The 56387-nt window shown below is 67.7% G+C and carries 52 protein-coding genes, 1 tRNA gene and 1 pseudogene (2 of these 54 cut by a window edge); 17 read left to right on the plus strand and 37 right to left on the minus strand.

All coding sequences use genetic code 11. The features are described from left to right. From HTY53_RS01555 to HTY53_RS01570, 4 genes are all read right to left on the minus strand, one after another. Positions 1-638, minus strand: partial view of a ribonucleoside-diphosphate reductase subunit alpha gene (locus tag HTY53_RS01555; RefSeq protein WP_174104613.1) — the start only. 2302 nt of this gene lie to the left of the window's left edge; the window shows 638 of its 2940 coding nt (coding positions 1-638); it begins with the start codon at positions 636-638; its stop codon lies off the left edge, out of view. A gap of 504 nt (positions 639-1142) precedes the next feature. Continuing rightward, positions 1143-1748: a 1,6-anhydro-N-acetylmuramyl-L-alanine amidase AmpD gene (ampD, locus tag HTY53_RS01560; protein ID WP_174104614.1), complete on the minus strand. Its 606-nt coding sequence runs from the start codon at positions 1746-1748 to the stop codon at positions 1143-1145. After that, a complete protein-coding gene (locus HTY53_RS01565; RefSeq protein WP_174104615.1) occupies positions 1745-2053 on the minus strand; it encodes a PP0621 family protein in 309 nt (102 codons plus the stop codon). The genes ampD and HTY53_RS01565 overlap by 4 nt, the downstream gene beginning before the upstream one ends. Positions 2054-2068: 15 nt before the next feature. Further along, entirely contained in the window at positions 2069-3028 is a 960-nt protein-coding gene (locus HTY53_RS01570) for a cytochrome C assembly family protein (RefSeq protein ID WP_174104616.1), read from the minus strand. A 245-nt stretch (positions 3029-3273) separates the two neighbouring features. Between HTY53_RS01570 and ffh the strand changes: the two genes are divergently transcribed. Continuing rightward, positions 3274-4677, plus strand: coding sequence for a signal recognition particle protein (gene ffh / locus HTY53_RS01575; RefSeq protein WP_174104617.1), 1404 nt, complete (start codon positions 3274-3276; stop codon positions 4675-4677). Positions 4678-4816: 139 nt separating this feature from the next. Next, entirely contained in the window at positions 4817-5362 is a 546-nt protein-coding gene (locus HTY53_RS01580; protein WP_174104618.1) for a hypoxanthine-guanine phosphoribosyltransferase, read from the plus strand. Positions 5363-5402: 40 nt separating this feature from the next. Here HTY53_RS01580 and HTY53_RS01585 read toward each other — a convergent pair whose 3' ends face one another. The 4 genes from HTY53_RS01585 to HTY53_RS01600 all read right to left on the minus strand — a co-directional run bounded on the left by HTY53_RS01585 (position 5403) and on the right by HTY53_RS01600 (position 9703). Further along, positions 5403-6023 carry a LysE family translocator gene (locus HTY53_RS01585; RefSeq protein ID WP_174104619.1) on the minus strand — a complete coding sequence of 207 codons (621 nt, stop codon included), beginning with the start codon at positions 6021-6023 and terminating at the stop codon, positions 5403-5405. Between the two features lie 164 nt (positions 6024-6187). Then, positions 6188-7150, minus strand: coding sequence for a 2OG-Fe(II) oxygenase (locus HTY53_RS01590; RefSeq protein WP_174104620.1), 963 nt, complete (start codon positions 7148-7150; stop codon positions 6188-6190). Then, entirely contained in the window at positions 7147-7908 is a 762-nt protein-coding gene (locus tag HTY53_RS01595) for a transglycosylase SLT domain-containing protein (RefSeq protein ID WP_174104621.1), read from the minus strand. Before HTY53_RS01595 ends, HTY53_RS01590 begins: the two co-directional genes overlap by 4 nt. A gap of 67 nt (positions 7909-7975) precedes the next feature. Next, the gene (locus HTY53_RS01600) at positions 7976-9703 is read right to left on the minus strand and encodes a proline--tRNA ligase (RefSeq protein WP_174104622.1); all 1728 of its coding nucleotides are present in this window, start codon (positions 9701-9703) and stop codon (positions 7976-7978) included. Positions 9704-9927: 224 nt separating this feature from the next. On the opposite strand from HTY53_RS01600, the gene HTY53_RS01605 reads away from it, so the two are divergent. Both HTY53_RS01605 and HTY53_RS01610 read left to right on the plus strand, forming a co-directional pair. Beyond that, positions 9928-10587 (plus strand): RNA pyrophosphohydrolase, encoded by a 660-nt coding sequence (locus tag HTY53_RS01605; RefSeq protein ID WP_174104623.1) that lies wholly within the window; start codon positions 9928-9930, stop codon positions 10585-10587. Further along, complete coding sequence (locus HTY53_RS01610; RefSeq protein WP_238512814.1) at positions 10580-11218, plus strand: CNP1-like family protein; 639 nt, start codon at positions 10580-10582, stop codon at positions 11216-11218. Before HTY53_RS01605 ends, HTY53_RS01610 begins: the two co-directional genes overlap by 8 nt. A 94-nt stretch (positions 11219-11312) precedes the next feature. Here the strand turns inward: HTY53_RS01610 and proB are convergent, their stop codons facing one another. The 4 genes from proB to rplU all read right to left on the minus strand — a co-directional run bounded on the left by proB (position 11313) and on the right by rplU (position 14397). Then, the gene (gene proB / locus HTY53_RS01615; protein ID WP_174104624.1) at positions 11313-12437 is read right to left on the minus strand and encodes a glutamate 5-kinase; all 1125 of its coding nucleotides are present in this window, start codon (positions 12435-12437) and stop codon (positions 11313-11315) included. A gap of 86 nt (positions 12438-12523) precedes the next feature. Beyond that, complete coding sequence (gene cgtA / locus HTY53_RS01620; RefSeq protein WP_174104625.1) at positions 12524-13621, minus strand: Obg family GTPase CgtA; 1098 nt, start codon at positions 13619-13621, stop codon at positions 12524-12526. A gap of 137 nt (positions 13622-13758) precedes the next feature. Further along, a complete protein-coding gene (gene rpmA, locus HTY53_RS01625; protein ID WP_006576524.1) occupies positions 13759-14019 on the minus strand; it encodes a 50S ribosomal protein L27 in 261 nt (86 codons plus the stop codon). Between the two features lie 66 nt (positions 14020-14085). Beyond that, positions 14086-14397 carry a 50S ribosomal protein L21 gene (rplU, locus tag HTY53_RS01630; RefSeq protein ID WP_006576525.1) on the minus strand — a complete coding sequence of 104 codons (312 nt, stop codon included), beginning with the start codon at positions 14395-14397 and terminating at the stop codon, positions 14086-14088. A 552-nt stretch (positions 14398-14949) separates the two neighbouring features. Here rplU and ispB point away from each other — a divergent pair. The 8 genes and pseudogenes from ispB to HTY53_RS01670 all read left to right on the plus strand — a co-directional run bounded on the left by ispB (position 14950) and on the right by HTY53_RS01670 (position 21538). Beyond that, complete coding sequence (gene ispB / locus HTY53_RS01635) at positions 14950-15879, plus strand: octaprenyl diphosphate synthase (RefSeq protein ID WP_174104687.1); 930 nt, start codon at positions 14950-14952, stop codon at positions 15877-15879. Positions 15880-15899: 20 nt separating this feature from the next. Beyond that, positions 15900-15976, plus strand: a tRNA-Pro gene (locus HTY53_RS01640). Between the two features lie 321 nt (positions 15977-16297). Next, positions 16298-17509 (plus strand): annotated as a pseudogene (locus tag HTY53_RS01645) (GspE/PulE family protein); the annotation flags it as partial. A gap of 33 nt (positions 17510-17542) precedes the next feature. After that, complete coding sequence (locus HTY53_RS01650) at positions 17543-18667, plus strand: type II secretion system F family protein (RefSeq protein WP_174104627.1); 1125 nt, start codon at positions 17543-17545, stop codon at positions 18665-18667. Position 18668: 1 nt separating this feature from the next. Then, positions 18669-19610, plus strand: coding sequence for a prepilin peptidase (locus HTY53_RS01655; protein ID WP_302480461.1), 942 nt, complete (start codon positions 18669-18671; stop codon positions 19608-19610). 93 nt (positions 19611-19703) lie between these two features. After that, on the plus strand, positions 19704-20336 hold the full coding sequence (gene coaE / locus HTY53_RS01660) for a dephospho-CoA kinase (RefSeq protein ID WP_174104628.1): 633 nt from the start codon (positions 19704-19706) through the stop codon (positions 20334-20336). Between the two features lie 248 nt (positions 20337-20584). Then, a complete protein-coding gene (gene zapD / locus HTY53_RS01665) occupies positions 20585-21343 on the plus strand; it encodes a cell division protein ZapD (RefSeq protein ID WP_174104629.1) in 759 nt (252 codons plus the stop codon). A 6-nt stretch (positions 21344-21349) separates the two neighbouring features. Further along, positions 21350-21538: a DNA gyrase inhibitor YacG gene (locus HTY53_RS01670; RefSeq protein ID WP_174104630.1), complete on the plus strand. Its 189-nt coding sequence runs from the start codon at positions 21350-21352 to the stop codon at positions 21536-21538. Between the two features lie 94 nt (positions 21539-21632). On the opposite strand, the gene HTY53_RS01675 is transcribed toward HTY53_RS01670, so the two are convergent. The 4 genes from HTY53_RS01675 to secA all read right to left on the minus strand — a co-directional run bounded on the left by HTY53_RS01675 (position 21633) and on the right by secA (position 27119). Then, a complete protein-coding gene (locus tag HTY53_RS01675) occupies positions 21633-22037 on the minus strand; it encodes an NUDIX domain-containing protein (RefSeq protein ID WP_174104631.1) in 405 nt (134 codons plus the stop codon). After that, positions 22034-22945 carry an ATP-binding protein gene (locus HTY53_RS01680; RefSeq protein ID WP_174104632.1) on the minus strand — a complete coding sequence of 304 codons (912 nt, stop codon included), beginning with the start codon at positions 22943-22945 and terminating at the stop codon, positions 22034-22036. Before HTY53_RS01680 ends, HTY53_RS01675 begins: the two co-directional genes overlap by 4 nt. Positions 22946-23068: 123 nt before the next feature. Then, positions 23069-24298, minus strand: a complete 1230-nt coding sequence (argJ, locus tag HTY53_RS01685; protein WP_174104633.1) for a bifunctional glutamate N-acetyltransferase/amino-acid acetyltransferase ArgJ — start codon at positions 24296-24298, stop codon at positions 23069-23071. Between the two features lie 46 nt (positions 24299-24344). Next, complete coding sequence (gene secA / locus HTY53_RS01690; protein ID WP_174104634.1) at positions 24345-27119, minus strand: preprotein translocase subunit SecA; 2775 nt, start codon at positions 27117-27119, stop codon at positions 24345-24347. Between the two features lie 267 nt (positions 27120-27386). Between secA and HTY53_RS01695 the strand changes: the two genes are divergently transcribed. After that, on the plus strand, positions 27387-27899 hold the full coding sequence (locus HTY53_RS01695) for a DciA family protein (protein ID WP_174104635.1): 513 nt from the start codon (positions 27387-27389) through the stop codon (positions 27897-27899). 47 nt (positions 27900-27946) lie between these two features. On the opposite strand, the gene lpxC is transcribed toward HTY53_RS01695, so the two are convergent. The 18 genes from lpxC to coq7 all read right to left on the minus strand — a co-directional run bounded on the left by lpxC (position 27947) and on the right by coq7 (position 49393). Further along, positions 27947-28864: a UDP-3-O-acyl-N-acetylglucosamine deacetylase gene (lpxC, locus tag HTY53_RS01700; RefSeq protein WP_149316574.1), complete on the minus strand. Its 918-nt coding sequence runs from the start codon at positions 28862-28864 to the stop codon at positions 27947-27949. Between the two features lie 253 nt (positions 28865-29117). Next, complete coding sequence (locus tag HTY53_RS01705; RefSeq protein WP_174104636.1) at positions 29118-29624, minus strand: peroxiredoxin; 507 nt, start codon at positions 29622-29624, stop codon at positions 29118-29120. Between the two features lie 474 nt (positions 29625-30098). Then, complete coding sequence (gene ftsZ, locus HTY53_RS01710) at positions 30099-31292, minus strand: cell division protein FtsZ (protein ID WP_174104637.1); 1194 nt, start codon at positions 31290-31292, stop codon at positions 30099-30101. 171 nt (positions 31293-31463) lie between these two features. Further along, positions 31464-32696 (minus strand): cell division protein FtsA, encoded by a 1233-nt coding sequence (ftsA, locus tag HTY53_RS01715; RefSeq protein ID WP_149316571.1) that lies wholly within the window; start codon positions 32694-32696, stop codon positions 31464-31466. Then, positions 32693-33625 (minus strand): cell division protein FtsQ/DivIB, encoded by a 933-nt coding sequence (locus HTY53_RS01720; RefSeq protein WP_174104638.1) that lies wholly within the window; start codon positions 33623-33625, stop codon positions 32693-32695. Before HTY53_RS01720 ends, ftsA begins: the two co-directional genes overlap by 4 nt. 47 nt (positions 33626-33672) lie before the next feature. Next, positions 33673-34665: a D-alanine--D-alanine ligase gene (locus HTY53_RS01725; RefSeq protein ID WP_174104639.1), complete on the minus strand. Its 993-nt coding sequence runs from the start codon at positions 34663-34665 to the stop codon at positions 33673-33675. Beyond that, entirely contained in the window at positions 34662-36167 is a 1506-nt protein-coding gene (murC, locus tag HTY53_RS01730; RefSeq protein WP_238512808.1) for a UDP-N-acetylmuramate--L-alanine ligase, read from the minus strand. The genes HTY53_RS01725 and murC overlap by 4 nt, the downstream gene beginning before the upstream one ends. Before the next feature lie 43 nt (positions 36168-36210). Continuing rightward, positions 36211-37287 carry an undecaprenyldiphospho-muramoylpentapeptide beta-N-acetylglucosaminyltransferase gene (murG, locus tag HTY53_RS01735; protein WP_174104640.1) on the minus strand — a complete coding sequence of 359 codons (1077 nt, stop codon included), beginning with the start codon at positions 37285-37287 and terminating at the stop codon, positions 36211-36213. Positions 37288-37396: 109 nt separating this feature from the next. After that, entirely contained in the window at positions 37397-38665 is a 1269-nt protein-coding gene (gene ftsW / locus HTY53_RS01740) for a putative lipid II flippase FtsW (protein WP_174104641.1), read from the minus strand. Next, positions 38662-40209, minus strand: a complete 1548-nt coding sequence (gene murD, locus HTY53_RS01745) for a UDP-N-acetylmuramoyl-L-alanine--D-glutamate ligase (protein WP_174104642.1) — start codon at positions 40207-40209, stop codon at positions 38662-38664. The genes ftsW and murD overlap by 4 nt, the downstream gene beginning before the upstream one ends. Before the next feature lie 91 nt (positions 40210-40300). Then, on the minus strand, positions 40301-41470 hold the full coding sequence (mraY, locus tag HTY53_RS01750) for a phospho-N-acetylmuramoyl-pentapeptide-transferase (protein ID WP_174104643.1): 1170 nt from the start codon (positions 41468-41470) through the stop codon (positions 40301-40303). Positions 41471-41565: 95 nt separating this feature from the next. Continuing rightward, a complete protein-coding gene (locus tag HTY53_RS01755; RefSeq protein WP_174104689.1) occupies positions 41566-43020 on the minus strand; it encodes a UDP-N-acetylmuramoyl-tripeptide--D-alanyl-D-alanine ligase in 1455 nt (484 codons plus the stop codon). Between the two features lie 50 nt (positions 43021-43070). Continuing rightward, entirely contained in the window at positions 43071-44612 is a 1542-nt protein-coding gene (locus HTY53_RS01760) for a UDP-N-acetylmuramoyl-L-alanyl-D-glutamate--2,6-diaminopimelate ligase (protein WP_174104644.1), read from the minus strand. Beyond that, positions 44609-46453, minus strand: coding sequence for a peptidoglycan D,D-transpeptidase FtsI family protein (locus HTY53_RS01765; RefSeq protein WP_174104645.1), 1845 nt, complete (start codon positions 46451-46453; stop codon positions 44609-44611). Before HTY53_RS01765 ends, HTY53_RS01760 begins: the two co-directional genes overlap by 4 nt. Continuing rightward, positions 46450-46821 (minus strand): cell division protein FtsL, encoded by a 372-nt coding sequence (gene ftsL, locus HTY53_RS01770; RefSeq protein ID WP_174104646.1) that lies wholly within the window; start codon positions 46819-46821, stop codon positions 46450-46452. Before ftsL ends, HTY53_RS01765 begins: the two co-directional genes overlap by 4 nt. After that, positions 46818-47810, minus strand: coding sequence for a 16S rRNA (cytosine(1402)-N(4))-methyltransferase RsmH (gene rsmH, locus HTY53_RS01775; RefSeq protein WP_174104647.1), 993 nt, complete (start codon positions 47808-47810; stop codon positions 46818-46820). The genes ftsL and rsmH overlap by 4 nt, the downstream gene beginning before the upstream one ends. A 7-nt stretch (positions 47811-47817) precedes the next feature. After that, positions 47818-48246 carry a division/cell wall cluster transcriptional repressor MraZ gene (gene mraZ, locus HTY53_RS01780; protein ID WP_006577764.1) on the minus strand — a complete coding sequence of 143 codons (429 nt, stop codon included), beginning with the start codon at positions 48244-48246 and terminating at the stop codon, positions 47818-47820. Between the two features lie 520 nt (positions 48247-48766). After that, positions 48767-49393, minus strand: a complete 627-nt coding sequence (gene coq7, locus HTY53_RS01785) for a 2-polyprenyl-3-methyl-6-methoxy-1,4-benzoquinone monooxygenase (RefSeq protein WP_174104648.1) — start codon at positions 49391-49393, stop codon at positions 48767-48769. A 321-nt stretch (positions 49394-49714) separates the two neighbouring features. Here coq7 and HTY53_RS01790 point away from each other — a divergent pair, with 321 nt between their 5' ends. The 4 genes from HTY53_RS01790 to HTY53_RS01805 all read left to right on the plus strand — a co-directional run bounded on the left by HTY53_RS01790 (position 49715) and on the right by HTY53_RS01805 (position 53210). Next, positions 49715-50827, plus strand: a complete 1113-nt coding sequence (locus HTY53_RS01790) for a porin (protein WP_174104649.1) — start codon at positions 49715-49717, stop codon at positions 50825-50827. A 210-nt stretch (positions 50828-51037) separates the two neighbouring features. Further along, on the plus strand, positions 51038-52066 hold the full coding sequence (locus HTY53_RS01795; RefSeq protein WP_174104650.1) for a tripartite tricarboxylate transporter substrate binding protein: 1029 nt from the start codon (positions 51038-51040) through the stop codon (positions 52064-52066). A 92-nt stretch (positions 52067-52158) separates the two neighbouring features. Next, positions 52159-52662 (plus strand): MarR family winged helix-turn-helix transcriptional regulator, encoded by a 504-nt coding sequence (locus tag HTY53_RS01800; RefSeq protein WP_174104651.1) that lies wholly within the window; start codon positions 52159-52161, stop codon positions 52660-52662. Between the two features lie 86 nt (positions 52663-52748). After that, positions 52749-53210 (plus strand): hypothetical protein, encoded by a 462-nt coding sequence (locus HTY53_RS01805; RefSeq protein WP_254599733.1) that lies wholly within the window; start codon positions 52749-52751, stop codon positions 53208-53210. A gap of 34 nt (positions 53211-53244) precedes the next feature. Here HTY53_RS01805 and HTY53_RS01810 read toward each other — a convergent pair whose 3' ends face one another. From HTY53_RS01810 to HTY53_RS01820, 3 genes are all read right to left on the minus strand, one after another. Further along, on the minus strand, positions 53245-54927 hold the full coding sequence (locus HTY53_RS01810) for a long-chain fatty acid--CoA ligase (RefSeq protein ID WP_174104652.1): 1683 nt from the start codon (positions 54925-54927) through the stop codon (positions 53245-53247). A 179-nt stretch (positions 54928-55106) separates the two neighbouring features. Further along, positions 55107-56291, minus strand: coding sequence for an aminopeptidase (locus HTY53_RS01815; protein WP_174104653.1), 1185 nt, complete (start codon positions 56289-56291; stop codon positions 55107-55109). Beyond that, a protein-coding gene (locus HTY53_RS01820) for a molybdopterin-containing oxidoreductase family protein (RefSeq protein ID WP_174104654.1) crosses the window boundary here: on the minus strand, positions 56291-56387 show its 3' end. 2003 nt of this gene lie beyond the right edge of the window; only the last 97 of its 2100 coding nucleotides appear in the window; its start codon lies off the right edge, out of view; it ends in the stop codon at positions 56291-56293. The genes HTY53_RS01815 and HTY53_RS01820 overlap by 1 nt, the downstream gene beginning before the upstream one ends.

A 56387-nucleotide genomic window follows, 5' to 3' on the forward strand; every position in this document is an offset into this window, starting at 1 on the left:
GCGGCGAGGATGGCCGAGTCGTAGACCTGGCTCATCGGCACGCCGTCGTACAGGTTCTTGACCGTCTCCTTCAGGATCGGCTCGGCATCGACGCCCTCGCCCAGACCGGCGCAGGCGGTGTCGATCAGCGCGTGCAGCGCGACCAGGTCCAGCGGGCGGGTCACGCCGCCGTCCGTGACGTTGAAGTTGGCCACAGCCTGCGCCACGCGGGCGACGGCCTGCGCGTTGGCCTGGCCGCGCTCCTGGTTGCGCTTCTCGCGATAGAGCACGTAGGCGCGCGCCACCTCATGCTCGCCCGAGCGCATCAGCGCCAGTTCGACATGATCCTGCACGTCCTCGATATGGAAGGTGCCGCCGTTCGGACGGCTGCGCAGCAGCGCGCGCACCACGTTCTGGGTCAGTTGCTCGACCAGCTCGCGCACACGCGCCGAGGCGGCGCCCTGCCCGCCGTTGACGGCGAGGAAGGCCTTGGTCATGGCCACCGAGATCTTGCTCGGCTCGAAAGCGACCACCGCGCCGTTGCGGCGGATGATCTTGTAATCCTGGTAGTTGCCAGCGGCGTTCGCAGCGGCGGGGCTCGGCTGCGCCACGGCGGCGGAACCGGCCTTGCCGGCGAATTCTTGTTGGGCCGTCTGCATGAAGCACTCCTGTTTTGGTGACCAGTGTTATCAACGACAAAGAGCCCCTGGAAAATGCGCAAAAAGAGACATCCCGCGCGCGGCGATGCCGTGCCGGATTACTGCCTTGCTGCATTCCCGTGGAGGGCTCTTGTGACGTGCCGATCCTGCGGCGCGCGTGCGTTGTCGGCTCCTGGCCGGCTGGAAACGCTTGACGCGCGTGGCGCGAAGGTAACCTGCCGAGCCCGTGGCGAACGCTGCACGCCTAGGTCGGCTCCCCGAAAGCACCACTAGATATAGTGGTCATAACGAAAAGCTGGACTAAGTATAGTGAAATGAATCGCGTTGACCAGTCTTGACAAGCGCGTCCGCGGGCCGGTCCGGCACCGCGCCAGACTCCCGGCTCCCCGCCAGACCAAGCGGCTCAAGGGTTGCGGCGATTTTGTCGGCTGCCGCACCGACGAAAGAATTTTTTTCGATTAGCGCGCCGCTTCCGATAGCCCCGCATCGGCACGGGGTTTTCGGCTAGGCCGCCGCCCCGCCACGGCAGTACGGCAGCATCGCCGGAGCGAGGCCGGCGGCCTGCGCAAAGCGCGGCCAGTCGAAGCATGGACCGGGATCGGTCTTGCGGCCGGGCGCGATATCGCTGTGGCCGGCCACGGCCGCGATCGGATAGGCGCGCACCAGCAGCCGCGTCAGCGCGGCCGCGGTGTCGTACTGGGCCGGCTCGAACGGCAGCGTGTCGCAGCCTTCCAGTTCGATGCCGATCGAGAAGTCGTTGCAGCGCTCGCGCCCGCAGAAGGCCGACTGGCCGGCATGCCAGGCGCGGTCCTCGCACGAGACGAACTGCACCAGCTCGCCGCTGCGCCGCACCAGGAAATGCGCCGACACGCGGACCTGGTGGATGGTGGCGAAGAACGGATGGCGGTCTGGATCGAGCCGGTTCAGGAACAGGGCCTCGATGTCGTCGCTGCCGAACTCGCCGGGCGGCAGGCTGATGTTGTGCACCACCAGCAGATCGACCGGCATGCCGGGCGGCCGCGGATCGAAGTTGGGCGACGGCACCCGGCGGGCGCCATCGACCCAGCCCGCGCCGTCAAGCCGCAGCTTGGGCAGCAGCGGCGCCGTCATGCCGGACCGCCGCGGTCGTCGCGATCGCCGCGGACGCCTTGCCGGTCCTGGGCTTCGGGCAGATGGGCTGCACGGCAGTAGTGCAGGCCCTGGTAGGCGATCGCCTCGCTGCGCGGCAGATGCACGCCGCAATGGGCGCACGGCACCATCGGCTCCTGCGCGCGGCCGTTTGCGTCAGGATGCGCGCCCTGCCGCGGCACGCCCGGGTCTGCCGGCGGGGGTTCGGCCCGGCGCGCACGCACGCGGCTGCCGAGCCACCAGAAAATGGCCAGCAGGATCGCCAGCAACAGGAACAGACGCGCCATCGACAAGGCCTTGCTTCAGAGGCGGTGCAGAATCACTTCGATCACGAAGCGGCTGCCGACATAGGCCAGCAGCAGGATGCAGAAGGAGGCGATGACCCAGCGCAGCGCCACGCGCCCGCGCCAGCCGTAGAACCGCCGGCCGGCCAGGATGCCGGCGAACATCACCCACGAAACCACCGCGAACACCGTCTTGTGGTCGAACCGGAAGACCCGGCCGAACAGCTCCTCGGAGAACAGCAGGCCCGAGGCGATGGTCAGCGTCAGCAGCACGAAGCCGGCCGCGATCAGCCGGAACAGCAGCTTCTCCAGCGTCAGCAGCGGCGGCAGCAAATCGAGCCAGCGGCCCAGCCACCCGACCTGCTGCGCCGAGCCGGCGGCCATCGCCCCGCCCGGCACATGCACGCCGTGGCCGCGATTGAAGCCATGCAGCCGGCGCTCGACCAGCAGCATCAGGAAGGCATGGAAAGCCGCCAGCGTGAACAGGCCGTAGGCCACGTTGGCGATGATGAAATGCAGCTTGAACAGCGGCCGCGCCGCGTAGCCCAGAATCTGCGCGCCCGGGAAGGCGAGCGGCATCAGGCTGGCCAGCATCGCCACCGGGACCACCACCAGGCCCAGGCCCGCCAGCGAGAAGAAGAAGCTTTCGATCCAATAGATACCGACGCCCAGCCACAGCATCGCCGACAGTGCGAAGGCGAAGCCGAACACCATGCGGTCGGCCGGAAAGATGGTTTCATGCAGCAGCATCCCGTGGCTGGCGAGCACCGCCACCATCAGCACATGCCACCAGGCAGGTTGCCCCTGCGCGCTGCCGCCCGGCGCGGGACCCGGCACCAGCACCATCGAGCCGGACTGCCCCCCGAGACTCGGACCGCCGGCCGTGCTGGCCGCCAGCCCGGCATGGCGCGTCGCCCAGCCGTGATAGGCCAGCGCGCAATAGAGGAGTGCCGTCAGGGCATACAGTACAATCGCCATTCGCGCAGTTTACCCTAGCGCCTGTTGCAGTGACCGACGCAGTGACCGACGGCGATGACCGACGGCAGTGACCCGCGGCGGCAAGGCCCGATGGCCACGCCGCGATCCACGCCCCGGCGAATCCGCCCGATTGGTACCCGCGGGCCCCGCCGGCCACGCCCCGGTCGCCGAAACGCACGGTCGCGCACCGTCAATGCAGCCGCGGCGCGCCGCAACCCTACAAAGCCCACCTCCGGATTTCTGCCATGCTGGACAATCTCACTCAACGCCTGGCGCGGGTCGTCAAGACCATGCGCGGCGAGGCACGCCTGACCGAAGCCAATACCGCGGAGATGTTGCGGGAGGTTCGCCTGGCCATGCTGGAGGCCGACGTCGCGCTGCCGGTCGTGCGCGAGTTCGTCGCCCGCGTCAAGGAAAAGGCGCTCGGCGAGGAAGTGGTCGGCAGCCTCACGCCGGGCCAGGCTCTGGTCGGCGTGGTGCAGCGCGAACTGACCAAGGTCATCGGCGGCGAGGAAGCCGTCTCGGCCGATGGCGCGCCGGGCAAGGCGGCCGAGCTGAACCTGGCGGTGCAGCCGCCGGCGATCATCCTGATGGCCGGCCTGCAGGGCGCCGGCAAGACCACCACGGTCGGCAAGCTGGCCAAATGGCTGAAGGAAAACAGGAAGAAGAAGGTGCTGACGGTCTCGTGCGACGTCTACCGCCCCGCCGCGATCGCGCAGCTCAAGACCGTGTCGGAACAGGTCGGCGCGGACTTCTTCCCCTCGCAGCCGGACCAGAAGCCGGTCGATATCGCGCGTGCCGCGGTCGACTGGGCGCGCAAGCACTATCACGACGTGCTGATCGTCGACACCGCCGGCCGCCTGGGTATCGACGAGGCGATGATGCGCGAGATCGCCGCGCTGCACGCCGAGCTCAAGCCGGCCGAAACACTGTTCGTGGTCGACGCGATGCTGGGCCAGGACGCGGTCAACACCGCCAAGGCGTTCAACGACACGCTGCCGCTGACCGGCGTGGTGCTGACCAAGCTCGACGGCGACGCGCGCGGCGGCGCGGCCCTGTCGGTGCGCCACGTGACCGGCCGGCCGATCAAGTTCGTCGGCGTCGGCGAAAAGCTCGACGGCCTCGAAGCCTTCTACCCGGACCGCATGGCCCAGCGCATTCTGGGCATGGGCGACATCCTCGCGCTGGTCGAGGAGGCGCAGCGCGGCGTCGACATGGAAGCGGCCGAGAAGCTGGCCAAGAAGATCAAGAAGACCGGCGGCTTCGACCTCGAGGACTTCAAGGCCCAGATCGGCCAGATGAAGAAGATGGGGGGCCTGGGCAGCCTGGTCGACAAGCTGCCGGCGCAGTTCGCCCAGCAGGCCCAGGGGGCCAATATGGACCAGGCCGAAAAACAGGTGCGCCGCATGGAAGGCATCATCAACAGCATGACGCCGGCCGAGCGCGCCAAGCCCGAACTGATCAAGGCCAGCCGCAAGCGCCGCATCGCCGCGGGCGCCGGCGTGCCGGTGCAGGAAGTGAACCGCCTGCTGAACCAGTTCGATCAGATGCAGAGCATGATGAAGAAGCTCAAGGGCGGCGGCATGGCCAAGATGATGCGCTCGATGGGCGGAATGAAGGGCGGCATGAAGGGCCTGTTCAATCGCTGATCGGCCGCCGAGCGAAGCCTGACCGCGCGACCGACCGCACCGACCGCAACAATCGCATCAATCGCATCACCGACCGCGGCGCCTTGGCCCTTGGCCCGCTGCCGCCGCAAAGAACACCGCCAGATCAGGACCGAACATCATGATGACTGCCGAACAGGCCCGCGAACTGTGGGCCAACTCCGAGGAAATCGTCAGCGCGCAGGCCGTGCAGCAATCGCTGGACCGCATGGCGCGCGAGATCGCCGACAAGATGGGGGACCGCTTCCCGCTGGTGCTGTCGGTGATGGGCGGCGCCGTGGTGTTCACCGGCATGCTGCTGCCCAAGCTCGAATTCCCGCTGGAGTTCGACTACATCCACCTGTCCCGCTACAACAACAAGACCGTCGGTGGCGAGATGCAATGGCGCGTGGCGCCGCGCGATTCGGTCAAGGACCGGACCGTGCTGGTGCTCGACGACATCCTCGACGAGGGCGAGACCATGGCGGCGATCCGCCAGCGCATCATGGACATGGGCGCGCGCGAGTTCTACGCCGCGGTGCTGTGCGAGAAGACGCTGGCGAAAGCCAAGCCGATGCATCCCGACTTCTGCGGCTTTACGGTGCCGGACCGTTATGTGTTCGGTTGCGGCATGGACGCCAAGGGCTACTGGCGCAACCTCGGCACCATCCGCGCGCTGAAGGACTGAGCTGGCGCCGCCGCCGGTGTCGCGCGTGGCCGGACGCGCCTCAGTGTCCGGCCGCCAGGATCGGCCACAGCGAACCGAGCAGCAGCAGGGCCATCGTCACGTTGAACACGCGCAGCACGCGCGGGCGCGCCAGCCAGCGGCGCAGCGAGGCGCCGAACACCGCCCATACCGCCACGCTGGGCAGATTGATGATCGCCGACAGGCCGGCCAGCAGCAGGACGTTGAGCCAGACATTCGGGTGCAGCACATAGGCGCTGCACGCGCCCACCGCCATCACCCACGCCTTCGGATTGACCCACTGGAATGCGGCCGCCTGCAGGAATCCCATCGGCCTGCCGACCTGGCGGTCCTGCACGCCGCCCGCGGTGGCCAGCTTCCAGGCCAGATAGACCAGATAGACGGTGGCCGCCACGCGCAGCACCGGCCAGGTCCATGGCAGGGCCGTGAACAGCGAACCCAGTCCCAGCCCGATCAGCGCGATCATCAGGGCGAAACCGCTGCTGATGCCCAGCAGATGGGGAATGGTGCGAACAAAACCGAAATTGACGCCGGAGGCCAGCACCATCGTGTTGTTCGGTCCGGGCGTGATCGACGATACCAGCACGAAACCGCTGAACGCGGCAAATACGGCAGAGCCTGCCGCCATTTCCGACAGCGCCATGGCAACTCCTGAAGGCAGGGGAAAGCGGCAGTCTAGCGCGGCGACCCTGTACAGTACCGGTACAGATTCACCTGAAAAGCCCGGCACAGTGCTGCTGCCGGTTCGGCACAGATGGGAAGCGGCCGGCGGAAGTCACGCCTGCGAGTTCCACGGCCTGCGTTCCCTCAGCCTTCGCCCCGATACGGCGCTTCCCGCAGCCACTTGGTGGCGATCCACTTCTCGCCCTGCTCGACCGGCAGCCCGGCGTGCAGCGTGCGCTCGTCCAGCGTCCCGTCCTCGCCGAGATAGGCGAAGAACACCGCATTGCCCTTGACCGGATTGACGCGCAAACCCAGCTTCGGGAAGGCAGTCGCGCCGCCGGCGGGGACGTCGTTCAGATAGATCACCAGCGTCGCCATGCGCTGGCCGCCTACTCGCAACTGACGCGCCTCGCCCGGGCGCTGCGGATTGAAGAAGTCGTAGTGCGGCTGGTATTCGGCGCCGGGCTTGTAGTTCAGGATCTGCAGCCCTTCGCCCTGCTCCACCGGGACGCCGGTCACCGCGGCGATGCGCGCCTCCAGCGTTTCGATCAGCGGATGCTCGCCGACCTGGAACATCGCGCCCATGCTGGTGCGCGCATCGATCAGGTTTTCGTCGCCGGTATCGGGATTGACCACCGGCGAGCGCGCCAGCCGGCCGCGCGATAGCGCGATCAGCGCATCGCATTCGTCCGGCATCAGCAGCCGCTGGAACAGCGCGATGCGCGGCGATTCCAGCGCAAACAGTACCGGCACGTCACGGCCGTCGCCGGCGGGCAGGGCGTTGGGAGAACGGATGGGGCAGCCCGCTGCGTCGGCGCGCTGCGCGCTACCTGCGGTGACTTCGGCAGCGGTCTCGGCCTTCGACGTCCGGGACGGCGACGGACCCGACCGCGGGCCGGCTGCACCGGGTCGGGCAGAGACGCCGGCAAACGCGGCCTGCACCGTGGCCCGCGCAAAGGCGGCATCGTAGCCGGACTGGCACATGGAACGCACCAGCGCATCGGCGCCGAAGCCTTGCGCGATATGCCGGGCCAGCCAGCGTTCCAGTTCGGGCGACGAAGTGGCGTAGCCGGTCTTGCCGGCCGCCGGATGCGAGCGGGAAGTCATGACGGATCGGACAGGCGGGTGGGCGGGAACGCAGCGGGGCTGCCGAGGGATCGGGGCGGCAGCAGGCGCGCGGCGGTAACGCTCGCACGGCCGGGGTCGGTTGCGGCAGCCGCCAACGCGCCGTTGGGCTCGGTAGCGCTCGCCACGGTGGCTGCGGCTTCGGCCTCTTGCCAGCGCTTCCACGCGGCCAGCACCGCGTTCGGATAGTCCGCGCGGCCGCGGCTGCCGTTGTAGCGGCCCAGCGCCAGAAACAGATCGCCGGACTCGCGGTCCAGGTAGTGGCGCAGGATGGTACAGCCGTAGCGCAGATTGCTCTGCAGATGGAACAGCTTGCGGGCGTCGCCATCGCCGATGGTGCGCACCCAGAACGGCATCACCTGCATCAGCCCGCGCGCGCCGGCCGTGCTGATCGCGTACTTGCGGAAGTTGCTCTCGACCTGGATCAGGCCGAGCACCAGCGCGGGCTCGAGCCCGGCTCGCCGGGCCTCGTAGTAGACCGTCTCGACGAGCTCGGTGCGGATCGGCGCCTCGGGAATGCGCCGCTCGAGGCGGCGCGACATTTCGGCGACCCAGCGCAGATAGGCCTGCCGCTCGCCGGCGGAGGCGAATACCGGCCGGGCGGGCCGCGCATCGGCGATCGCCGCGGCCAGCGCGCCGCGCACCGCGTCGGCCAGCTGCTCTTCACGCTGGGCGCCGGCGTGCACGGCTGGCGCGGTCAGCAGCAACGCCAGCGCGGACAACAGTACCGAGGCCAGCATCGCCCGCCCCGGCCACCGGCGCGGGCACGGCGCCGCGATGGCGGCGCATCGCGGCGGCTGCATTGCCTCAGTCGGCCAGAAGCTTGCGGACATGCCCGACGATGTCGGCCACTGCCACGCGGCTTGCCTCGGCATCGCGCCGGCCCTGGTACTCGACCTGGCCTTCCTTCAGGCCGCGGTCGCCGACCACCACGCGGTGCGGCACGCCGATCAGCTCCCAGTCGGCGAACATCACGCCCGGGCGCTCGCCGCGGTCGTCCAGGATCGCGTCGACGCCCGCAGCCAGCAGCTCGGCATGGATGCGGTCGGCCTCGGCCTTGACCGCTTCCGAACGGTCGTAGCCGACCGGGCACACCACCACCTGGAACGGCGCGATCGCGTCCGGCCAGATGATGCCGCGCTCGTCGTAGTTCTGTTCGATCGCCGCGCCGACGATACGGGTCACGCCGATGCCGTAGCAGCCCATCTGCATCGGCTGGGTCTTGCCGTTCTCGTCGAGAAAGGTCGCGTTCATCGCCGCCGAATAGCGCGTGCCCAGCATGAACACGTGGCCGACCTCGATGCCGCGGCAGATCGCCAGCCGGCCCTTGCCGTCGGGCGAGGCGTCGCCCGCCACCACGTTGCGCAGGTCCGCCACGAGGGGCTCGGGCAGGTCGCGGCCCCAGTTGACGCCGGTCAGGTGATAGTCGCGCTCGTTGGCGCCGCAGACGAAGTCGCTCATGTTGGCGACGGTGCGGTCGGCCACCACCTTGATCGGCGCCTTCGCACCGATCGGGCCCAGGTAGCCCGGCGGCGTGCCGAAGGTCGCAACGATCTCTGCCTCGGTGGCAAAGCGGAACTCGGCCAGGCCAGGCACCTTGGACGCCTTGATCTCGTTCAGGTCGTGATCGCCGCGCAGCAGCAGCAGCCAGATCTGCGCGGGCTGCCCTTCGGCGCCGTCGGTCGCCAGCACGATCGACTTGACGGTGCGCTCCAGCGGGATGCCAAGCAGCTCGGCGACGTCCTCGCACTTGGCCTTGCCCGGCGTGGGCGTGCGCGTCAGCGCCTCGCGCGCCGGCGCACGCTCGGCCACCAGCGGCAGGGCCTCGGCGGCCTCCATATTGGCCGCGTAGTCCGACTCGGGGCAATAGACGATCGCGTCCTCGCCGGTGTCGGCGATCACGTGGAACTCGTGCGATCCGGAGCCGCCGATCGCGCCGTTGTCGGCCGCCACCGCGCGGAATTCCAGGCCGAAGCGCTGGAAGATGCGGATATAGGCGTCGTACATCTTGCGGTACGAGACCTTCATCGCTTCCTCGTCCCGATCGAAGGAATAAGCGTCCTTCATCGTGAACTCGCGCCCGCGCATGATGCCGAAGCGCGGCCGGCGCTCGTCGCGGAACTTGGTCTGGATCTGGTACAGGTTCAGCGGCAGCTGCTTGTAGCTGCGGATCTCGGTGCGGACGATGTCGGTGACCACCTCTTCCGAGGTCGGCTGCAGCACGAAGTCGCGCTCATGGCGGTCCTTCAGGCGCAGCAGCTCGGCGCCCATCTTGTCCCAGCGGCCGGTCTCCTGCCACAGCTCGGCCGGCTGCACGAACGGCATCAGCAGTTCGACGGCGCCGGCGCGGTTCATCTCCTCGCGGACGATCTGCTCGATCTTGCGGATCACGCGCATGCCGACTGGCATATAGCTATAGATGCCGGCACCCAGCTTCTTGATCATGCCGGCGCGCATCATTAGCTTGTGCGAGACGATCTCGGCGTCGGCGGGGGCTTCCTTGAGAGTGGAAATGAAGAATTGCGAAGCTTTCATCCGTGGCTTTCGGTTGGGACAGCGCGCGCGGCGCGGATCGATGGGAAAAGGCGTAAGGGGGAAACGGGGCCCAAAAAAAGCAGGCGGGGACACGGTGCGTGGACCGGCGAAAGGCGCCTGAAACGACGCATTTCGTCGGGGAAAACCAGCACCTCGGGCCGCCCCGGACGGACCCTGCGCTTCCTTTATAATCGACGTAATTCTAAAGGATTCGAGGTGCAGTCATGCTCGATCGTGAAGGCTTTCGCCCGAACGTCGGCATCATCCTCATCAACGCACGGAACGAGGTGTTCTGGGGCAAGCGAATCGGCGAACATTCTTGGCAGTTTCCGCAAGGCGGCATCAAATACGGCGAGACGCCGGAACAGGCGATGTACCGCGAACTGCATGAAGAGGTCGGACTGCTGCCCGAGCACGTCAGGATCGTCGGTCGCACGCGCGACTGGCTGCGTTACGAGGTGCCGGACAAGTTCATACGCCGCGAAATTCGCGGGCATTACAAGGGGCAGAAACAGATCTGGTTCCTGCTGCGCATGGCGGCGCGCGATTGCGATATCTGCCTGCGTGCCACCGACCACCCGGAATTCGACGCCTGGCGCTGGAGCCAGTACTGGGTGCCGCTCGACGCGGTGATCGAATTCAAGCGCGAGGTCTACCAGATGGCGCTGACGGAACTGTCGCGCTTTCTGCATCGCGGCCAGCGGGCGCCGCTGAGTCCCTATGGCAACCACCATGCCGGGACCCATGGCAACCCCGGCCGCGCCGGCGGCCAACGCGCGGGCCGGCAAGGCCCGGGCAATGCGCCGGCCGCCAGCCAGCCGTCCCCTACCCTGACGCAGCCGGAATCGCCGGTCTGCGTCCAAACGCGGAGCACTGATGACTAAACCCGCCGGCTTCGGCCGACGCCACGCCGGCAGCGCGATCCCCCGGGGTCTGGCTGCCGGGCTTGCCACGCTGTTCGCGCTCGCCCTGGTGAGCGCGTGTTCGACGAGCACCGAGACGCCCAAGCGCGCCGCCCAGCTGGAAGCAGAGGACGAAGAAGAACCCGTCTTTCTGCTCGACCGGCTCGCTTCCAAGGGCTTTCAGGAGGCCGCGACCAAGCTGCCGCCGCCTCCAGCCGATGCCGATCTGCTGCCGTTCGACGTCAGCACCACCGGGCGCCTGTCGTTCGCGGTGGACGCCAGGTCGGTCACGGTCGGCGAAGACGGCGCGGTGCGCTACACCGCGGTGGTCACCAGCCCGACCGGCGTACGCAACATCAGCTACGAAGGGGTGCGCTGCGACGTGTTCCAGCGCAAGCTGTTCGCCACCATGCCGCCCGGCAGCAAGACGTGGGTGCCGAACCAGAGCGCGGGCGCCGAGCAATGGCGGCCGATGAGCACCAGCGTGCGGAACAGCTATGCGGCCACGCTGGCGGCCGAGTATCTGTGCGACGGACGCGCAGTGGCGGGCAAGAGCGAAGATATCGTCCGCGCGATCCGCGACGGCGTTGCGCGCCAGGGCGCGTACAGGTAAGGCGCATTTCCGGGACGTAACGGTCAGGGTCGAAGCCGAGAGGGCGGCGAGTTGCCATCCTTGCCGGCCTTGCCCTGCCGATCCGCCCCGCCGCTCAGACCAGCACCAGGTTGTCCCGGTGAATCAGCTCGGGCTCGTTCAGATGGCCGAGCACCGATTCGATCTCCGATGACGGCTTGCGGGCGATCAGCCGCGCCTCGGCGCTCGAATAGTTGGTCAGGCCGCGCGCGACCTCGCGCCCCTGGGCGTCGACGCAGGCGATGACCTCGCCGCGCGCGAACTCACCCTGCACCTCCACCACGCCGATCGGCAGCAGCGACTTGCCGCCCGCGGTCAGCTTGTCGACTGCGCCGGCATCGATGACGACGCGGCCGCGCAACTGCAGATGGTCGGCCATCCATTGCTTGCGCGCAGTCAGTCGCCCGGTCGGCGCCAGCAGTTGCGTGCCAATCGCCTCGCCGCCGGCCAGCCGCGCCAGCACGTCGGCCTCGCGTCCCGACGCGATCACGGTATGCGCGCCGGACTTGGCGGCGCGCTTGGCCGCCAGGATCTTGGTCAGCATGCCGCCGCGGCCGATCGCGGTACCGGCACCGCCGGCCATTGCCTCGAGTTCGAGCGTGCCGGCCAGCGCCTCGTGGACGAACTCGGCGGCCGGGTCCTTGCGCGGATCGGCGGTGTAGAGCCCCCGCTGGTCGGTCAGGATCACCAGTGCATCGCCCTCGATCAGGTTGGTCACCAGCGCGCCCAGCGTATCGTTGTCGCCGAACTTGATTTCATCGGTGACGACCGTGTCGTTCTCGTTGATGATCGGCACTACGCCAAGCCCGAGCAGCGTCAGCAGCGTCGAGCGGGCATTCAGATAGCGCTCGCGGTCGGCCAGGTCGGCATGGGTCAGCAACACCTGCGCGGTGCGGATGCCATAGCGGCCGAACTGGCTTTCGTAGACCTGCGCCAAACCCATCTGCCCGACTGCGGCGGCCGCCTGCAGCTCGTGGATCTCGCGCGGACGGCGTACCCACCCCAGCCGCTGCATGCCTTCGGCGATCGCCCCCGAACTGACCAGCACGACTTCCTTGCCGGCGGTGCGCAGCTTGGCGATCTGCGCCGCCCAGCGGGCGATGGCGTCGTGGTCCAGCCCCTTGCCGTCATTGGTGACGAGGCTCGATCCGACCTTGACGACGATGCGCCTGGCCTGCGCGATGACCGATTGGGTGGGCAACTCTGTCTCCTGAAATGGGGTCGTGCCGGGCAAGGATCCGGCGCGGAAGTTCGGCGCGAGGATGCAGGGAGATATTCGGCGCGAGATCAGCCTTGTTGTCCGTCGCGGTCGACGTTGTGCAGCCGCTCGTCCAGACGCACGTCGGGCTCGGCCAGCGCCGCGGCCTCCTCGGCCTTCAGCGCGGCCAGATGGTCCTTGATCGCATAGGTCAGTTCGCGGCAGCCCTCGCCGGTCAGCGCCGAGATGCGGAACACCGGCCCCTTCCACTTGTAGCGCTTGATGAAGTCCTTGACGCGCGCCTCGCGCTCGTCCTCCGGGACCATGTCGAGCTTGTTCAGCACCAGCCAGCGCGGCTTCTCGTACAGCTCGGTATCGTACTTCTTCAGCTCGTTGACGATGGCGCGCGCCTCGGCGACCGGATCGACGGACTCGTCGAACGGCGCCAGATCGACGATATGCAGCAGCAGCCCGGTGCGCTGCAGATGGCGCAGGAACTGATGGCCCAGGCCCGCGCCCTCGGCGGCGCCTTCGATCAGCCCCGGGATATCGGCGATCACGAACGATTGCTCATGGTCGACGCGCACCACGCCGAGGTTCGGATGCAGCGTGGTGAACGGATAGTCCGCCACCTTGGGCCGCGCATTGGAGACGTGCGAGATGAAGGTCGACTTGCCGGCATTGGGCATGCCAAGCAGGCCCACGTCGGCCAGCACCTTCAGCTCGAGCTTGAGCATGCGGCGCTCGCCCGGCTTGCCGTCGACCTGCTGGCGCGGCGCGCGGTTGGTACTGGACTTGAAATGCAGATTGCCCCAGCCGCCGATGCCGCCTTCGGCCAGGCAAACCTTCTGACCGTGCTCGGTCAGGTCGGCGATGACTTCGCCGCTGTCCATGTCGGTGATCAGCGTGCCGACCGGCATGCGCAGCGTCACGTCCTCGCCGGCGGCGCCATAGCAATCCGAGCCGCGGCCGTTCTCGCCGTTGCGGGCGACGTGCTTCTTCGCGTAGCGGAAATCGATCAGCGTGTTGATGTTGCGATCGGCCACCGCGTAGACGCTGCCGCCACGGCCGCCATCGCCGCCGTCCGGCCCGCCGAACGGCACAAACTTCTCGCGCCGGAACGACGCGCTGCCATTGCCCCCATTGCCGGCAATGACTTCGATTCGGGCTTCGTCGATGAACTTCATGATGACTATCCGTGATGGAGCGTGCCGCGACGAAAGACCTGGTCAGGCGCTGCCGGCGGCGGGCGACGTTCGACATTGTCGCCAGAAAAGAAAAAGCCCCGCAAGGGTTGCGGGGCCTTCGTGCTGCAAGGCAGTGGTCAGGCTGCCGGAACGACGCTGACCTGCTGCTTCTTGGCAGCGCCCTTGACGGCGAACTTCACGTGGCCGTCAACCAGGGCGAAGAGGGTGTGGTCCTTGCCCACGCCGACGTTCTCGCCGGCATGCACGCGGGTACCGCGCTGGCGGATGATGATGCCGCCGGCGTTGATGGCCTGGCCACCAAACACCTTCACGCCCAGACGCTTCGATTCGGAATCGCGGCCGTTCCGTGTGGAACCGCCGCCTTTTTTCTGTGCCATGACTTAACTCCTGTCGCTATACCTGAATGTCGCTCGATTTGCTGTCTCGTTGCCGTCCGCGTGGACTCAGGCAACGATCGCTTCGATGCGCAGTTCGGTGTAATTCTGGCGATGGCCTTGACGCTTCTGGTAATGCTTGCGACGGCGCATCTTGAAGATCTTCACCTTGTCGTGACGACCTTGGGAGATAACGGTAGCTTTGACGGAAGCCCCGCTGACCAGCGGCGTACCAAACTTGATCTGGTCGCCAGCGCCCACTGCGAGCACTTGGTCGAGCGTGATTTCTGCGCCAATGTCTGCCGGTATCTGTTCTACTTTCAGTTTTTCGCCAGCAGCAACCTTGTATTGCTTGCCGCCGGTTTTTACGACCGCGTACATTGTCGAACCTCTCGATGTGAATAAACGCCCAAAAGCCAGCACTGGCGCGGCTTCGCGGCTAGGCGAAGCGGCCATGCAACGCGCTTTCGGCCCGGTTATCTCCCGCCGGCACGGACGCAACAACAGCAGTTCAGCCGGAGGAAACTCGGCATTCTATACGAGCAGCGGGAAAAGTGCAAAGAAAACAAACACATAGCCCCGCAGGGGCGGGCAATGCACTTGCCGGAGCCGGTGGTCAGGTGGCCTCAGCCAGCAGGAATCCCGCCAGAGCGGCGAAGGCGACCCACCACGCGAGGCGGCGGGACGGACGGCGGCCATGGCCATCGGGAGCGGCGGGCTTCTTCATGCGCGCATTATAGGCGTCAGGCCGCGGCCGCCCCGACTTCGCCAGGTGGCCACCGAACGCGGCGGGCAGGCCCGAACCGCGCCGCAATCGCGCGCACGGCAAGCCATCTGGACACGGCCATCGCATATAATCGCTCGTTCTGCGTAACGGTGATCATCTTGTCCGAGTCTTCCGCCTCTGCCTTGCTCGCTCCGGTCGCTGCCGACATGCGCGCCGTCGATGCAGTCATCCGGCAGCGCCTGTCTTCCGAAGTGCCACTGATCGAACAGATCGGCGAATACATCATCGGCGCGGGCGGCAAGCGCCTGCGTCCCGTGATCCTGCTGCTGTCGGCACGCGCCCTCGGCTATGACGGACACCGCCATCACGAACTGGCCGCGGTGGTGGAATTCATCCACACCGCCACGCTGCTGCACGACGACGTGGTGGACGAGTCCGAACTGCGGCGCGGCCGCCAGACCGCCAACGCGGTGTTCGGCAATGCCGCCAGCGTGCTGGTCGGCGACTTCCTCTATTCGCGCGCCTTCCAGATGATGGTCGACGCCGGCAGCATGCGGATCATGCAGATCCTGTCCGACGCGACCAATGTGATCGCCGAGGGCGAGGTCCTGCAGCTGCTCAACATGCACGACCCCGACGTCACGGTGGAGCGCTATCTGCAGGTGATCCGCTACAAGACCGCCAAGCTGTTCGAGGCCTCGGCCCAGCTCGGCGCGGTGCTGGCGGGCGCCGACGCGGCGATGGAAGAGGCCGCCGCAGAATACGGCCGCCGCATCGGCACCGCCTTCCAGCTGATCGACGACATGCTCGACTACACCGCCAGCGCGGAGCAGATGGGCAAGAACGCCGGCGACGATCTGCGCGAGGGCAAGCCGACGCTGCCGCTGCTGCATCTGATGGAACATGGCACCGCCGAGCAACGCACGCTGGCGCGCGAGGCGATCGTCCAGGGCGGCACCGAACACTTCGACGCGGTGTTCTCGGCCATCCATCAATGCGGGGCCCTGGATGCGACCTTCGAGGCCGCAAAACGGGAGGCCGATGCAGCCGAACGTGCCGCAATGCAATTTCCCCCTTCACAACTGAAGGAAACGCTGATAAAGTTATGTGCTTTCTCGCTGCAACGTCAGTCCTGACGCCGCAGCGGAAACAAAAACGGGGTGTAGCTTAGCCTGGTAGAGCGCTACGTTCGGGACGTAGAGGCCGGAGGTTCGAATCCTCTCACCCCGACCAGTTTTTCCGAAAGGGCCGTGCAGCGATGCACGGCCCTTTTGCTTTGGTGCTTTGCTCGTATCGCGTCGCCGGCGCCGCGTCATTTCGGCACGCTTTTGCGCAGGGACTTGGGCACGACCTTAGGCAGGTACGCGACATCGCGGTCCATTCCGTTTTGAGACTGCGCGCATTTCCGTCCGCGCCGCCGCATCGCACACTGGGCCCCTCCTCCACCGCCCCTGCCCCGCCATGATCGCCACCGCCGACGCGCCGATCCAATACGACCCCGCCATGCCGTCGAGCGATGGCAGCCAGCGCGGCCAACGTGGTCCACGCGGCGGCGACGAGGTCGACGATGCGCCCGTGGTGCGCTTCGTCCAGAAGCTGCTGAGCGAAGCGTGCCGGCGCGGCGCCTCGGACCTGCACTTCGAACCGTACGAAGGCTTCTACCGCGTGCGCTTTCGCATCGATGGGCTGCTGCACGAGGTCGCGCGTCCGCCGCTGGAAATACGCGACCGCATCGCGACGCGGATCAAGGTGCTGGCCCGGCTGGACATCGCCGAGAAGCGCGTGCCGCAGGATGGCCGCATGCGCTTTGTGATACCGCGGCGTGACGGCGAGGCGGCGCCCCCGGAAGGCGCAGCAGTACGCGCGGTCGACCTGCGCGTATCGACGCTGCCGACGCTGTTCGGCGAGAAGATCGTGCTGCGCATGCTGGACGCCTCCAGCGTGCGGCTCGACATGGACGCCCTCGGCTTCGAAGCGGCGCAGCTTGCCGTGCTGCTCGAGCGTCTGCGCCGTCCGCACGGCATGGTGCTCGTCACCGGTCCAACGGGCAGCGGCAAGACCGTCTCGCTGTACGCCTTCCTGAATCTGGTGAACCAGGACGAGCGCAATATCGCGACGGCCGAGGATCCGGCCGAGATCCAGCTGGCCGGCATCAACCAGGTCAATATCAACGACAAGGTCGGCCTGGGCTTTCCGACCGTGCTGCGCGCGTTGCTGCGTCAGGACCCGGACGTGATCATGGTCGGCGAAATCCGCGACGCAGAGACCGCCGACATCGCGGTCAAGGCCGCGCAGACCGGCCATCTGGTCTTGTCGACACTGCATACCAACGATGCGCCGAGCACGCTGACGCGCCTCGCGCAGCTTGGCACCGCACCGTTCCATCTGGCCGCCAGCGTGCTTGTCATCACCGCGCAGCGGCTGGCCCGCATGCTGTGCGTGTGCAAGCGACCCGGCCCGGTGCCGCTGGCCGCGTTGCGCGAGGCGGGCTGCACGGACTCCCTGCTCGACGGCGACTGGCAGCCCTGCCTGCCGGTCGGGTGCGCCGCCTGCCGCGGCAGCGGCTATCGCGGCCGCTGCGGCATCCATCAGGTGATGCCGGTCTCCGACGCGATGCAGGGCATCATCCTGTCGCGGGGCAGTGCGCGCGCGCTGGCACAGCAGGCGCGCCGCGAGGGCGTGCTATCGTTGCGCGAGGCCGGGCTGCTCAAGGTCAGGGCGGGCACGACCTCGCTGGCCGAGGTGCTGGCGACCACCAATCCATAACGACAATCCATAACGAAGATCGACCGAACGATCATGCCATCCGGGTCCACCATGGCGGCCCCCGCACCGCGCGCCGCGGTCCGCCTTCCCGCGGTGGCGCGCACGACCGCGCCACCCCCATTCCGCGTCGACGACATTGCGCGCTTCACGCGGCAACTGTCGACGCTGCTGGACGCAAGCGTGCCGCTGCTGCCGGCGCTCGACATCATCGCGCGCGGCCATGGCGATCCCGCCTGGCGCCGCCTGCTGTCGCAACTGCGCGGCGACATCGAAAGCGGCAGCGGCCTGGCCCAGGCCATGCGCCGACATCCCCGCACGTTCGACGCGCTCTACTGCAATCTTGTCGACGCCGGCGAACAAGGCGGCGCGCTGGGCAGCATGCTCGACCGGCTGTGTGCCTGCCTGGAACAGTCGATTGCGCTGCGCCGCCAAGTACGGGCCGCGCTGCGCTATCCGATGGTGGTGCTGGCAGTCGCCGCCGCCGTGATGACGATCCTGATGCTGTTCGTGATTCCCGCCTTCAAGCAGGTCTTTGTCGGCTTCGGTGCCGGCGCGCAACTGCCCGCGCCGACGCAATTCGTGATCGCGCTGTCCGATGGCCTTGTCGCGCACTGGCAGCTGCTGCTGGCACTGCCGCCGCTGGCGTGGCTGAGCCTGCGGCATGCGCTGCGCCGCTCGGCGCCGCTGCGCCATGCACGCGATCGGGCGCTGCTGCGCTTGCCGCTGGCCGGTCCGCTGCTCCGCAAGGCCGCAGTGGCGCGCTGGACGCGCACGCTGGCCACGCTGTCCGCCGCAGGCACGCCGCTGGTCGAGGCAATGGCGCTGGTCGCGGGGGCGGCCGGCAATCGCGTGTACCGCGACGCCACCCGGCAGATCGAACGCGCGGTGCGTTGCGGCGCCAGTCTGGCCACGGCGATGCGCGCCAGCGCCGTGTTCGACCCGATGGCGCTGCAGATGACCCGCATCGGCGAGGAATCGGGCGCGCTCGACACGATGCTGCTGCATGTCGCGCAATGCTGCGAGCGTGAGGTCGACGAGGGCGTCGCCGCGGTCGCCGGCATGATCGAGCCGCTGATCGTCGTGGTGCTGGGCGTGCTGATCGGCGCGCTGGTGATCGCGATGTATCTGCCGATCTTCAAGCTGGCGCAGGTGGTCTGAGATGCAAGGCTTTCTGTCGAACTGGAACGCGGCCATGCCGGCCGGTACCTGGACCATCGCCGCGCTGGCGGCCCTGCCGCCGTGGTTTCTGCTGAGCGCGACGGCGTTGCTCGGGCTGGTGGTCGGCAGCTTCCTGAACGTGGTCGTGCATCGGCTGCCGCGCATGATGGAGCGCGAGGAGGCGAACTATCTGGCCGCGCTGCGCCACGAGCCCGCGCCCTACCCCGAACGCTACGACCTGATGGTGCCGCGCTCGTCGTGCCCGCATTGCGGCCATGCGATCGCGCCGTGGGAAAACATTCCGGTGCTGGGTTATCTGCTGCTGGGCGGGCGCTGCTCGGCCTGCAGCAAGCCGATCGGCCTGCGCTATCCCGCCGTCGAACTGGCCAGCGCGGCGCTGTGCGCGCTGGCGGCCTGGCATTTCGGGCCGACATGGCAGGCGCTGGCCGCCATGGTGCTGACCTGGTCGCTGCTGTCGCTGGCGCTGATCGATGCCGACACCCAACTGTTGCCCGACCAGATCACGCAGCCGCTGCTGTGGCTTGGCCTGCTGCTGAACCTGATGGGTCTGTTCGCACCGATCGCCGACGCGGTGATCGGCGCAGTCGCCGGCTATCTGCTGTTGTGGACCACCTATTGGCTGTTCAAGCTGCTGCGCGGCAAGGAGGGCATGGGCTATGGCGACTTCAAGCTGATGGCCGCGCTCGGCGGCTGGTTCGGCTGGCAGGCGCTGCCGGCGCTGGTGCTGCTGTCGTCGGTGGTCGGACTGGTGTACGGTCTTGCCAAGATCGCGCTGCACCGACACGATCGCGATACGCCGTTCCCGTTCGGTCCGTTTATTGCCGGCGCCGGACTGCTGGTGCTGTTTGCCGGCGCGGACTGGCTGCTGCCGGCATTGGCGCCCGGCGCCGCGATCGAAGCAGGCGCCGTGATGACCCGCTGACGCCCGCCGTGCCCCACAGCGCTCGGCGGCACCCGACGCACTGACCACCAACGCTACCCCAACGCCACCCCAACGCCCACTGCCTGGAGACATATGCTGGAAATCGGATTGACCGGAGGCATCGGCTCGGGCAAGAGCCGCGTCGCCGATCTGTTTGCCGAGCGCGGCGCCGCGCTGATCGATACCGATCTGATCGCGCACGAGATCACCGCGCCCGGCGGCGCGGCGATTGCCGCGTTGGTCGAGGCCTTCGGCCCCACGTGCCTGCGCGCCGACGGCGCGATGGACCGCGATGCGATGCGCGCGCTGGTGTTCTCCGATCCGACCGCCAAGGCGCGCCTCGAAGCGATCACGCATCCGCTGATCCGCGAGGTCACCGAACAGCGGGCCGCGCAGATCCGCGAGAGCGGCGCCCATCCCTATCTGATCCACGTGGTGCCGCTGCTGGTGGAGTCAGGCCGCTGGCGCGAGCGTGTCGATCGCGTGCTGGTGGTCGACTGCAGCGAAGCGACGCAGATTGCCCGCGTGATGGCGCGCAACGGCTTCTCGCGCGAGCAGGTCGAGGCCATCATGGCGAGGCAGGCCACGCGCGCGCAGCGGCTTGCGGTGGCCGACGATGTGATCGACAACGACGGCCCCGTCGAAGCGCTGCCCCCGCAGGTCGAAGCGCTCGATCGTCGCTATCGCGCGATGAAGCCCGCGTCGCCGACATCGGCCGCGGGCTGAACCGCACCAGCGCACATCGCTGCGCATCAGGCGATCTCGAGGCCACCGTCGGCGGCGTTTCATTGTCCTTGCGCGCGGTCTCGCATAGAATGCGTTGGAATATGCTGCCAAGTGCATGCATACGGCCGCATGCGAGCTTCGCATGCATTCTGTACCGATCGCCTCGCGCGCCAGCCTGAGCCGATTCGTCTGTCGAATCCAGCACCGGGCCGGCAAGCTGGCCGACGCCGCGCTGCACGGACTTCCCCTTGATTCTGTACGAATATCCTTTCAACGAACGCATCAGGACACTCCTGCGTCTGGAGGACCTGTTCGATCGGCTGGAGTACTTTCTCGGACAGGAACATGCGCTGCAGCATCATGTCGCGCTGACCACGCTGTTCGAGATCATCGACGTCGCGGGCCGCGCCGATCTGAAAACCGATCTGATCAAGGAACTCGATCGCCAGCGACAGGCGCTGACCGCGCTGCGCTCGAGCCCGCAGATCGATCAGCAGACGCTGGACGCCGTGATTGGCGAGCTCGAGCAAGCCATCTCGCAACTGAACCAGACCGTCGGCAAGGCGGGCCAGCTGCTCACCGACAACGAGTGGCTGACCAGCATCCGCAGCCGCGCGATCATCCCCGGCGGCACCTGCGAATTCGACTTGCCGTCCTACTATGCCTGGCAGCATCGGCCGGCCGAGGAACGGCGCGCCGACATCCTGAAGTGGGTCCGTCCGCTGATTCCGCTGCGCGTTGGCACCGACGCGGTGCTGAAGCTGCTGCGCGAGTCCGGCCAGAGCGGCAAGGTGATCGCCACCGGCGGCAGCTATCAGCAGATGCTGTCCGGCCGCAGCTACCAGCTGATGCAGGTGCTGCTGGACGATTCGCTGCTGGCCTTCATCCCCGAGATGAGCGCCAACAAGTACATGCTATGGGTGCGCTTCACCCAGCAGGATGGCGATATGCGACCGCGCTCGGTCGATGCCGACATCCCCTTCCTGCTCAAACTCTGCAATTTCTGATTTGCCATGCCATCCGTAGTCAAATGCCCGACCTGTGGCAAGGACGTGGTTTGGGCGCCGGAAAACAAGTTCCGCCCCTTCTGCTCCGAACGTTGCAAGCAAATCGACCTGGGGGCCTGGGCCAGCGAGAAGTACGTGATCGGCGGCAAGCCCGCCGACCCGAACGAGGACCAGCAGGATCAGAACGACGATTGAGCGACGCTTGAGGGACGACCGAGCGACGATTGAGCGACGACCGAGCGACGATCGGGTCCCCGGCCGAACGTCTCGGCTCAGCCAGCGCTGATCCTCAGACCGCCTCTTCCCCCAACCACTCGACCACCGGAATCGTCGCCGGCAGCAAGGGGCCGACGCTGACGGGCACCTGTTCCCACGAGAAGGCCTGGCCTTCGCGCCCGACCGGCTCGCCCGACCAGCCGGTGACCTTGCAGAAGTGCAGCCGCACGTAGGCGTGCGGGTAATCGTGCTCGAGCACGTGCCAGCGCGTCGAGGCCGTGATGTCCAGCCCCAGTTCCTCGTGCAGCTCGCGCGCCAGCGCCGCTTCGACGGACTCGCCCGCCTCGAGCTTGCCGCCCGGAAACTCCCAGTAGCCCTCGTAAGGCTTGCCGGCCGGCCGCTGCGCCAGCAGGAAGCGCCCGTCCGGGCGTACCAGCACGCCGACCGCGACCTCGGTGACCTTGCGCCCGCCGCTCATGCCGGCTCGCCCTGGTGCGCGCCCGGATGGCCCCCGTAAGGCTTGCCGTGCTTGCCGCCCCAATCGCGCGCGAACTGCCAGGCGACCCGCCCGGAGCGCGAGCCGCGCTCCAGCGCCCACACCAGCGCATCGCCGCGCGCCGCCGCAATGTCGTCGTCGCTGCAGCCAAACTGGCGCAGCCAGTGCGCGACGATATTCAGGTATTCGTCCTGCTTCGGCGGATAGAACGACAGCCACAGGCCGAAACGCTCGGACAGCGAAATCTTTTCCTCGACCACCTCGCCCGGATGGATCTCGCCATCCGCCGTGTGCTGGTAGGTCTCGTTGTCCTTCATGTATTCGGGCAGCAGGTGGCGGCGGTTCGATGTCGCATAGACCAGCACGTTGTCCGACTGCGCGGCGACCGAGCCGTCGAGCGCCGACTTCAGCGACTTGTAGCCCGATTCGCCATCCTCGAACGACAGGTCGTCGCAGAAGATCACGAAGCGTTCCGGCCGCTGCGTCAGCTGCTCGACGATATCGCCCAGATCGCCGAGATCGGCCTTGTCGACTTCGACCAGGCGCAGCCCCTCGCCGACGAAGGCGTTCAGGCAGGCTTTGATCAGCGACGACTTGCCGGTGCCGCGCGCGCCGGTCAGCAGCACGTTGTTGGCCGGCAGCTTGTGTACGAACTGGCGCGTATTGGCGACGATGGCGTCCTTCTGACGCTCGATGTTCTTCAGGTCGTCCAGATGGATCGGCGGCAGCTGGCGGATTGCCTGCAGATAGCCGATATTGCCGAACAGACTCTGCCGCTTGCGCCAGCGGAAGGCGACCGCTTGCTGCCAGTCCGCCTCGGTCAGCTGCGGCGGCAGCCACTGTTCGAGCCGGGCGAGAAATTGATCGAGACGGGAGGCGAGATCGGACATGGCGGCAATCCGGAAAGGCGGGGGATGGGAGACGCGGAACGGCGAGGCGAGCAGGATGGGCCGGTGCCGGGCCCTTGCCGTGGGCGATGCCTTGCCAGGCGGCAAGGCATCGTCTGGCAACAATCAGGAACGATAGTCGGCGTTGATCGAAACGTAGTCGTGCGACAGGTCACAGGTCCAGACCGTGGCCGCCGCGTTGCCGCGGCCGAGTGCGATGCGCACCGTGATCTCGGCCTGCTTCATCACGCGCTGGCCGTCTTCCTCGCGGTATTCGGGATGACGGCCGCCGTCCTTCGCGACCCAGACATCGTCGAGCCACAGATTGACGCCGCCAACGTCGAGGTCGTCGACGCCGGCGTAGCCGACCGCGGCCAGGATCCGGCCAAGATTGGGATCGGAGGCGTAGAACGCGGTCTTGACCAGCGGCGAGTGGGCGACCGCATAGGCGATCTGCCGGCATTCGGCGACATCGCGTCCGCCTTCGACCCGGATCGTCATCAGCTTGGTCGCGCCTTCGCCGTCGCGCACGATCATCTGCGCGAGCTCCTGCGCCAGCGACGTCACCGCATCGCGCAGCGCCTCGAAGTCGGCGCCGTCGGCGCGCTCGATCGCGGGGGCGCCGGCGCGGCCGGTGGCGATCAGCACGAAGGAATCGTTGGTCGAGGTATCGCCGTCGATCGTGATGCTGTTGAACGAATGATCGGCCGCGTGCGACACCAGCGCCTGCAGCACCGGCTGGGCCACGGTCGCGTCGGTGGCGATAAAGCCCAGCATCGTCGCCATATTGGGCTTGATCATGCCGGCGCCCTTGCTGATGCCGGTCAGCGTGACCGTCTTGCCGCCGATCGTCACCGTACGCGACGCCGCCTTCGGCTGCGTGTCGGTCGTCATGATCGATTCGGCCGCCGCCAGCCAGTTGTCCTCGCGCGCGTTGGCGATCGCCTTGGGCACGCCGGCCAGCAGCCTGTCCATCGGCAGCGGTTCGAGAATCACGCCGGTCGAGAACGGCAGCACCTGATCGGCGCCGATGCCCAGCGCGCCGGCGACCGCCTCGCAGGTCGCGCGCGCATTGGCCAGGCCCGGCTCGCCGGTGCCGGCATTGGCATTGCCCGTGTTGATTACCAGCGCGCGGATGCCGCGGCCGGCCCCCAGATGCTCGCGGCAGACCTGCACCGGCGCGGCGCAGAAGCGGTTGCGCGTGAAGACGCCGGCCACCGTGCTGCCCTCGGCCAGGCGCACCACCAGCACGTCCTTGCGGTTGGCCTTGCGGATGCCCGCTTCAGCCCAGCCGAGCTCGACGCCGGCGACCGGTTTCAGATTCTCTGCCTGCGGCAGCGGCAAGTTGACGGCCATGTTCGATTCCTTGCTTCGATGCGATACCCAGTGTCCGCCGGCGGGCTCAGCTCAACCGGCCGTGGCACTGCTTGAACTTCTTGCCCGAGCCGCACGGGCACGGGTCGTTGCGGCCGACGCGGGGCATGGTCGCCACCTCGCTGTCGTCGCGCGCGCCGCGCGCCGCGGCCGCGATCGCCCGCTCGCCGGTGTCGGGGCCGGCGCCGCCGAACTCGTCATGCTGGTATCGCACATTGCCCAGATGCGACAGGTCGTCCTCGATCTGCTCGGAGGCATGCTCGAGCTCTTCCGGCGACTGGATCTGGACGTTGAAGACGATGCGCGTGACCTCACTCTTGATCACATCCAGCAGACGCGCGAACAGTTCGAACGACTCGCGCTTGTATTCCTGCTTCGGATCCTTCTGCGCATAGCCGCGCAGATGGATACCCTGGCGCAGATGGTCCAGCGCGGCCAGATGCTCGCGCCAGTGCGTGTCGATGCTCTGCAGCATCACCGACCGCTCGAAGCCGGCGAAGGCCTCGCGGCCGACCTGCGCGACCTTGGCCTCGTAGCGCTCGGCCGCGGCCGAGACGATCATCTGCAGCAGTTCCTCGTCCTCGATGCTCTGCGCGTTCTCGATGGTCTGCGCCAGCGGCAGCTCCAGGCCGAAATCGTCGCGCAGACGCTTCTCCAGGCCGGCAATGTCCCACTGCTCTTCCATCGATTCGGCCGGCACGTACTCGCGGAACAGATCGACCAGCACGCCCTCGCGCAGGCTCTTGATCATCTCGCCGACGTCCTGCGCTTCCAGCACCTCGTTGCGCAGCTTGTAGATTTCCTTGCGCTGGTCGTTGGCGACGTCGTCGTACTGCAGCAGCTGCTTGCGGATATCGAAGTTGCGGCCCTCGACCTTGCGCTGCGCCGATTCGATCGAGCGCGTCACGATGCCGGCTTCGATCGGTTCGCCCTCGGGCATCTTCAGGCGGTCCATGATCGCGCGTACGCGGTCGCCAGCGAAGATGCGCAGCAGCTGATCGTCCAACGACAGATAGAAGCGCGACGAACCCGGGTCGCCCTGGCGGCCGGCACGGCCGCGCAACTGGTTGTCGATCCGGCGCGATTCGTGGCGCTCGGTACCGACGATATGCAGGCCGCCCGCGGCCTTGACCTGCTCGTGCAGCGACTGCCATTCCGACTTCAGCTGCGCGATGCGCGCGGCCTTTTCCTCGGCGGACAGATTCGCATCGGCCTCGATGAAGCCGGCCTGCTTCTCGACATTGCCGCCCAGCACGATGTCGGTACCGCGGCCCGCCATGTTGGTGGCGATGGTGATCATCTTGGGCCGGCCCGCCTGCGCGACAATCTCCGCCTCGCGCTCGTGCTGCTTGGCGTTGAGCACCTGGTGCGGCAGCTTTTCCTTGTTCAACAGGTCCGACAGGTATTCCGAGGTCTCGATCGACGTGGTGCCGACCAGCACCGGCTGGCCGCGCTCGTAGCAGTCGCGGATATCGCGCACCACGGCGTCGTAGCGCTCCTTGCCGGTCTTGTAGATCTGGTCCTGGAAGTCCTTGCGCTGGGTCGGCTTGTTGGTCGGGATCACGACCACTTCCAGGCCGTAGATCTCCTGGAACTCGTACGCTTCGGTGTCCGCCGTGCCGGTCATGCCGGCCAGCTTCTCGTACATGCGGAAGTAGTTCTGGAAGGTGATCGTCGCCAGCGTCTGGTTTTCCTGCTGGATGGTGACGCCTTCCTTGGCCTCGACGGCCTGGTGCAGGCCGTCGGACCAGCGGCGGCCGGTCATCAGACGGCCGGTGAATTCGTCGACGATGACGACCTCGTCGTTCTGCACCACATAGTGCTGGTCGCGATGGAACAGGCTGTGCGCGCGCAGGGCCGCGTACAGATGGTGCATCAGCGTGATGTTCTGCGGCGCGTACAGCGACTCGCCCTCGCCGATCAGGCCCAGCTGGGCCATGATCTGCTCGGCCTTCTCGTGGCCGGCCTCGGTCAGGTAGACCTGGTGCGCCTTCTCGTCGACGTAGTAGTCGCCCGGCTTTTCGACGCCGGTGCCGTCGGCCTTCTCCTCGCCGATCTGGCGCTCGAGCAGCTTCGGGATGCCGTTCATGCGCTGGTACAGGTCGGTGTGGTTCTCCGCCTGGCCGGAGATGATCAGCGGGGTGCGCGCCTCGTCGATCAGGATCGAGTCGACCTCGTCGACGATCGCATAGTGCAACGGCCGCTGCACGCGCTGACCCGGGTCGTAGACCATGTTGTCGCGCAGGTAGTCGAAGCCGAATTCGTTGTTGGTGCCGTAGGTGATGTCGCTGTTGTAGGCCGCCTGTTTCTGGTCGTGCGGCATCTGCGACAGGTTGACGCCGACCGACAGACCGAGGAAGTTGTACAGCCGGCCCATCCATTCGGCATCGCGCTGGGCCAGGTAGTCGTTGACCGTGACCACGTGCACGCCCTTGCCGGTCAGCGCGTTCAGGTAGACCGCCAGGGTCGCGGTCAGGGTCTTGCCCTCCCCGGTACGCATCTCGGCGATCTTGTTGTCGTTCAGCACCATGCCGCCGATCAGCTGCACGTCGAAATGGCGCATCTTCATCACGCGCTTGCTGGCCTCGCGGCAGACCGCGAAGGCTTCGGGCAACAGCGATTCCAGCGATTCGCCGCCGGCATGGCGCTGGCGGAACTGCTCGGTCATGCCGCGCAGTTCGTCGTCCGACAGCGCTTCGAACTTCGGCTCCAGCGCGTTGATCCGCTCGACTGTCCGTCGATATTGTTTGATCAGCCGCTCGTTACGGCTGCCGAAGACTTTCTTGAGAAGGCCCGTGATCATCGATTGGTGTCACCTGCGCACGATTGCGGTCCTGCCGTCCGTGCCGCATGGGCCGGACGAGAAGCGCGCGTGGCGAAGAGAGGATTAGCGCAAAACGCCGAGTTTATCACGCGCGGCGGGCCGTTCCGTGGGCGAATCCGCCGCGGTTCCGGTACGCCGGGGCCGGGTCGAGACCGTGCCGGCACGCTGTCTCTCGCGCGGCACCGCGCACGGCACCGGGGCGCTGCGGCGGGCCCGCCCGAGACAGGCTTGGGGCTAGAATGCGGCATGCGCCTGTTCACCCACCACGCCCTGCAAACGCCCGCCGCCAAGCCGCTGAACGACTGGCTGGCCAAGGCCGGGCCGATGTCCTCGCTGATGCAGACCGCGCGCGAGCTCGCCGCGCTGGAAGCCGAGGTGATGGCCCTGCTGCCGCCAGGCATGCGCGCCGGCATCGCGATCGGCGGCGTGCGCCAGGACACGCGCAGTCCCGGAGAGCCCAATACGCTGCTGCTGCTGGCCGCGCACGGCGCCGCCGCCGCGCGCGTGCGGCAGATCGTGCCGAGCCTGCTGGCGCGGCTGCAGCAACGTGGCGCGCGCATCGATGCGGTCAAGGTGCGGGTACAGCCGGACGTCGCACGCGGCGACTGGGACGTGGAACCGGCCGAACGGCCGAAAAAGGTGGGGGTGCCGGCGGCCGGGCTGAACAGCCTCGGCGAACTGGCGCAGACGCTGCCGGATTCGCCGCTGCGCGATGCGGTGCAGACGATGCTGGCGCGGCACCGCCAGGGGCGTGGCTAGCGCAAGAGCCAGCGGAGAGCGGGCGCGCCGGCCGGCGCGCCCCGGGGTCAGGCGAAGGCCGGTTGCAGCTGCGGCAGGAAGGCGGCAGGGGCCTCTTCCTGGCGCTCGAAGCTGACGATCTCGTAGGCCTGCTCGTCCGCCAGCAGCGCACGCAGCAGCTGGTTGTTCAGCCCGTGGCCGGACTTGTTGGCGACGTAGGCACCGATCAGCGGATGGCCGACCACATACAGGTCGCCGATCGCGTCGAGGATCTTGTGGCGCACGAACTCGTCGCCATAGCGCAGTTCCTCGTTGTTCAGCATGCGGTGCTCGTCGAGCACGATCGCGTTGTCCAGGCTGCCGCCGCGCGCCAGGCCCATCTCGCGCAGCGCCTCGACCTCGTGCGCAAAGCCGAAGGTGCGTGCCCGCGCAATCTCGCGGACATAGCTGGTGTCGCCGAAGTCGATCTCGAAGGTCTGGCCGGTCTTGTCGACGGCCGGATGGCGGAAATCGATCGTGAACGACAGCTTGAAGCCGAAATACGGCTCGAGCCGGGCCAGCTTGTCGCCATCGCGCACTTCCACGGCCTTCTTGACGCGGATGAAGCGCTTGGCCGCCGGCTGCTCCTCGATGCCCGCCGATTGCAGCAGGAACACGAAGGACGCGGCGCTGCCGTCCATGATCGGGATTTCCTCGGCGTCGACGTCGACGAACAGATTGTCGATGCCCAGGCCCGCGCAGGCTGACATCAGGTGTTCGATCGTGGAGACGCGCGCGCCGTTCTTCTGCAGCACGGAGGCCAGGCGCGTATCGCCGATGGCGGACGCCTTCACGGGAATCTCGACCGGCTCGGGCAGGTCGACGCGGGTGAAGACGATACCGGTATCGGTCGGGGCGGGCCGCAATGTCAGCGTCACTTTACGGCCCGAGTGCAAGCCAATGCCAACGGTCTTGACCAGGGACTTGATAGTGCGCTGTTTGAGCATGACGGCCTCTGCTAATTATTAAAATCTATCGGGCTTGAGATTCGATAAACCGTATCTTACCACCGGTGAATATATTGCGCTGCACCAGTTTTGTTTCGCCGTGTTAACGGTGTGCCATTCGACGGCTAAAGGCCCGAAAAAGATGCGGGAAATGGCGGGAAAATCGTCGGGAAACGTCGAATAAGCGGCATTCAAGTCACAAATAGCGCCGCTTTCGCTCCCCCTACCCGCGCCAGAGTCAGAGAACGCCGTCTTACCCGCGCAACATCGCGAGCACCGCTTCGGCGCTGCTGACCTTGAACTCGCCCGGAGCTTCGACGGCCAGGTGCGTGACCACGCCGTCGTCCATCACCATCGCGTAGCGCAGCGAACGCACACCCATGCCGCGCTTGCCCAGGTCCTGTTCAAGACCGAGCGCACGCGTCCATTCGGCGCTGCCGTCGCCGAGCATCCGGACCTTGCCGGCGGTGCCCTGCTCGCGCGCCCATGCGCCCATTACGAAGGCATCGTTGACCGACACGCACCAGATCTCGTCGACGCCGGCGGCGCGCAGCGCGTCGGCCTGCTCGACGAAGCCGGGCACGTGGCGTGCGGAACAGGTCGGCGTGAATGCCCCGGGCAGACCGAACACGACGATGCGCCGACCCTGAGCCAGGTCTGCCACCGAGAAGGCGTTGGGACCGAGCGCACAGCCGCCGGCCTCGACTTCGAAGTATTCGTACAGCGTCGCGTCGGGCACGCGTGCACCGATTTCGATCATGGCAATTTCCTCAGGCAGCCACAGCGTGGGCGTCCACATCGAACATCAGCGAACGACAGCGAACGCCGTGGCCAAACCCAGTCTGCATCATAGTTGCCGGCCACCGGCATCCCAAGTGAGACGGCGGCGCGCAAGGCTGTCAGCGGATGCCGACAGGCAGGCAAGCAGAACTGACAAAAACAGGCGCGGCGAGCTTGCACTCGCCGCGCGGACGGAAGGCACATCCCGGCCGGGATACGGCGGGAGACCAGTCCGGGGAGGCGGCCGGCGGCGCGCCTGTCCCGGCACGGGATGCGGACGGAGGACAGCGGGCGCGTCAACCTCGCCGGTCCCGCAAGCGGCAGGCGGCCGTCATCCGTAGCGCGGCACGGGCGGATGGGGAGCGCCCATCGTGCCCCGCTGTCGCGGATGCGCGGCCGGCAAACTGCCGGCAATGCGGTCGGCTATATCGGTCGACTCTCGCCGTGCCGGCTCTCAGTCCGCCTGCTTGCGCAGGAAGGCCGGGATGTCGTAGGTGTCGACGCCCTTCTCCTGCAGCGCGGCCACGTGCGCCGACGCGGTTTCGCGCGAGCTGCGGAACACCGCCGGCGTATCCAGGCCGCTGTAGTCCGGCGTGCTGTGCAGCGCCGAGCCATGCTGCAGGCCGGCCATCATCTGCACCGGCATATTGTCGGTACCGGTCTTGAGCAGCGTCATCGGCTGCTGCTTCTTGCTGGCGCGGCCCAGGCCGGTAGCGACCACGGTCACGCGCAGCGCATCGCCCATCGAGTCGTCGTAGACGGTACCGAAGATCACGGTGGCATCTTCCGCGGCATAGCTGCGGATGGTGTTCATGACTTCCTTGGTCTCCGACAGCTTCAGCGAGCGGCTGGCCGTGATGTTGACCAGCACGCCGCGCGCGCCGGACAGATCCACGCCTTCCAGCAGCGGGCTGGCGACCGCCTGCTCGGCGGCCAGGCGCGCACGATCGACGCCCGACACCGTGGCCGTCCCCATCATCGCCTTGCCCTGCTCGCCCATCACGGTCTTGACGTCTTCGAAGTCGACGTTGACCAGGCCGTCCACGTTGATGATCTCGGCAATGCCCGCCACCGCGTTATGCAGCACGTCGTCGGCGCACTGGAAGCACTTGTCCATCTCGGCGTCGTCGCCCATCACCTCGAACAGCTTCTCGTTGAGCACGACGATCAGCGAGTCGACGTTGTTCTCCAGCTCGGCCGAACCATGCTCGGCAACCTTCGCGCGGCGCGCGCCTTCGAAGTCGAACGGCTTGCTGACCACGCCGACGGTCAGGATGCCCATCTCCTTGGCGACCTGCGCCACGATCGGCGCCGCACCGGTACCGGTACCGCCGCCCATGCCGGCAGTGATGAAGACCATATGCGCGCCGCGCAGCGCGTCGGCGATCTGTTCGCGCGCCGATTCGGCGCAGGTGCGGCCGACCTCCGGCTTCGCGCCGGCGCCCAGGCCGGTATTGCCCAGTTGCAGCACGCGTGCCGCGGTCGAGCGCTTGAGCGCCTGCGCATCGGTGTTCATGCAGATGAATTCGACGCCCTGCACCCCGCGGTTGATCATGTGCTGCACGGCGTTGCCGCCCGCGCCGCCCACGCCGACCACCTTGATGATGGTGCCGTCCTGCATTTCCGATTCGATCATGTCAAAGTCCATCACTGCCTCCGAGAAAAATCAGTCGCCAAACGCTGCGGCCTCCCCGCCGCAACCCTTGGTTCCTGAACAAAGAACCAAAAGAAAGAAACTGCTCCATCAACGCGCCGCGCCCGCCACGGTGGACAGTCGGCGACGACGCGTCGCCAATTCAATTCAATTCGTGCCGGCCAATCAGAAATTGCCGACGAACCATTCCTTCATGCGCGTCCAGATCTGCTTGACCGAACCGCTCTGCACCGCGACCTTGCGTCCGCGCATCCGCTGCACGCGGCCTTCCAGCAGCAGGCCCATCACCGTCGAATAGCGCGGGCTCTTGACCACCTCGTGCAGATTGCCGCGGTACTCGGGAACGCCAACCCGAACCGGTTTGAGGAAGATGTCCTCTCCCAGTTCCACCATGCCGGGCATCATTGCGGTGCCGCCGGTGATCACGATGCCCGAGGACAGCAATTCCTCGTAGCCGGACTCGCGCACGACCTGATGCACCAGCGAGTACAGCTCCTCGATGCGCGGCTCGATCACCGCCGCCAGCGCCTGGCGCGACAGCGTGCGGGTGCCGCGATCGCCCACACCCGGCACCTCGATCATTTCCTCCGGATCGGCGATCGCCTGCTTGGCGATGCCGTACTGGATCTTGATGTCCTCGGCATCGGGCGTCGGCGTACGCAGCGCCATCGCGATGTCGTTGGTGATCTGGTCGCCGGCGATCGGAATCACCGCGGTATGGCGGATCGCGCCTTCGCTGAAGATCGCGATATCGGTGGTGCCGCCGCCGATGTCGACCAGCACCACGCCGAGCTCCTTTTCGTCCTCGGTCAGCACCGCCAGGCTCGAGGCCAGCGGCTGCAGGATCAGGTCGTGCACCTCCAGCCCGCAGCGGCGCACGCACTTGACGATGTTCTGCGCGGCGCTGACCGCGCCGGTCACGATATGGACCTTGACCTCCAGACGGATGCCGCTCATGCCGATCGGCTCGCGCACGTCCTCCTGGCCGTCGATGATGAATTCCTGGGTCAGGATGTGCAGGATCTGCTGGTCGGTCGGGATATTGACCGCCTTGGCCGTCTCGATGACCCGCGCCACATCGGTCTGGGTCACCTCCTTGTCCTTGATCGCCACCATGCCGCTCGAGTTGAACGAGCGGATGTGGCTGCCGGCAATGCCGGTGAAGACCTCCGAAATCTTGCAGTCGGCCATCAGCTCGGCTTCCTCGAGCGCCTTCTGGATCGACTGCACGGTGGCCTCGATATTGACCACGACCCCTTTCTTCAACCCCTTGGACTCGGATTGGCCCATCCCGATCACTTCGTAGCTGCCGTCGGGGCGCAATTCCGCGACCACCGCCGCCACCTTCGAGGTGCCGATGTCCAGACCAACCAACAGGTCCTTGTATTCCTTGCTCATCGGGTTTTCTCCGCGTTCTCTTTTCTCAGTCGCGTCGGATTGTTGTTGGAAGCCGGGCCACGCTTCGCGCCGCCGGCATTGGCATTGGCACTGGCACGGTTGGCACCGCTCGCATTGCTCGTCCCCTGTTCGCGTGCCTTGGCGGCGGCTGCCGCCTGGGCCTCGGTCAGGAAGCGCACATTGGCTGCCCGGATGGCAAACCCGTTCGGATAGCGCAAATCCGCGTACTCGATCTGCTTGCCCCACTGCTCCGTCACCTGCGGCCAGGCGATGACGAAACGCTTGACGCGCTCCTCCATCGCCATCCGGTCAAGGTCGGTCTGTTCCCGTCCCAGTTCGACCACCATGCCGTTGGACAGCCTGGCCCGCCAGGCGTAACGCCCGGACAACGTCACCGCGAGCGGCTCGGCCTTCAACGGCCGGAACCAGTCGCGCATGATCTCGAGTTTGTCGACGACCTCCGCTTCGCTGCCGGGCGGGCCATCGAGCGCGAGCAGCCGTGCGTCCTCTTCCGCCTCGGCGGGATTGGCCACGAACAGCTCGCCATAGGTATTGATCAGCCGCCCGGTATCGGGCGCGCCCCAGGTGCCGAGCGCCTCGTGTTCCTCGATCTTCACCGTCAGGCCGCTCGGCCATTCGCGCCGCACGCTGGCCTTGCGCACCCAGGGCACCGACTCGAAGGCCTGGCGCGCGGCGTCCAGGTCCAGCGTGAAGAAATTGCCCGACAGCTTGCCCAGCGCGTTGGCCCGCACCGCCGGCGCGTTGACGTGGCGCAGCGCGCCGCCGTACATCGGCGCGAGCTCGACATGGGTGATCGCGAACACCGGCCGCTGCGCCAGCCACATCAGGCCGGCCGCGAGCGCCATCACCACCACCACGGCGTAGAGCGTGGTGGCGATCAGGTTCAGCAGGCGTGCGTTGTGCCACATGTCGGTTCGGAAGGCGCGATGGCTTCGTTGTACGGGTTGTTCGGGGCTTACTCGGGTTTCCAGTGCTCGTTCGGATGCAGGTCCAGCGTCGCCGCGGCGACCACCTGCAGCACGAAGTCCTCGTAGCTGATGCCGGCCGCGCGCGCCGACATCGGCACCAGCGAATGGCCGGTCATGCCGGGCGAGGTGTTGATCTCAAGCAGGTAGGGCTGGCCGTCCGCGGTCAGCATCACGTCGGCGCGCGCCCAGCCGCGGCAGCCCAGCACGCGGAAGGCTTCGACCGCCAGGCTGCGCACGCGCTGCTCGAGTTCGTCGCCGAGATTCGCGGGGCACAGGTACTGGGTAACGTCCGTGAAGTACTTGTTCTGATAGTCGTAGTTGGCGTCGGGCGCGACGATGCGGATCACCGGCAGCGCCACCGCGTCGCGGCCTTCGCCGACGATCGGGCAGGTCAGCTCGGCGCCGTCGATGAACGCTTCGGCGATCACGTCGTTGTCCAGCGCAGCGGCCTTCTCGTAGGCGGCGCGCATCTGGCCGGCGTCCGTCACCTTGGTCAGGCCGATCGACGACCCTTCCCGCGCCGGCTTGACGATCAGCGGCAGCCCCAGGTCGGCCACCACCGCATCGAACTCGCGCTCGGTGCAGTCGGCGGTCAGCATCGCGAAACGCGGGGTCGGCAGCCCGTGCGTGCTCCACACCCGCTTGGTGGCGGGCTTGTCCATCGCCAGCGCGGAGGCCAGCACGCCGCTGCCCGTGTAGGGAATGCCCAGCTGCTCGAGCAGGCCCTGCATGGTGCCGTCCTCGCCGTAGCGGCCGTGCAGCGCGATGAAGACCCGGTCGAACCCGGCCGTCGCCAGCTCGGCGACGTTGCGCACGCCGGGGTCGAACGCATGCGCGTCGACGCCGCGCGACTGCAGCGCGGCGAGCACGCCCTGCCCCGACAGCAGCGAGATCTCGCGTTCGGCCGAACGGCCACCCATCAGCACGCCGACCTTGCCGAGCGTCTTCGGATCGATTTGAGGATTGGGGACGAAGCTCATGCCTGGCCTCCGGCTTGCGGCACGGCCGCTTGCGCTGGTTGTTGCGACGCTGACTGGGCAGCGGGTTGCGAAAGGGGATGTGCGGTGGCCGCCGACGCGCCAGCCTGGCCCGACACCAGCAGGCCCGGCACCGCGCCGATCGTGCCGGCGCCCATCGTCACCACCACGTCGCCGGGACGCGCGGCGTCCAGGATCGCCTGCGGCATGTCGTCGATCTGCTCGACGAACACCGGCTCGACCTTGCCGGCCACGCGCAGCGCGCGCGTCAGCGCACGGCCGTCGGCCGCGACGATCGGCGCCTCGCCGGCCGGATAGACCTCGGCCAGCAGCAGCGCGTCGACGGTGCCCAGCACCTTGACGAAGTCTTCGAAGCAGTCGCGCGTGCGCGTGAAGCGATGCGGCTGGAAGGCCAGCACCAGGCGGCGGCCCGGGAACGCGCCGCGCGCGGCGGCCAGCGTCGCCGCCATCTCGACCGGGTGGTGGCCGTAGTCGTCGACCAGCGTGAAGGTGCCGCTGCCATCGGCGCAGGCCACCTCGCCGTAGCGCTGGAAACGCCGGCCGACGCCGTGAAATTCCCGCAGCGCCTTGACGATGGCGGCGTCGGGCACCTCCAGCTCGGTGGCGATGGCGATCGCCGCCAGCGCGTTCTGCACGTTGTGCAGGCCCGGCAGGTTCAGCACCACGTCCAGCGGCGGCTCGGCATGGTTGTTCAGCTGGCGCAGCACGGTGAAGTGCATCTGGCCGTCGACGGCGCGCGCATTGACCGCGCGCACCTGGGCGTCTTCGGCAAAGCCGTAGCGCACCACCGGCTTGGACACGAAGGGCAGGATCTCCCTGACGTTCGGATCGTCGACGCACAGCACCGCGATGCCGTAGAACGGCAGCCGCTGCGTGAATTCGACGAAGGCCTGCTTCAGACGGGCAAAGTCGTGCCCGTAGGTGTCCATATGGTCGGCGTCGATATTGGTGATCACCTCGATCACCGGGAACAGGTTCAGGAACGACGCGTCCGATTCGTCCGCCTCGGCGACGATGAAGTCGCCGGTACCGAGCCGCGCGTTGGCGCCGGCCGAGTTCAACCGGCCGCCGATCACGAAGGTCGGATCGAGCCCGCCTTCGGCCAGCACCGACGCCACCAGGCTGGTGGTGGTGGTCTTGCCGTGCGTGCCGGCGATCGCGACGCCCTGCTTCAGGCGCATCAGCTCGGCCAGCATCACCGCGCGCGGCACCACCGGAATGCGCTTGGCGCGCGCGGCCAGCACCTCGGGGTTGTCGCCGCTGACCGCGGTCGACACCACCACCGCGTTGGCGCCGGCGATATGCGCGGCGTCATGGCCGTGCATCACCGTCGCGCCCAGCGCGGTGAGGCGGCGCGTCGCGGCGTTGCTGCCCATGTCGGAACCGGACACTCGGTAGCCGAGATTGAGCAGCACCTCGGCGATGCCGCTCATGCCGGCGCCGCCGATGCCTACGAAGTGGATGTTCTTGACGATATGCTTCATGAATTCTGCTTGTCGGTGGACCTCGATCCCTCGGTTCCCCGTGCTAATCCCTGGCCAGCTCGCTGCAGACCTGCGCCACGCGCCGGGTCGCATCCGGCTTGGCGAGTCCGCGCGCACGCTGCGCCATCTCTTTCAATTGCGGCCGCGACAGCTGCGCCAGCGTCTGCGCCAGCCCTTCCGCGGTCAATGCATTCTGTTGCACCAGCAGCGCCGCGCCCTGTTCCGACAGGAAGCGCGCATTGGTGGTCTGGTGGTCGTCCACTGCGTGCGGGAACGGCACGAACAGCGCGGCCACGCCGGCCGCGGCCACTTCCGATACCGTCATCGCGCCGGCGCGGCAGATCACCAGATCGGCTTCGGCATACGCCTGCGCCATGTCGTCGATGAAGGGCACGGCATCGGCCGCGACCCCGGCCGCTGCGTAGTTCGCGCGCAGCGTGTCGATCTGCTTGACGCCGGCCTGATGCCGCACCAGCGGCCGCTCGCCTTCGGGCAGCAGCGCCAGCGCCTGCGGCACCACCGAATTGAGCGCGGCCGCGCCGAGACTGCCGCCGACCACCAGCAGCCGCAGCGGACCCTGGCGGCCGTCGTAGCGCGCCGCCGGTTCGGTAAGCGCCGCGACTTCCTCGCGCACCGGATTGCCGGTCCACTCGGCGCCGGGCAGCGTCTGCGGGAACGCGCACAGCACGCGATCGGCGACCCTGGCCAGCACCTTGTTGGCCAGCCCGGCGATCGAGTTCTGCTCGTGCAGCACCAGCGGCCGGCCCAGCAGCGAGGCCATCATGCCGGCCGGGAAGGTGATATAGCCGCCCATGCCGAGCACCACGCTCGGGCGCACCCGGCGCAGCGCGCCGATGCTCTGCCAGAACGCACGCAGCAGGTTCAACGGCAGCAGCAGCTTGGTCAGCAGTCCCTTGCCGCGCAGCCCGCCGAACTGGATGAACTCCATCGGGATGTCGTGCTTCGGCACCAGCGTCGCTTCCATGCCGGTACGGTTGCCGAGCCAGACCACACGCCAGCCCTGCGCGCGCAGCGCATGCGCGACGGCGAGCCCCGGGAACACATGGCCCCCGGTGCCGCCCGCCATCACAAGGAGGGTGCGCTGCTGCGCGGCCGTCATACCTTCCCTCCACGCATCAACACCCGATTGTGGCTACGGCCGCTGCGCTTAACTTCCCGCTGGCGCGGGAAGTTAGCCTGCGCCGAAACCGCGTATTGCTGCGTTCCGGTCATACCTTCCCTCCACGCATCAATACGCGGTTTTCGTAATCGATGCGCAGCAGCAGCGCCAACGCGACGCAGTTCATCAGGATCCCCGAGCCGCCATAGCTGACCATCGGCAGCGTCAGGCCCTTGGTCGGCAGCAGGCCCAGGTTCACGCCCATGTTGATGAAGGCCTGCCAGCCGATCCAGATGCCGATGCCCTTGGCGACCAGTCCGGCGAAGGTGCGGTCCAGCTGCAGCGCGGTGCGGCCGATCGAGAAGGCACGGCGCACCAGCCAGTAGAACAGCACGATGGCGGTCAACACGCCGATGAAGCCCAGCTCCTCGCCGATCACGGCCAGGATGAAGTCGGTATGCGCCTCGGGCAGGTAGTGCAGCTTCTCGATGCTGCCGCCCAGCCCGACCCCGGCCCATTCGCCGCGGCCGAAGGCGATCAGCGAATGGGTCAGCTGATAGGCCTTGCCGAGCGCGTATTCCTCGCGCCAGGGATCGAGATAGGCGAAGATCCGCTCGCGCCGCCACGGCGATACCGCGATCAGCAACGCGAAGGTGCCGACCGCGATCGCCACCAGCGCGCCGAACAGCTTGCCGTTGACGCCGCCGAGAAACAGGATCCCCATCGCCACCGCGGCGATCACCAGGAAGGCGCCCATGTCGGGCTCGAGCAGCAGCAGCATGCCGACCACCGCCACCGCGACGCCCATCGGCAGGAAGCCCTTGCCCAGGCTCTGCATCCATTCCTGCTTGCGCACCGTGTAGTTCGCCGCGTAAAGCACCACCGCCAGCTTCATCAGTTCGGACGGCTGGAAGTTCATCAGGCCCAGCGGAATCCAGCGGCGCGCGCCGTTGACGCCCTTGCCGATGAAGGGCACCAGCACGATCACCAGCAGGATCAGCGCCAGTACGAACAGCTTGGGCGCATAGCGGTCCCAGTACTTGACCGGGATCTGGAACGCCAGCAGCCCGACGCCCAGGCCGATCAGCAGCGAGAACGCGTGGCGCACCAGGAAATGGCTTTCGCGGTAATTGGCAAAGCGCGGCGAATCGGGCAGCGCGATGGTCGCCGAATAGACCATCACCAGACCGAGCGACAGCAGCACGATGGCGACCCACAGCAGCGGCTGGTCGTACTCCATCATCCGCGAGCGGGTCGGCTTGACGCCCGACACCGCATCGCGCAGCCCTTCCCAGGCGTTGCCGATGGTCGCGCCGACGATGGTGGCGCCGACGAAGCCGCTGCGCTTGGCCTGGCGCTCTGCCTGCATCTCGCTCATGGCATGATCCCCCGGGACAGCGCCAGTTCTTCGACCGCGGCGCGGAACACCTGCGCGCGGTGCACGTAATTGCGGAACATGTCCAGGCTCGCGCAAGCCGGCGACAGCAGCACCACGTCACCGGCCTGCGCCTGTTCGGCGGCAAGCCGCACCGCGGCTTCCAGCGCGCCCTCCTCCGAACCCGCATCGAGCAGCGCGACGCCGGTGCCCTCGAGCGCGGCACGCAGTTCGCCGGCGGCCTTGCCGATCAGCACCACCGCGCGCGCGTACTGCGCGACCGGCGCGGCCAGCGGCGAGAAGTCCTGACCCTTGCCCTCGCCACCGGCGATCAGCACCACGCGCTTGTCCAGCCCCGACAGCGCGGCGACCGTCGCGCCGACATTGGTGCCCTTGCTGTCGTCGAAATACTCGACGTCGTCGATGGTGGCGATCCATTCGACCCGGTGCGGTTCGCCGCGGTATTCGCGCAGGCCGTGCAGCAGCGCGTTCATCGGCAGATCGATGGCGCGGCACAGCGCCAGCGCCGCCATCGCGTTGGTGGCGTTATGCATGCCGCGGATATGCAGCGCATCGGCCGGCATCAGGCGCTTGTGCCGCACCGGCACCGGCGCCGCGTCGTCGCCGGCGGCGGCGCTCTTGCGGCGGCGCGGCTTCGCTTCGTCGGCCTCGCCGTCGGGCTCGGCCAGCACCAGCCACGGCATGCCGCCCTCGCGCAGAATGCCGAAGCTGCCCGGCACTTCCGGCAGATCGGTGCCGAAGGTCACCGGCACGCTGCCGGGGCGCGCCATCTCCATCGTCATCCGGTCGTTGCGGTTCAGCACCTGCACGCAGTGAGCACCGTCGCTGCCGCCCGGGCCGAAGATGCGCTGCTTGGCGGCCGCGTAGGCCTGCATCGTGCCGTGCCAGTCCAGATGGTCCTGCGTGAGGTTGAGCACCGCGGCCGCGTGCGGCGCCAGCGTGTGCGTGGTCTCCAGCTGGAAGCTCGACAGCTCCAGCACCCAGACGTCGGGCAGCGTGGCCGAGGCGATGCAGGCCGACAGCTTGTCCAGCGCCGACGGGCTGATATTGCCCGCCACGGCGACGGTCTTGCCGGCGCGCTCGACCAGCCGGCCCGTCAGCGCGGTCGTCGTGGTCTTGCCGTTGGTGCCGGTGATCGCCAGCAACTTCGGCGCGTAGCCCGCTTCGGCCTGCAGATGCGCGAGCGCGCGCGCGAACAGCTCGATCTCGCCCCACACGGGGATGCCGCGCTCGCGCGCCGCGTCGAGCAGCGCGCCGGTATCGGCTTCCATCGGCGACAGCCCCGGGCTGATCGCGATCAGCCCGATGCCGTCGAGCAGCGCGGGCACCGCCGACGCAAAGGCCGCGCCGCCGACGAATTCGGCCGACGGCAGTTCGGCCTGCAGGAAGGCCAGATTGGCGGGCGCCGCACGGGTATCGGCGACGCGCAGCGCGCAGCCATACCGGCCGCACCAGCGCGCCATCGCCAGGCCCGATTCACCGAGGCCCAGTACCAGCACATGAGGGGTCTGCAACTCGCCAAACACTTCGTTTCCTGCCTTTGATTTCCTGTCGTCGATTCAACTTGCCCGCAGGCGTTCTGCTTCGATCCCGTTTCAAGCCGGCTTCAGCGCAACTTCAGCGCAACTTCAGCGTCGACAGCCCGATCAGCACCAGCATCAGCGTGATCACCCAGAAGCGGACCGTGACCTGCGTTTCCTTCCAGCCGCTCAGCTCGAAGTGGTGGTGCAGCGGCGCCATGCGGAACAGCCGCCGCCCTTCGCCATAGCGGCGCTTGGTGAATTTGAACCACGTGACCTGCAGCATCACCGATACCGTTTCCGCGACGAACACGCCGCCCATCACGAACAGCACGATCTCCTGGCGCACGATCACGGCGATGGTGCCGAGCGCCCCGCCCAGCGCCAGCGCGCCGACATCGCCCATGAACACCTGCGCCGGATGCGCGTTGAACCACAGGAAGGCCAGCCCCGCGCCCGCCATCGCCGAGCAGAAGATCAGCAGCTCGCCGGCGCCCGGGATATGCGGGAACAGCAGGTACTTGCTGTAGACCGCGTTGCCCATCACGTAGGCGAACACGCCGAGCGCGCTGCCGACCAGCACCACCGGCATGATCACCAGGCCGTCGAGGCCGTCGGTCAGGTTGACGGCGTTGCTCGAACCGACGATCACGAAGTAGGTCAGCACGATGAAGCCGGCCACGCCCAGCGGATAGCTGACCTCCTTGAAGAAGGGCACCAGCAGGTTCGACTTGTAGGGCATGTCCAGCGACAGCCCGCCCTCGACCCAGCTCAGGAACAGCTCCCACACCTTGACGTTGCTGGCCTCGGAGATCGAGAAGGCCAGATAGACCGCGGCCACCAGCCCGATCAGCGTCTGCCAGAAATACTTCTCGCCGCTCGACATGCCGCGCGGATCGCGGTAGACCACCTTGCGGTAGTCGTCGACCCAGCCGATCGCGCCGTAGCCGAAGGTCACCAGCATCACCACCCAGACGAAGCGGTTGCCCCAGTCGCACCACAGCACCGTCGAGATGCCGATCGACAGCAGCACCAGCACGCCGCCCATCGTCGGCGTGCCGGACTTGACCAGGTGGGTCTGCGGGCCGATGGTGCGCACCGCCTGGCCGATCTTCATCTCGGTCAGCTTGCGAATCACCCACGGACCGAGCGCGAGGCCGATCACCAGCGCCGTGAGGTTGGCCATCACGGCGCGGAAGGTCAGATAGTTGACGACCCGCAGGAAGCTGTAGTCATCTTGCAGCCATTGGGCCAGGGCCAATAACATCGTTCTTCGGTTTCCCAGTCTGCTGCCGCCGCCCCCTTGTTCAGGAGCTTGGCGGACAATTTCAATCAATCGTCAAGCTTCACTGCCGTTCAGCTTCAACCCTTCTTCGCCGGCGCCTGCGGGGTCACCAGCGCTTCGACCATGCGCTCCATCCGCATGAAGCGCGAGCCCTTGACCAGCACCGCGCTCGCCCGGGCGACGGTGCCATCGGCGTCGGCGGCCAGCGTCGCCGCCAGCTCGTCGGCGCCGGCAAAGTGCCGGGCACCCTCGCCGAAAGCCCGCACCGCGTGCGGCGACGCCTCGCCGGTCGCCCACAGCGTGTCGATGCCGCGCGCGCGCGCATAGGCACCGATCTCGGCATGGAACGCCGGTCCCTGATCGCCGACCTCGCCCATGTCGCCGATCACCAGCACGCGCGGCGGCGCGAAGCCGGCCAGCACGTCGATGGCGGCGCGCATCGAGTCGGGGTTGGCGTTGTAGGTGTCGTCGATCACCACGGTGCCGGCGGCGGCCCGCTTGACCTGCAGCCGGCCCTTGACCGGCGCAAAGCTCCCCAGTCCGCGCTGGATCGCCTCGACCTCGACGCCTGCCGCCAGCGCGCAGGCGATTGCCGCCAGCGCGTTGCGCACGTTGTGCATGCCGAGCAGCGCCAGCCGGACCTCGAAGGCACGGCCGGGCGCGCGCACCTGCAGGCGCTGCACGCCGTCGTCGAGGCTCACTTCGGCGGTCACGTCGGGGCTTACGTCGGCATTCAGGTCGGCGCTCAAGCCGGCCTGCCTGGCGTCGCCGCCTTCGGCCAGTCCAAAGGTCAGCACCGGCCGGCTGCCCGCCGCGGCGCGCCAGATGTCCGCATGCGCGCCGCCGCTGGCCGCGTCGAGCGGGAACACCGCGGTGCCGTCGGCCGGCAGCGCGGCCAGGATGCTGGCGTGCTCGTGCGCGACGGCCTCGACGCTGACCATGAATTCCTGGTGCTCGCGCTGCGCGTTGGTGATCACCGCCACGGTCGGCTGCGCGATCGCCGCCAGCGTCGCGGTTTCGCCCGGATGGTTCATGCCGAGTTCGAGCACGGCCAGCCGGTGGTTCGGACGCAGCCGCAGCACCGTCAGCGGCAGCCCGATGTCGTTGTTCAGATTGCCGCCGGTGGCGAGCCGCTGCGGCTCGCCGACCGCCGCGGCGAAGATCGCCGCGATCATTTCCTTGACCGTGGTCTTGCCGTTGCTGCCGGTCACGGCCACCGTCGGCAGCGTGAAGCGGGCGCGCCAGCCGGCGCCGAGCTGGCCCAGCGCGACGCGCGTGTCCGGCGCGACGATTGCCGGCAAACCCGGTGCGGCGGCGCTGACATCCCGCTCAACCAGCACCGCGGCGGCGCCCCTGGCGGCCACGTCGGCAATGAAGTCGTGCGCATCGAAGCGTTCGCCGCGCAGCGCGACGAACAGATCGCCGGGCTCGACGGTACGGCTGTCGGTGTGCACGCGCGTGAATTGCCGCGCGCCATCGCCTTCGATGTGCGCGCCGGCGATCCAGCCCGCGGCCTGCTGCAGGTCGGTCATCGTCTGTTCTGGTTCGGCCGTTGCCGTCATGCCGTTGTTCATGCCGGTATTCATGCCGACACTCCGCGCGCCGCGAGCGCCAGCCGGACATGCTCGCGATCGGAGAACGGCCGCTTGCGGCCCTGGATTTCCTGCGTGGCCTCGTGGCCCTTGCCGGCCACCAGCACCACGTCGTGCGCGCCGGCATGCTTGACCGCATAGAGGATGGCCGCGGCGCGGTCTTCGATCTGGCGGCCGCGCCGGAAGTCCTGCATGCCGTCGGCGATCGCATCGAGGATGGCCTGCGGGTCCTCGCTGCGCGGGTTGTCGCTGGTCAGCACCACCTCGTCGGCCAGGCGCTCGGCCACCGCGCCCATCTGCGGACGCTTGCCCGGATCGCGGTCGCCGCCGCAGCCGAACACGCACCACAGCCGGCCCTGGCGTGCCGCCACCACGGGACGCAGCGCGCTCAACGTCTTCTCCAGCGCGTCGGGCGTATGCGCATAGTCGACCACGGCCAGCGGCCCTTCCTGGCCGCCGAACAGCTCCATGCGGCCGTCCACCGGGCGCAGCGCGCGCAGTCCCGCCAGCGCCGCGTCCCAGGCGAGGCCGTTGGCCAGCGCCGCGCCGAGCACGGCCAGCAGGTTGCTGACGTTGAATTCGCCGATCAGCGGCGTTGCCACCTCGGCGCTGCCGAAGGTGCCTTCGATCCTGAATACGGTGCCGGTCGGGGTCGCCTTGACGCCGGTGGCGCGCAGCCACGCCGCGTTGCCGCTGAAGCCCGTTGCACCGGCCGGGCCGCCGATGCCGTACTCGATCACCTGCCGCGCCGCCACGCCGGCCGCCAGCAGGCGCCGCCCCATCGCGTCGTCGCGGTTGATCACCGCGGCCTGCAGCTTCGGCCAATGGAACAGCAGCGTCTTGGCGGCCTCGTACTCGGCCATGGTGCCGTGATAGTCGAGGTGATCCTGCGTCAGATTGGTCAGCACCGCGACCTGGAACGGCGTGCCGGCAACCCGGCCCTGCTCGAGGCCGTGCGAGGACACTTCCATCGCCACCGCGGCCGCGCCGGCGGCGTGCAGCTCGGCCAGGCTGTCCTGCAATTGCACCGCGTCGGGCGTGGTGAAGCCGGTGTGCTGCAGCGCGTCCGGGAAGCCGCTGCCGAGTGTGCCGATGGTCGCGCAGCGCGTGCCCGCGGTTTGCAGCACGCGCGCCAGCCACTGGCTGCACGAAGTCTTGCCGTTGGTGCCGGTGATGCCGGTAATCGCCAGTCCGCGCGCGGCGTTGCCGTACCAGGCGGCCGCGATCGGCCCGGCGAGCCGCTCCAGCCCTTCGATGGGCAGATGCGGCACGGCCTCGCCATGCGGCCAGTCGTAGCCGCGGCTCTCGTAGACCACCGCGGCGGCGCCGCGCGCCAGCGCCTCGCCGATATAGGGACGGGCGTCGGTCGACAGGCGCTGGTTGCCCAGCACATAGGCGAAGAAGATATCGCCCTGGCGCAGCCGGCGCGTATCGCCGGTCAAGCGGGCGGTGTCGCTGGCGTGCTGGCGCAACCAGGCCGCTGCCTTGGCAGCGGCCTGTTCGACGGCGGCGTGCTTGCTGCGAGCGGTCATCGGGTCGTGCTCCCGGATCCGCGGGCGGACAGGGTTTCGGGCGGCGTGTCGGGCAGGGTTTCGGGCACGCTTTCGGTGACCACCAGCTGCCGGATCGGCGAGTCGGGCTGCACGTTCAGCGCACGCAGCGTGCCGCCGGTGATCGCGGCGAATACCGGGCCGGCGACCGCGCCGCCATAGTGGCTGCCGGAGGTCGGCTCGTCGACGCTGACGGCGACGATGATGCGCGGGTTCGACATCGGCGCCAGGCCGATGAACGAGGCGCGGTACTTGCTGCGGTCGTAGCCGCGGCCGACGTGCTTGTAGGCGGTACCGGTCTTGCCGCCGACGCGGTAGCCCATCACCTGGGCCTGCGTCGCGGTGCCGCCGGGCGCCGTCACCATCTCCAGCATGCCGCGCACATCGCGCGCGACCTGGGGCGAGATCACGCGCTCGCCGCTGGCCGGGCCGTCGGTGCGGAACATCGTGATCGGAATCAGCTCGCCGTCGTGCGCGAAGATCGTATAGGCGTGTGCCATCTGCATCAGCGACACCGACAGGCCGTAGCCGTACGACATCGTCGCCTGCTCGATCGGGCGCCAGCTCTTGTACGGGCGCACGCGGCCCGCGGCGGCGCCGGGAAAGCCGAGCTTGGGCGCCTGGCCGAGGCCCAGGCTGGTGAACATGTCCCACATTTCCTGCGGCTTCATCAGCATCGCCATCTTGATGGTGCCGATGTTGCTGGACTTCTGGATCACGCCCGCGACGGTCAGCGGCCCGTAGTTATGGGTATCGGAGATGGTCGCGCGCTCGAAGGTGTAGCGGCCTTCGGTCTGGAACACCGTCGACGGCGTCACGCGCTTCAGTTGCAGGGCCAGCGCCGCCGTGATCGGCTTCATCATCGAGCCGGGCTCGAAGGTGTCGGTCAGCACGCGGTTGCGCAGCTGTTCGCCGGACAGCCGCGCGCGGTCGTTCGGGTTGTAGCTGGGCCAGTTGGCCAGCGCCAGCACCTCGCCGGTCTGCGCGTCGAGCACCACCGCGCTGGCGGCCTTGGCCTTGCTGCGCTCGGCCACCGCCTTGACCTCGTTGAACGCCAGGTACTGGATCTTGGCGTCGATCGACAGCTGCAGGTCCTGGCCGTCGCGCGGGCTGCGCAGCACGCCGATGTCCTCGACCACGCGGCCGAGCCGGTCCTTGATGACCTGGCGCGCGCCGGCCTTGCCGGCCAGCACGCCTTCGCGCGCCAGTTCCATGCCTTCCTGGCCGCGGTCCTCGACGTTGGTGAAGCCGACGATATGGGCCATCGCCTCCCCTTCCGGGTAGAAGCGCTTGTACTCGCCGCTCTGGTGCACGCCGTCGATCTTCAGCGCGGCGATCTTCTCGGCCACGTCGGGCAGCACCTGCCGCTTCAGATAGACGAAGCTCTTGTCCTCGGTCAGCTTCTTGCGCAGGTCCTTCTCGGACATGTCGAGCAGCCTGGCGAGCTGGCGCAGCTTGCCCGGATCCAGGCTCGACGGCACGTCCTCGGGCACCGCCCAGATCGCCTTGACCGGCAGGCTGGTGGCGAGCACCAGGCCGTTGCGGTCCAGAATCTTGCCCCGCGTGGCGGGCAGCTCGAGCGTGCGCTGGAAGCGCTTCTTGCCCTCGGCCTCGTAGAACTGATTGCCCGGGCCCTGGATCCACAGCGCGCGCATGGCCAGCGCGACGAAGGCCGCGAACATCAGGAACACCACCAGCTTGGAGCGCCACATCGGCAGGCGCAGGCCAAGCACCGGGCTGGCCGAGAACTGGCCGGAACGCGGGCGCGTGGCAGCCGGGCGCGCGGCGCGCGGACGGTGCAGGCTCGGGCGGGCCATCGTCATGGACGGACCTCCGCCGCGGCGTCACGCTGTTCTTTCTCCGCACCGCCGGCGCCATTGGGGACGCTGGCGCCATTGGTGCCGTCGGCGCCCTCGGCGCGCGGCAGCACGATGCCCTGCAGGTATTGGGTACGGCCGGGGCTGACCGGCGACATCTTCAATTGCGCGCGGGCCGCGTCGGCGATGCGCGCGCTCTTGGACAGCGCGCTCTGCTGGTATTGCAGCCGCGACCAGTCGGTCTCGAGCTGGCGTTCCTCGGCCTGCTCGCGCTCGAGCGCGACGAACAGCGTGCGCGCCTCGTGCTGGGCGCTGACCAGCGACAGCGCGCACAGGATTAGCGCGCCGAGCAGGAAGAAGGTCAGGCGGTTCATGCGCGCGCCTCACCCAGCGGCGCGGCGGGCGCCAGTTTTTCAGCGACGCGCATCACCGCCGAACGCGCGCGCGGATTGCCGGCGATCTCGTCGGGACCGGGCTTGAAACGGCCGAGCAGCTTCATGGTCGGCTGGGGCAGGTCGGCCGCGCGCAGCGGCGCGCGCCGCAGCGCCGGATCGGCGTCCTGCTGCGGGCGTGCGTGCGCCTGCATGAACCGCTTGACGATGCGGTCCTCCAGCGAATGAAAGCTGATTACCACCAGCCGTCCCCCTACCTCGAGCAGATCGTAGGCCGAGCTCAGACCGCTTTCGAGGTCCGCAAGCTCTTGATTGATGAAAATCCGTAGAGCCTGAAAGGTGCGGGTCGCAGGGTCCTGACCCTTCTCGCGTGTCTTGACGGCTTTCGCCACGAGCGCGGCAAGGTCGGCAGTAGTGGCGAGGCGTCCGCCATCGCCGGGTTCGCTCCGGCGAGCAACAATCGCCTTTGCAATCTGTACAGCAAACCGTTCTTCCCCATAGTCTCGTATCACCCTCGCGATGTCCTGCTCGTCGGCCTGCGCCAGCCACTCGGCGGCGGTGGTGCCGCGCGTGGTGTCCATGCGCATGTCGAGCGGGCCTTCGAACCGAAACGAAAACCCCCTCGCTGCGTCGTCGATCTGGGGCGAGCTGATCCCCAGATCGAGCAGCACGCCCGCGACCTTCGCGCCGGCCAGGCGCTCGCCCATGGCGGCGAAGCTCGCGTGCTCAATAGAGAAGCGGGCATCCTTGATGGTGCCCGCTTCTGCGATTGCTGCCGGATCCTTGTCGAAGGCGACCAGTGCCCCTTCGGGCCCCAGCCGCGCCAGCACGGCCCGGCTGTGCCCTCCCCTGCCGAAGGTGCCGTCCACGTACACGCCGTCGGGCCGCCACACGAGCGCATCGACGGCTTCGTCCAGCAGCACGGTGCGATGGCGCAGGGGGGTGGGCCCCGGCGTACGGGTCGGTTCCATAACCACTTCAGAAAGAGAAGTTCTTCAATGCTTCAGGCATGCCCTGCGCCATCGCCTGCTGTTCCTTGGCGGCGTAGGTCGCGGCATCCCAGACCTCGAAATGGCTGCCCATGCCGAGCAGCATCACTTCCTTGTCCAGCATGGCGGCGCTGCGCAGCTCCGGCGCGATCAGCACGCGCCCGGCGCTGTCCATTTCGACGTCCGCGGCATTGCCCAGAAAAATGCGCTTCCACCAGTGCGCATCCATCGGCAACGCCGCAATGCGAGTGCGAAAGGTTTCCCATTCCGGCCGGGGAAAGAGCAACAGGCATCCATCCGGGTGCTTGGTCAGCGTCACCCGGCCCTCGGCCTGTTGTTGCAGCGCTTCCCGATGCCGCGTCGGAATCGACATCCGACCCTTGGCATCGAGGGAGAGCGCCGATGCTCCCTGAAACAAGTTCACCCCCGTCCCGCGCCTGCCTGCTGGGGCTTGGCGTGGCGTTGACTGGTCCGCTTCGGCTAGTGCACATCATCCCACACCGAAGCCCTTTCCTCACACAAAAATACACTTCCTCACACTATTCCCCACTTTAGAGGAAGCCTATTGGCCGGTCAAGGCTCGTCAACGGTGCCAAAAAGGCGTTTTTCGGAATCAGAACAAAGACTTAGCGCAAGGCGAGCGCGCACCAGGAAGGTGAATTCCTAATGAAATGAAGGTCTTAGGGGAGAAAGCCGAGAAACCACCTGAGAACTACGCGGGGAGAAGTCGCTGGCGCAAGGAAATACCGCGGTCCCGAGCCCGGCCAAAGGATACAACGATTCGGCGCCGAGAGCCGCTGGGAAGCGCCCGCAGCTCGGGCCAGCAGAGGCGGCCCGCCAGGGGTCCGGATGGTCAGTGGCGGACCGGCGGATCGGTGGGCGCCGTCAGATCCATCAGACCCATCAGACCCATCGATCCATCAGATCCATCAGATTCATCAGATGCGATACGCGGTGGTGGTCATCACGCGCGAGGCCGCGCGCATCGCCGCCCGTACCGGGGCGGGCAGCGTGATGCCGCCGGCTTCGCGGGCGCTGGCACCGTGGCGCGCCTCGTCGTCGCGCATCTGCTCGAGGATCGCGCGCGAGCGCGCGTCGGCGGGCGGCAGCTGCTCAAGATGCCCGGTCAGATGCTGCTCGACCTGACGCTCGGTCTCGGAAACGAAACCCAGGCTGGCGCGATCGCCCGCACGTCCGGCCAGCCAGCCGATCGCGAAGGCGCCGGCATACCACAGCGGGTTCAGCAGGCTGGGTCGCGATCCGAGTTCGCGCAGACGCTCGGCGCACCAGCCGAGGTGATCCTCCTCCTCGCGCGCGGCGGCATCCATCTGCGCGCGCACCGCGCCGTCGCGCGCGGTCAGCTTCTGGGCCTGGTACAGCGCCTGGGCACAGACCTCGCCGACATGGTTGACCCGCATCAGCCCGGCCACATGCCGGCGCTCGCCCGCATCGAGGTGCGTGTCGTCGTGCTCGGGCAGCGTCTCGGCCGGGCTGGGGCGCCCCGCACGGGTCGCGCCGGTGATGGCGCGCAGGGCGACGTCGAATTCGTGGATCAGCTTGTCCATGTCGGTACGGCGGAGCGGCCAGCGTGACGTGAAAGTGACGATGAGCCGCCATGGGTCGGTTCGGGGAATTCCCGCATTGTACCGCCACCGTTTCGGCAGCCCCGCGCGGGGCGCCTTGCCAGTACTGGCTTGGGCTGGCGGGCTACTCCAAAACCCTGAGTTGTTAAAAGCCGACAATAGAACGACTGTGCGATTGTGCAAACAATGCCGTTTGTTACAGTACCCGACAACTTCTCGCGAAGTTGGGTGCGCAGGTGTTGGAGAGCTCAGGAGGCTGCCTCGCGCATCACCAATAATTCTTACTACAGGAGATAAACCAGCATGAAGAAGTCGCTTCTTGCATTGGCCGCGCTCGGCGCTTTCGCCGGCACTGCGCAGGCTCAGTCGAGCGTCACGCTGTACGGGGTGGTCGATGCCAACATCGAATACGTCAGCAACATGTCTTCCACCTCCCCGGGTACCGCAGGGTTCCCCGGCCGCGGGGAGAACAGGTTTGGCGTGACTTCGGGCGGTCTGTCCGGTTCGCGCTGGGGTCTGCGCGGCGTGGAAGACCTCGGTGGCGGCCTGAAGGCGCTGTTCGTGCTGGAAAGCGGCTTCGGCGTGGACGATGGCCGCATGCAGCAGGGCGGCCGCCTGTTCGGTCGCCAGGCCTACGTCGGCATCGAGAGCAACCAGATCGGCCGCATCACGCTGGGCCGCCAGTACACCTCGATGTTCGATGCGTTCGCCAACTTCTCGCCGACCGGCTACGCGACCCAGTACGAACCGATCGCCTATCAGCTGGGCACCAACTTCCGTTCGGACAACACCGTCAAGTACACCGGCAAGCTCGGTCCGGTGACCGCGATCGCCCACTGGTCGTTCGGCAACGGCGTGGCCGGCGGCGGCGAAGTGCCGGGGCAGTTCCGCCGCGACACCGGCTACGGTGGCGCAATCGCCTATGCGGCCGGCCCGCTGGGCGTGGCGATCAGCTACGACCAGTCGAACCCGACCGTGGCCAATACGGGCGGCGACACGGCCACGTTCCGCAAGGCTGGCGCCGCGGCGAGCTACGCCTTCGGCCCGGCCAAGCTGATGGCCGGCTACCGCTGGGGCCAGAACAAGGCCCCGAACGACGCCACCATCTATCGCGACGACTACTACTGGGCAGGCGCCAACTACCAGGCCACCGCCGCGCTGGGCCTGACGCTGGCGTACTACTACGCCGACGTCAAGAACCTGAACGGCGTCAACGCTCCGAACCCGTGGCAGGTCAGCTTCGTGGCGGACTACAACATCACCAAGCGGACGGACATCTATCTGACCGCGGCCTATGCCAAGAACGCCGGCCTGAACTTCGACAGCGCCGTCATCAGCTTTGCCAACGGCTACCCGCTGGGCGCCGGCGAAGACAATATGGTGGGCGTGGGCATCGGCATCCGACACAAGTTCTGAACAACAGCAGTTCCGCGAGCCCGCTCGCTTTCGAAAGGCACCTACGGGTGCCTTTTTTATTGGCCGTCGTGACTGCGCTGGCCCGGCCATAGGGCTTCACCTCATCGGCATTGCCACGCCCGCGCCACTAGAATGCAGCAGTCCGGCGACCCGCCGGCCGACCAGCGACAACACGACGCGCTTGCCGAAGGCGCGCAAGGAGACGACCCGATGCAAGCCCCCCGCCGCCGCGCCTTCCGTCTGACGCTCGCCGCCATGCTGACCGGAATTGCGGCAATGGCCGGCCCCGCGTGGCTCGCGCCCGCGCATGCCGCGGATCCGGCCGCCTATCCGGCCAAGCCGATCCGCATGGTCGTGCCCTTCGCGCCGGGCGGCACCACCGACATCCTGGCGCGCGCGGTCGCCGCCGAGCTGTCGAAGCTGCCGGGCTGGAACGTGGTGGTCGACAACCGGCCCGGCGCCGGCGGCAATATCGGCGCCGAGATCGTCTCCAAGGCCGAGCCCGACGGCTACACGCTGCTGATGGGAACCGTCGGCACCCACGGCATCAACCAGTCGCTGTACAGCAAGCTGCCGTACGACCCGATCAAGGACTTCGCGCCGATCACCGAGGTCGCCGCGGTGCCGAACGTGCTGGTGCTGAATCCGGCGTTCGCCCAGCAGAACAAGATCAACAGCGTCAACGACCTGATCGCCTATGCGCGCGCCAACCCCGGCAAGCTGAACATGGCCTCGAGCGGCAACGGCACCTCGATCCATCTGGCAGGGGAACTGTTCAAGACGCAAACCCGTACCTTCATGGTCCACTTCCCGTACAAGGGCAGCGGCCCGGCGCTGACCGATCTGGCCGGCGGCACGATGCAGGTGATGTTCGACAACCTGCCGTCGTCGATGTCGCTGATCAAGGCCGGCAAGCTCAAGGCGCTGGCGGTGACCAGCGCCAAGCCATCGCCGGCGCTGCCCGACCTGCCGACCATCGCGCAGGCAGCCAGGCTGCCCGGCTACGAAGCGAGCTCGTGGTTCGGCCTGCTGGCACCGGCCGGCACGCCGCCCGCCATCGTCTCGCGGATCCAGCAGGAAGTAGCCAAGGCGCTGGGCACGCCGGCGATGCGCGAGAAGCTGCAGGCGCAGGGCGCCGAACCGGTCGGCAGCACGCCGCAGCAGTTCGCCCAGCATATCCGCGCCGAAACCACCAAATGGGCCAAGGTGGTCAAGGACTCGGGCGCCAAGGTCGACTGATCCATCGCGCGGGGCAGCGGCCGCGGGAGCGCTTGGCCGCCCGCTTAAGGCATATACTTCAGGCGTCAACATTCTTCCCCTGGCCGCCTGCAATGCCGACCTCCGCCGCCGACGCCGCGCCCAACGCGGCGCCAGTCGATCTCGAAACCCGCGCCGACGACGCCAGCCACGAGGCGCTGCGCCTGTGGCTGCGGCTGCTGACCTGCACCAATCTGGTCGAGTCCGATATCCGCAGCCGGCTGCGCGAGTCGTTCGGCTGCACGCTGCCGCGCTTCGACCTGATGGCGCAGCTCGAGCGCCATCCCGAGGGCCTGAAGATGGGCGAGCTGTCCCGCCGCATGATGGTCACCGGCGGCAACGTGACCGGCATCACCGACCAGCTGCAGCAGGAAGGGCTGGTTTCGCGCGAGCCGCTCGCCAACGACCGGCGCGCCTATCTGATCCGGCTGACACCCGCCGGCCGCGCCGCCTTCACGCAGATGGCACGCGCGCACGAGCAATGGGTCGAGCAGCTGTTCGGCGGGCTGGCAGAAACCGAGCGGCGCGCGCTGTTCAAGCTGCTGGGCCGCCTCAAATCGACACTGGTGTCCGCATGAAATTCCTATCGTCGCAACAGCGGTCCCAACAGCGGTTCCAACAGCGGTCCCAACAGCGGTCCCAACAGCGGTCGCAACGGCAACCGTTGCGCATCGCCCGTGTATCTGCGCTGGCCGCCGCGGTGGCCGTGGCAGCGCTTGCGAGCGCCTGCGCCAGTTCGCCCAGCGCGCCACCGGCGCCGCAGATCACGCCGGTCAATGCCACCGTCAAGCTGGGGCGCATCGCCGAGAAGCGCTTCGTCACGCGCGTCGATGTCGAGCAGGCGCGCGGCTATTCGGGCTACGGGGTGGGGGTGGGTGCCGCCAGCGGCGGCGGATGGCACGGCGGTGGCGTGGGAGTGGGCCTGGCCTTCGACCTGGGCCGGCTGCTGAACCGTCCGCCGACACAGCAGGTCGACATCTTCGCCTACGAGATCAGACTGACCGACGGCACCAATGCGACGATCAACGGCCCGTCGGCGCCGGGCCTCGATGTCGGCAGCTGCGTGCGCGTGGTCTATGCCGATGGACGGCGCGAGCCGGGGCTGGCGCCGTCCAACGAGTGCTGAGCCGGCGCCGGCATGGCCGGCGCCCTGAAGGCGGTCAGGCCGCCTTGCGCGCGTCGCGCAATTCGCGCCGCAGGATCTTGCCGACGTTGGTCTTCGGCAGCTCCGTGCGGAACTCGACGTACTTGGGCCGCTTGTAGCCGGTCAGCCGGTCCTTGCAGAACGCGATCACATCCTGCTCGGTCAGCGACGGATCCTTCTTGACCACGAACAGCTTGACCACCTCGCCCGAATGCTCGTCGGGCACGCCGACCGCCGCGACTTCGAGCACGCCCGGGCACTCGGCCACTACCCCTTCGATCTCGTTCGGATAGACGTTGAAGCCCGACACCAGGATCATGTCCTTCTTGCGGTCGACGATGCGGGTATAGCCGCGCTCGTCGATGATGCCGATGTCGCCGGTCTTGAAGAAGCCGTCCGGCGTCATGACCTTGGCGGTCTCGTCCGGCCGGTTCCAGTAGCCGGCCATCACCTGCGGTCCGCGGATGCAGATCTCGCCCGGCTGGCCCGGCGGCACGTCGCGGCCGTCGTCATCCCGGATGGCGATCTCGGTCGACGGGAGCGGCAGGCCGATGGTGCCGGAAAAGGCGTCGGTGTCGGTCGGATTGCAGGTCGCCGACGGCGAGGTCTCCGACAGGCCATAGCCCTCGATGATCGGGCAGCCGGTCTTGGCGAGCCATTTCTTCGCGACCGCCTCCTGCACCGCCATGCCGCCGCCGTTGGCCACGCGCAGCCCCGAGAAATCGACCTTGTCGATGTCCGGATGATTGATCAGCGCGTTGTACAGCGTGTTGACCGCCGGGAACATGTGGAAGCGGTACTTCTGCAGTTCCTTGATGAAGCCCGGAATGTCGCGCGGGTTCGGAATCAGCACGCTCAGGCCGCCGCTGCGCATGCCCAGCAGCGCGCAAACGGTCAGCGCAAAGATGTGGTACAGCGGCAGCGCGGTGATCGTCACCACTTGATCGATCGGCGCGCCCTTGGCCAGCGCCGGCTGCATCCACGCCTGCGACTGCAGCACGTTGGCGACCACGTTCCGGTGCAGCAGCACCGCACCCTTCGATACCCCGGTGGTCCCGCCGGTGTACTGCAGGAAGGCGATATCGTCCGGACCGGTATCGACCGGCTTGCGCTGCAGCCGGCCGCCCTCGGCCAGCGCCGTGGGGAAGCGCACGCAGTTGGGCAGTTCCCACGCCGGCACCATCTTCTTGACGTTGCGCACGACGAAGTTGACCACCGCGCCCTTGAGCCCACCCAGCATGTCGCCCATGCTGGCGACCACCACGTGCTTGACCGGCGTGGCGGCCAGCACCTGCTGCAGCGTGGCGGCGAAGTTCTCCAGGATCACGATCGCCTCGGCGCCGCTGTCCTTGAGCTGGTGCTCGAGTTCGCGCGGCGTGTACAGCGGGTTGACGTTGACCACCACCATGCCCGCGCGCAGCACGCCGGCCAGCACCACCGGATACTGCAGCACGTTCGGCATCATGATCGCGACCCGTGCGCCCGGCTTCAGCCCGCGCGCCTGCAGCCAGGCGGCGAAGTCGCCGGACAGCCGGTCGAGCTCGGCATAGGTGATCGCCTTGTCCATGCAGATGAAGGCGCGCCGGTCCGCGTAGTCCCGAAAGGATTCCTCCAGCAGTTGGGCAAGCGACCGGTACTGGCTGGCGTCGATCTCGGCGGGCACGCCTGCCGGATAGTGTTTCAGCCACTGCTTTTCCATATGCCGTCTCCTGGTTTCTGAATGATCGTTCGATTTTTGGGATGTCAAACGGCGATGCTAAACGGCGGGCCCCCTTAAGACAACACCAGGACGGCACGTTAGATGAAGTCCTCTGAACTGCCGCCAGTGTAATGGTCGCGCAGCGCGCCAACGGTGCGCCGGCCGCTGGGGGAATACCCCTAGGACCCGCCCGCCATGGCGTCGTTGCCCGCTTCGGTCGCGGTAGCGGTGGCTGGGGCCGTGGCCGGGGCGGTGACCGGATCGGCCGCCGCATTGACGGTCGCCGCCTCGCCGGGCGCCAGCGCCCGCAGCCGTGCCTTGCGCTGTTCGGGCTTGAGCTTGCCGATGCGCTCGGCCTCGGCATAGAAGCGCTCCCAGTCGCCGCCGCATTGTTCGAGCAGCGCCAGGAACGCCGGCACCCATTGCTGATAGGTGGCGACCGCGGCCAGATGAGCGTTGGTCAGCGGCTGCGAGAACCAGCGGTCGTAGCCGCTGTAGCCGCCCCACGATTCCTTCAGCGTTGCATAGCGCTGGCGCAGCGCGGCAAAGATCGCCGCCTTGCCGGCACGCTTGGCGTCGTCGTCGATCGGCTTGCGGTACAGCGCATCGAGTTCGGCGCGCGCCTGCAGCAGCATCGCTCGGAACTGCTGCCGGCGCGCGTCGTACTGCCGATAACTGGCGCGCGCATCGGCGGAAGCTTCGCGCGCCAGCCAGCGCTCGACGCCGGCGATCTCCACCGCGCTGGCAAACGACTCGTTGAAAGTGGTGTCGTTGCGCACGTAGACCACCTGATGCGCCAGCTCGTGGAAGATCATCCGCGCGAGCTCGCCCTCGGGCAGATAGACGAAGGTATTCAGCAGCGGATCGTCGAAATAGCCCAGCGTCGAATAGGCGGGCACGCCGGCCACATAGGTCTCCAGCCCCTCGCTGCGCAGCGCCGCGGCATAGCGGTGCGCATCCTCGATCGCGTAGTAGCCGCGATAGTTGATGCAGCCGACCACCAGGAAGCACCACTTGTGCAGCTCCATCGACAGCTCGGGCGTGGCGAACACGCTCCACACCACATAGGGCCGATGCAGATTGGCGTAGCGGCGGTAGCTGCCGTTGTCCGGCAGCGCCAGTTCGCGCGAGGCGAAGTCGCGCATGCGGGCGGCCAGCGCCAGCCGTTCGGCCAGCCGCTTGTCGTTGCTGCCGTTGGCGTAGGCGATCGCCTCGGACAGCGGCGTGGCCTGCGCCATCACGCCCAGATGGCCGCTGATCGACTGCGCGTAGTACCCCACCGCCTCGCAGCCTGCCAGCAGGCCGCCCAGCGCGAGGGCGGCCAGCGCGGCCGCCACGCGGACGCGAGCCGGCCGCCGGGTCATCACGTCACCGCCTGCGCGGCGGCCTCCACCTGCACCAGGCAGTCGTAGAAGACCGGCGCGCGGCCCATGTCGGTCAGGCGCTGGCTGGTCAGCTCG

This window comes from Cupriavidus gilardii, from assembly GCF_013314895.1.
Lineage (GTDB): Bacteria > Pseudomonadota > Gammaproteobacteria > Burkholderiales > Burkholderiaceae > Cupriavidus > Cupriavidus gilardii_C.

What these genes read in the sequence shown, in the direction of transcription:
- ampD (WP_174104614.1), bottom strand. Translation starts at nt 1,748, where the DNA reads ATGACGGCGCCGCTGCTGCCCAAGCTGCGGCTTGACGGCGCGGGCTGG.
- HTY53_RS01565 (WP_174104615.1), bottom strand. Translation starts at nt 2,053, where the DNA reads ATGGCGCGTCTGTTCCTGTTGCTGGCGATCCTGCTGGCCATTTTCTGG.
- HTY53_RS01570 (WP_174104616.1), bottom strand. Translation starts at nt 3,028, where the DNA reads ATGGCGATTGTACTGTATGCCCTGACGGCACTCCTCTATTGCGCGCTG.
- ffh (WP_174104617.1), top strand. Translation starts at nt 3,274, where the DNA reads ATGCTGGACAATCTCACTCAACGCCTGGCGCGGGTCGTCAAGACCATG.
- HTY53_RS01580 (WP_174104618.1), top strand. Translation starts at nt 4,817, where the DNA reads ATGATGACTGCCGAACAGGCCCGCGAACTGTGGGCCAACTCCGAGGAA.
- HTY53_RS01585 (WP_174104619.1), bottom strand. Translation starts at nt 6,023, where the DNA reads ATGGCGCTGTCGGAAATGGCGGCAGGCTCTGCCGTATTTGCCGCGTTC.
- HTY53_RS01590 (WP_174104620.1), bottom strand. Translation starts at nt 7,150, where the DNA reads ATGACTTCCCGCTCGCATCCGGCGGCCGGCAAGACCGGCTACGCCACT.
- HTY53_RS01595 (WP_174104621.1), bottom strand. Translation starts at nt 7,908, where the DNA reads ATGCTGGCCTCGGTACTGTTGTCCGCGCTGGCGTTGCTGCTGACCGCG.
- HTY53_RS01600 (WP_174104622.1), bottom strand. Translation starts at nt 9,703, where the DNA reads ATGAAAGCTTCGCAATTCTTCATTTCCACTCTCAAGGAAGCCCCCGCC.
- HTY53_RS01605 (WP_174104623.1), top strand. Translation starts at nt 9,928, where the DNA reads ATGCTCGATCGTGAAGGCTTTCGCCCGAACGTCGGCATCATCCTCATC.
- HTY53_RS01610 (WP_238512814.1), top strand. Translation starts at nt 10,580, where the DNA reads ATGACTAAACCCGCCGGCTTCGGCCGACGCCACGCCGGCAGCGCGATC.
- cgtA (WP_174104625.1), bottom strand. Translation starts at nt 13,621, where the DNA reads ATGAAGTTCATCGACGAAGCCCGAATCGAAGTCATTGCCGGCAATGGG.
- rpmA (WP_006576524.1), bottom strand. Translation starts at nt 14,019, where the DNA reads ATGGCACAGAAAAAAGGCGGCGGTTCCACACGGAACGGCCGCGATTCC.
- rplU (WP_006576525.1), bottom strand. Translation starts at nt 14,397, where the DNA reads ATGTACGCGGTCGTAAAAACCGGCGGCAAGCAATACAAGGTTGCTGCT.
- ispB (WP_174104687.1), top strand. Translation starts at nt 14,950, where the DNA reads ATGCGCGCCGTCGATGCAGTCATCCGGCAGCGCCTGTCTTCCGAAGTG.
- HTY53_RS01650 (WP_174104627.1), top strand. Translation starts at nt 17,543, where the DNA reads ATGCCATCCGGGTCCACCATGGCGGCCCCCGCACCGCGCGCCGCGGTC.
- HTY53_RS01655 (WP_302480461.1), top strand. Translation starts at nt 18,669, where the DNA reads ATGCAAGGCTTTCTGTCGAACTGGAACGCGGCCATGCCGGCCGGTACC.
- coaE (WP_174104628.1), top strand. Translation starts at nt 19,704, where the DNA reads ATGCTGGAAATCGGATTGACCGGAGGCATCGGCTCGGGCAAGAGCCGC.
- HTY53_RS01670 (WP_174104630.1), top strand. Translation starts at nt 21,350, where the DNA reads ATGCCATCCGTAGTCAAATGCCCGACCTGTGGCAAGGACGTGGTTTGG.
- HTY53_RS01675 (WP_174104631.1), bottom strand. Translation starts at nt 22,037, where the DNA reads ATGAGCGGCGGGCGCAAGGTCACCGAGGTCGCGGTCGGCGTGCTGGTA.
- HTY53_RS01680 (WP_174104632.1), bottom strand. Translation starts at nt 22,945, where the DNA reads ATGTCCGATCTCGCCTCCCGTCTCGATCAATTTCTCGCCCGGCTCGAA.
- argJ (WP_174104633.1), bottom strand. Translation starts at nt 24,298, where the DNA reads ATGGCCGTCAACTTGCCGCTGCCGCAGGCAGAGAATCTGAAACCGGTC.
- secA (WP_174104634.1), bottom strand. Translation starts at nt 27,119, where the DNA reads ATGATCACGGGCCTTCTCAAGAAAGTCTTCGGCAGCCGTAACGAGCGG.
- HTY53_RS01695 (WP_174104635.1), top strand. Translation starts at nt 27,387, where the DNA reads ATGCGCCTGTTCACCCACCACGCCCTGCAAACGCCCGCCGCCAAGCCG.
- lpxC (WP_149316574.1), bottom strand. Translation starts at nt 28,864, where the DNA reads ATGCTCAAACAGCGCACTATCAAGTCCCTGGTCAAGACCGTTGGCATT.
- HTY53_RS01705 (WP_174104636.1), bottom strand. Translation starts at nt 29,624, where the DNA reads ATGATCGAAATCGGTGCACGCGTGCCCGACGCGACGCTGTACGAATAC.
- ftsZ (WP_174104637.1), bottom strand. Translation starts at nt 31,292, where the DNA reads ATGGACTTTGACATGATCGAATCGGAAATGCAGGACGGCACCATCATC.
- ftsA (WP_149316571.1), bottom strand. Translation starts at nt 32,696, where the DNA reads ATGAGCAAGGAATACAAGGACCTGTTGGTTGGTCTGGACATCGGCACC.
- HTY53_RS01720 (WP_174104638.1), bottom strand. Translation starts at nt 33,625, where the DNA reads ATGTGGCACAACGCACGCCTGCTGAACCTGATCGCCACCACGCTCTAC.
- HTY53_RS01725 (WP_174104639.1), bottom strand. Translation starts at nt 34,665, where the DNA reads ATGAGCTTCGTCCCCAATCCTCAAATCGATCCGAAGACGCTCGGCAAG.
- murC (WP_238512808.1), bottom strand. Translation starts at nt 36,167, where the DNA reads ATGAAGCATATCGTCAAGAACATCCACTTCGTAGGCATCGGCGGCGCC.
- murG (WP_174104640.1), bottom strand. Translation starts at nt 37,287, where the DNA reads ATGACGGCCGCGCAGCAGCGCACCCTCCTTGTGATGGCGGGCGGCACC.
- ftsW (WP_174104641.1), bottom strand. Translation starts at nt 38,665, where the DNA reads ATGAGCGAGATGCAGGCAGAGCGCCAGGCCAAGCGCAGCGGCTTCGTC.
- mraY (WP_174104643.1), bottom strand. Translation starts at nt 41,470, where the DNA reads ATGTTATTGGCCCTGGCCCAATGGCTGCAAGATGACTACAGCTTCCTG.
- HTY53_RS01755 (WP_174104689.1), bottom strand. Translation starts at nt 43,020, where the DNA reads ATGACCGACCTGCAGCAGGCCGCGGGCTGGATCGCCGGCGCGCACATC.
- HTY53_RS01760 (WP_174104644.1), bottom strand. Translation starts at nt 44,612, where the DNA reads ATGACCGCTCGCAGCAAGCACGCCGCCGTCGAACAGGCCGCTGCCAAG.
- HTY53_RS01765 (WP_174104645.1), bottom strand. Translation starts at nt 46,453, where the DNA reads ATGACGATGGCCCGCCCGAGCCTGCACCGTCCGCGCGCCGCGCGCCCG.
- ftsL (WP_174104646.1), bottom strand. Translation starts at nt 46,821, where the DNA reads ATGAACCGCCTGACCTTCTTCCTGCTCGGCGCGCTAATCCTGTGCGCG.
- rsmH (WP_174104647.1), bottom strand. Translation starts at nt 47,810, where the DNA reads ATGGAACCGACCCGTACGCCGGGGCCCACCCCCCTGCGCCATCGCACC.
- coq7 (WP_174104648.1), bottom strand. Translation starts at nt 49,393, where the DNA reads ATGGACAAGCTGATCCACGAATTCGACGTCGCCCTGCGCGCCATCACC.
- HTY53_RS01790 (WP_174104649.1), top strand. Translation starts at nt 49,715, where the DNA reads ATGAAGAAGTCGCTTCTTGCATTGGCCGCGCTCGGCGCTTTCGCCGGC.
- HTY53_RS01795 (WP_174104650.1), top strand. Translation starts at nt 51,038, where the DNA reads ATGCAAGCCCCCCGCCGCCGCGCCTTCCGTCTGACGCTCGCCGCCATG.
- HTY53_RS01800 (WP_174104651.1), top strand. Translation starts at nt 52,159, where the DNA reads ATGCCGACCTCCGCCGCCGACGCCGCGCCCAACGCGGCGCCAGTCGAT.
- HTY53_RS01810 (WP_174104652.1), bottom strand. Translation starts at nt 54,927, where the DNA reads ATGGAAAAGCAGTGGCTGAAACACTATCCGGCAGGCGTGCCCGCCGAG.
- HTY53_RS01815 (WP_174104653.1), bottom strand. Translation starts at nt 56,291, where the DNA reads ATGACCCGGCGGCCGGCTCGCGTCCGCGTGGCGGCCGCGCTGGCCGCC.